We start from the raw sequence: 55,184 nt of genomic DNA, 5'->3' as shown, positions 1-55,184 counted from the left end.
ATTCGGCGTGGGTGCTCATGGTGTCGGCGCCGGGAGAGGACACGAAGTGCCGAACGCGGGGGTCATTTCTGCTCCCGCTCGCGCAGGCGGAAGCGCTGTATTTTTCCGGTGGCGGTCTTTGGAAGCTCGTCCACGAACTCGATGAAGCGCGGGTACTTGTAGGGCGCCAGGCGTTCCTTCACGAAGGCCTTGAGTTCGTCGTCGCTGACCGACTGGCCGTCCTTGCGGACCACGAAGGCCTTGGTCTTCGTGAGCCCGTCGGCGTCCTCCTTGCCGATCACCGCGGCCTCGAGCACCGCCGGGTGCTGCATCAGCGTGGCCTCGACCTCGAAGGGCGAGACATAGATGCCGCTGACCTTCAGCATGTCGTCGCTGCGGCCCGCATAGGTGTAGTAGCCGTCGGCGTCGCGCGAGTACTTGTCGCCGCTCTTGGTCCAGCCGTCGCGGAAGGTCTCGGCGCTCTTCTCGGGGTTGCCCCAGTACATCAGCGCGGTGCTCGGGCCCTTGATGTAGAGATCGCCGACCTCGCCCACGCCGACGGGCTGGCCGTCCTCGCCGCGCAGCTCGATCTCGTAGCCGTCGACCGGCTTCCCGGTGGTGCCGTAGCGGATGTCGCCCGGCCGGTTGGAGATGAAGATGTGAAGCATCTCGGTCGAGCCGATGCCGTCGACGATCTCGCAGCCGAAGTGCTGGTGGAAGCGCTGCGCGATCTCGCCCGGCAGCGCCTCGCCGGCCGAGGAGCACATGCGCAGCGCGACCGCCTCGCGCGCCGGCAGGCGGGGCGAGGCGAGCATGCCCGCGAAACCGGTCGGCGCACCGAAGAACACGGTCGGCTTGTGGGCGCCGGTCCAGCGCTTGAAGGTGGCGTCGGGCGTGGGGCGCTCGGCCATCAGCAGCACGGTGGCGCCGACCGACAGCGGGAAGGTCAGCGCGTTGCCGAGCCCGTAGGCGAAGTACATCTTCGCGGCCGAGAAGCAGATGTCGTTCTCGGTCAGGCCCAGCACCGGCTTGCCGTAGAGCTCGGCGGTCCACCAGGGGTTGGCGTGCGTGTGCACGGTGCCCTTGGGCTTGCCGGTGGAGCCGGAGGAATAGAGCCAGAAGGCGTGGTCCTGCGGACCGGTGGCGGCCGGCGCCGCGAGCGGTTCGCTGGCGGCGATCGCGGAGTCGAGATTCCGTGCGCCTTCGGGCAGCGGGCCGTCGGGCTGCGACACGAACAGCGTGCGCAGCGCGTTCGGTCCCTTTGCCATCGCCTCCTGCAGCACCGGCAGCAGCGCGCCCGACACCAGTGCCGTGGTGGCGCCGCTGTGGTCGAGCATGTAGGCGTAGTCGTCGGCCGTGAGCAGCGTGTTGACCGCCACCGGCACCACGCCGGCATACAGGCAGCCGAGGAAGCTCACGGGCCAGTCGCTGCCGTCGAGCATCAGCAGCAGCGCGCGCTCCTCGCGCCGCGCGCCGCTTGCCAGCAGGGCCGCCGCGAGCCGGCGCGCGCGGTCTTCGAGCTCGCCGTAGCCGAGCGCGCCGCGGTCGTCGACATAGGCGATCTTCCGGGCGCGGCCGCGGTTCAGCGCGAACAGGTGCTCGGCGAAGTTGAATGTGTCGGGCAGGTTCATCGTGTGTCTCCTTCGGTCCTCGTCTGCGGCCCCGGCTTACTGAAGCCCGAGCTGCGCCAGCACGCCGGGGCTGGCCTGCACGGCGCTCCTGCGGTGATAGAAGTCCAGCGCCCGCAGGCCGCCCAGTTCGGCGCCGCCGCCGGCGCGGCCGGGGCCGCCGTGCAGCGACATCGGCATCACGTTGCCGTGGCCGGTCTGGGCCTGCGCCACCTCGGGCGTGATCACGTGCACGCGGCCGTGGCTGGCGGCGATCTGCACGGCCACCCGGCCGAGCTCGGCGTCGTCGGCGCCGTAGAGCGAGGTCACCAGCGAACCCTGGCCGCGGTGCGCGAGCGCGATCGCATGGTCGAGGTCGCGGTAGGGCAGCAGCGTGGCGACCGGGCCGAAGACCTCGATGTCGTGCACGCGGTCGGCCGCGTCGGCATCGCGCGCGCCCAGCAGCACCGGGCCGATGCAGGCGGCGACGGCCGGGTCGGCGTCGACCAGCGGCTGCCGGCTGCCGTCGTGCAGCACCCCGGCCTGCGCCTTGAGCGTCTCCAGCCCTTCGCGCACCGCGGCCAGCTGGGCGCGGCTCACGAGCGAACCCATGCGCACGCCCTCGCTGCGCGGATTGCCCACGGTGACGCCGGCCAGCTTGGCGCCGATGGCTTGCGCCGCGGCGTCGTAGACCGTGGCGGGCACCAGGATGCGGCGGATCGCGGTGCATTTCTGGCCCGACTTCACGGTCATCTCGCGCACCACTTCGCGCACCAGCAGGTTGAAGGCGTCGGAGCCCGGTGCCGCATCCGGCAGCAGCAGGGCGGAATTCAGGCTGTCGGCCTCGATGTTCACGCGCGCCGAGCGCTGCGCGACGGCCGGGTGCGAGCGAATCACCGCGCCTGTCTCGGCCGAGCCGGTGAATGAAACGACATCGAAGGGCTCGAGCTGGTCCATCAGCCCGGCCGAGCTGCCGCAGATCACCGACAGCGCGCCGGCCGGCAGCACCCCGGCCTCGACCACGTCGCGCACCATGCGCTGCGTGAGCCAGGCGGTGGAGGTCGCGGGCTTCACGATCACCGGCACGCCCGAGAGCAGGGCCGGCGCGGCCTTCTCCCACAGGCCCCAGGACGGGAAGTTGAAGGCGTTGATGAACAGCGCCACGCCGCGCGTGGGCACTTGCAGATGCTGCGACTGGAACAGCGGCTCCTTGCCGAGCTTGACCGGGTCGCCGTCGCGCAGCGCGCGGACGTCGCCGAGCGCATCGCCCCACTTGGCGTACTGGCCGAGCGTGAAGATCGCGCCGTCGATGTCGACCGCCGAGTCGTTCTTCACCGTGCCCGAATTGGCGGTGGCGATCTCGTAGTAGACGTCGCGGTTGGCTTGCAGCACCTTGACGACAGCGGCCAGCAGGCCGGCGCGCTCGCGGTAGGTGAGGGCGCGCAACGCGGCGCCGCCGGTTTCACGTGCGAAGCGGAAGGCGCCGGGGAGGTCGAGCCCGGTGGCGTCGACCCGTGCCAGCTCGGTGCCGAGCACCGGATCGACGAGCACCGTGCCGGCGCCGCTGCCGGCCTGCCAGCGGCCAGCCACGTAGTTGGGAAGAAGTTCGGTCATTTGGTGAACTGGATTTGCCCTTCGGGCAGCAGATAGAGGACCAGCGCGCGGCCTTGCGCGACGGTGGGGCGATGGGCGCTGCCCGGCGGGTAGACGCACCAGCCGGCCGGCCGGCCGTCGAAGGTGGCGTCGCCCTCCAGCGGCATGATCAAATCGATCTCGCCGCCGGGATGCGTGTGATGCGGCCCGGCGATGTCCCGCATGTCGACCACGTCGACCGAAAAGCGGCCCAGCGCGTCCTCGGCCTTGAACACCCGTCCGTAGCGGATGCCGCCGCCCTCGCGCTCGCACAGCCAGCCTTCGGCCACGCCCTCGACGCAGGCCTGCTTGAGGCCTTCGAAGGTGGGGCTGCCGGCGCCGTGGTGGGTGTTGAGCCAGCGGTCGAGCGCGTCGTCGAGCGGCCGGCCGGCAATTTGCGACGCCAGGTCGGCGACGCGCTGGTGGAAGGCTTGCTTGGACATGGGATGTTTCTTCGTGCGTGGGGAACAAACTTGCGGCAAATGCTCTGGTGCAGTATCTTGCCTGTGCACGAACCATAAGCACCGACACAATGGGTGTCAAGCAATATAGTGCATGAATACGCGTTAACCCTGAGTTGCGGCCATCCGAAGACAACGAGAAAGAGCCATGAACGAGCGAGCAGTCGACGCGGTATTGACCGTGCCCCATGAGGCGACCCCGCCGGCCGAAGAGGCCAAGAACCCGCTGCTGGCGGCGCTGGGCGAGCGCGTGCGCAACCTGCGCGCGCGCCGCGGACTGACGCGCAAGGCCGTGGCGCAGGCGGCCGAGGTCTCGGAGCGCCATCTGGCCAATCTCGAATACGGCATCGGCAACGCCTCGATCCTGGTGCTGCAGCAGGTGGCGACCGCGCTCCATTGCTCGCTGGCCGAGCTGGTCGGCGACGTCACGACCATTTCCCCCGAGTGGCTGCTGATCCGCGAACTGCTCGAGGACCGCAGCGAGGCCGACCTGCGCCGCGCCCGCATCGCGTTGGGCGAGCTGCTCGGCACCGCGGCCGGCGACCCGGCGCGGCACCGGCGCATCGCGCTGGTCGGGCTGCGCGGGGCGGGCAAGTCCACCCTGGGCCAGATGCTCGCGGACGACCTCGAAGTGCCATTCGTCGAACTGAGCCGCGAGATCGAGAAAATCGCCGGCTGCAGCGTGCGCGAGATCCACGACCTCTACGGCACCAACGCCTACCGCCGCTACGAGCGGCGCGCGCTCGAGGAAACCGTGCAGATCTACAGCGAGGTGGTGATCGCCACGCCCGGCGGCATCGTCTCCGATCCGGCCACCTTCAACCAGCTGCTGGCGCACTGCACCACGGTCTGGCTGCAGGCCGCGCCCGAGGAACACATGGGCCGGGTGGCCGCTCAGGGCGATACCCGCCCGATGGCCGCCAGCAAGGAGGCGATGGACGACCTGCGCCGCATCCTGAGCGGCCGCGCGGCCTTCTATTCGAAGGCCGACCTCAGCGTGGACACCAGCGGGCGCGGCCTGCCCGACAGTTTCCAGCTGCTGCGCACCGCGGTGCGCGAGGCCATGGCCCAGGAAGTCTGAGTCCGCTTCGGGACCTGTAAAAAAGTCATTCCAGTGTTGACGCGTCCGTAAACATGCAGCATGATGCATGTCCCGGCGCTCGAAAAATGCATTATTGTTCCTCGACGCCCCCGAACCCCACAGGAGACCTCGACATGACCGACACTGCTGCTCACCCCACCCGCGTGGACTACCGCACCGATCCCACGCAGTACCGCCACTGGAAACTGAGCGTCGAGGGCCCGGTGGCCCGCCTGTCGCTGGACATCGCGGAAGACGGCGGCATCCGCCCCGGCTACAAGCTCAAGCTCAACAGCTACGACCTGGGCGTCGACATCGAGCTCAACGACGCGCTGAACCGCGTGCGCTTCGAGCATCCCCAGGTGCGCTCGGTGATCGTCACGAGCGGCAAGGACCGCATCTTCTGCTCGGGCGCCAACATCTTCATGCTGGGCGTCTCGAGCCATGCCTGGAAGGTGAACTTCTGCAAGTTCACCAACGAGACCCGCAACGGCATCGAGGACTCGTCGAAGCACTCCGGCCTGAAGTTCCTCGCGGCCGTCAACGGCGCCTGCGCCGGCGGCGGCTACGAGCTGGCGCTGGCCTGCGACGAGATCGTGCTGGTCGACGACCGCTCCTCGTCCGTGTCGCTGCCCGAAGTGCCGCTGCTCGGCGTGCTGCCCGGCACCGGCGGCCTGACCCGCGTGACCGACAAGCGCCGTGTGCGCCATGACCTGGCCGACATCTTCTGCACCAGCGTCGAAGGCGTGCGCGGCCAGCGCGCGGTCGACTGGCGCCTGGTCGACGCGATCGCCAAGCCGGCCCAGTTCAGCGCCGCGGTGCAGGAACGCGCCGCCAAGCTCGCGGAAGGCAGCCTTCGCCCGGCCGAAGGCAAGGGCGTCAGCCTGGCACGCCTCGAACGCGAAGACGGCGCCGACAGCCTGCGCTACGAGCACGTCACGGTCGAAATCGACCGCGCCCGCCGCACCGCGACCCTGACGGTCAAGGCGCCGAAGGGCGCGCAACCCGCCGACATCGCCGCGATCGAAGCCGCCGGCGCCGCCTGGTGGCCGCTCGCGGTGGCGCGCCAGCTCGACGACGCGATCCTCAACCTGCGCACCAACGAGCTCGACATCGGCACCTGGCTGCTCAAGACCGAGGGCGACGCCCAGGCCGTGCTGGCCAGCGACGCCACCATGCTCGCGAACAAGGACCACTGGCTGGTGCGCGAGACCCTCGGTGCGCTGCGCCGCACGCTGGCCCGGCTCGACGTCTCGTCGCGCAGCCTGTTCGCGCTGGTCGAAGAAGGCTCCTGCTTCGCCGGCACGCTGGCCGAGCTGGCCTTCGCGGCCGACCGCGCCTACATGCTGGCGCTGCCCGACGCCCCCGAGAAGGCACCCAGGCTCACGCTGAACGAACTCAACTTCGGCTTCTTCCCGATGGTCAACGACCAGAGCCGCCTGCAGCGCCGCTTCTATGAAGAAGTCGCGCCGATGGAAGCCGCCCGCAGCGCCGCCGGCCGCGCACTCGACGCCGACGAAGCGTTGAAGCTCGGCCTGGTCACGGCCGCGCCCGACGACATCGACTGGGGCGACGAGATCCGCATGGCGATCGAGGAACGCGCCGCGATGTCGCCCGACGCGCTGACCGGCCTCGAAGCCAACCTGCGCTTCGCGAGCAAGGAGAACATGAACACCCGCATCTTCGGCCGGCTCACCGCCTGGCAGAACTGGATCTTCAACCGCCCCAACGCGGTCGGTGCCAAGGGTGCCCTGAAGGTCTACGGCACCGGCGAAAAAGCCGGCTTCGACCTCAACCGCGTCTGATCCATCCGCCCACAACGAACTCCCAAAGGAAGCACGACATGAGCACGGTCAACTACAGCGAAAAGATCCCCAACAACGTCAACCTCGGCGAAGACCGCACCCTGCAGCGCGCGCTCGAAGGCTGGCAGCCCAACTTCGTCAACTGGTGGGACGACGTCGGCCCCGACGGCTCGACCGCCTACGAGGTCTACCTGCGCACGGCGGTCAGCGTCGACCCGCAGGGCTGGGCCCAGTTCGGCCACGTGAAGATGCGCGACTACCGCTGGGGCATCTTCCTGAACCCGGGCGACGCCAACCGCGAGATCCACTTCGGCGACCACAAGGGCGAGAAGGCCTGGCAGGACGTGCCCGGCGAGCACCGCGCCAACCTGCGCCGCATCATCGTCACGCAGGGCGACACCGAGCCGGCCTCGGTCGAGCAGCAGCGCCACCTGGGCCTGACCGCGCCCAGCATGTACGACCTGCGCAACCTCTACCAGATCAACGTGGAAGAGGGCCGCCACCTGTGGGCCATGGTCTACCTGCTGCACAAGCACTTCGGCCGCGACGGCCGCGAAGAGGCCGAGGCGCTGCTGCAGCGCCAGTCCGGCGACGCCAACAACCCGCGCATCCTGGGCGCCTTCAACGAGAAGACGCCCGACTGGCTGGCCTTCTTCATGTTCACCTACTTCACCGACCGCGACGGCAAGTTCCAGCTGTCGGCGCTGGCCGAGAGCGCCTTCGATCCGCTGGCGCGCACCACCAAGTTCATGCTGACCGAGGAAGCGCACCACATGTTCGTGGGCGAGAGCGGCGTGTCGCGCGTGCTGCAGCGCACCGCGCAGGTCATGAACGAGCTCAAGACCGACGATCCGCAGAAGGTCCGCGCGGCCGGCGCCATCGACCTGGGCACCATCCAGCGCTACCTGAACTTCCACTACAGCGTGACCATCGACCTGTTCGGCGCCGACCAGTCGAGCAATGCCGCCATCTTCTACAGCTCGGGCCTGAAGGGCCGCTACGAGGAAGGCAAGCGCACCGACGACCACGTGCTCAAGGGCCAGACCTACAAGGTGCTCGAAGTGGTCAACGGCCAGCTGGTCGAGAAGGATGTGCCGATGCTCAACGCGCTCAACGAAGTGCTGCGCGACGACTTCATCAAGGACTCGGTGGCCGGCGTCCAGCGCTGGAACAAGGTGCTCGAGAAGGCCGGCATCCCGACCCGCCTGACCGTGCCGCACAAGGCCTTCAATCGCCAGATCGGCGCGCTGGCCGGCATCAAGATGTCGCCCGACGGCCGGGTGGTGAACGAGGCCGAATGGGCCGCGAAGAAGAGCGAATGGCTGCCGACGCCCGATGACTTTGCTTTCGTGGCATCGTTGATGGGCCGCGTGGTCGATCCGGGCAAGTTCGCCGGCTGGATCGCGCCGCCGGTGATGGGCATCAACCGCCAGCCTGTGGACTTTGAATACGTGCGCTTCGGCTGAACGTTGCTCGCCCCCAGGTTGCCCGGCACTTCGTGTCCGGGCGCCCACCCCCTGCCGGGGGCAACACCAGCGGCCTGGCCAAGCCAGTTCCGCGGTGTTTCACGAAGGGGCCTGCGCTTTGCGCGGCCGGGGAGTACAAAGGTCTTGAGCGGTGATTGGCCGCCGGGGCGACAAAGGAGATACCCATGGATATGGCGGTCGATATCAACGTCATCAGGCAGCACCTGATCGACCCCGAGATCTGCATTCGCTGCAACACCTGCGAAGCCACCTGCCCGGTCAATGCGATCACGCATGACGACCGCAACTACGTCGTTCGTGCCGATGTCTGCAACGGCTGCATGGCCTGCATCTCGCCGTGCCCGACCGGCTCGATCGACAACTGGCGCACCATGCCCCTGGTGCGCGCCTACTCGATCGAGGAGCAGCTGACCTGGGACGAACTGCCGGCCGAACTCACGCCCGAGCAGCTCGAGGCCGAAGGCGTCGGCGCGCCGCAGGAGGCGCTGCTGCAGGTGCCGGCCGCGTCGCCGCAGCCGCCCGCGACGCCCGGCGAGGTGGTCTTCAATTCGGCCGAGTACGGTTCCACCGTGCCGCCCTGGTCGGCCGCGCACGCCTACACCAACCTGCATCCGCCGAAGAACCCGACCACTGCCACCGTGGTGGGCAACTTCAACTGCACCGAGGCCGGCTACGAGAACCAGACCCACCACATCGTGCTCGACTTCGGCGCCATGCCGTTCCCGGTGCTCGAAGGTCAATCGATCGGCATCATCCCGCCAGGCACCGATGCCAACGGCAAGGCGCACTTCGCGCGCCAGTACTCCATCGCGAGTCCGCGCAACGGCGAGCGGCCGGGCTACAACAACATCTCGCTGACCGTGAAGCGCGTGCTGGAGGACCACCAGGGCAAGCCGGTGCGCGGCGTGGCCAGCAACTACGTGTGCGACCTCAAGGTCGGCGACAAGGTGCAGGTGATCGGGCCCTTCGGCGCCTCTTTCCTGATGCCGAACCACCCGAAGTCGCACATCGTGATGATCTGCACCGGCACCGGCAGCGCACCGATGCGCGCGATGACCGAATGGCGCCGGCGGCTGCGCAAGAGCGGCAAGTTCGAGAGCGGCAAGCTGATGCTGTTCTTCGGCGCCCGCACGCAGCAGGAGCTGCCGTACTTCGGCCCGCTGCAGACGCTGCCCAAGGACTTCATCGACATCAACTTCGCCTTCTCGCGCACGCCGGGAAGCCCCAAGCGCTACGTGCAGGACCTGATGCGCGAGCGCGCCGCCGACCTGGCCGAATTGCTGAAGGACGGCCAGACCCACTTCTACGTCTGTGGCCTCAAGAGCATGGAAGAGGGCGTGGTGCTGGCGCTGCGCGACGTGGCCACCGACGCGGGGCTCGACTGGGACACGGTCGGGGCCAGCCTCAAGCGCGAGGGGCGCCTGCACCTCGAAACCTACTGATCACGGTGCGATGAAATTCGCCGACTTCCATGCGGGCCGCGTCATCGAGGCCGGCCCGTACCTCGTGACCGAGGCGGAAGTCCTGCAGTTCGCGCAGGCCTACGACCCGCAGTGGTTCCACACCGACGCCGAGGCGGCCGCCGAGGGGCCCTTCGGCGGCCTGATCGCGAGCGGCTGGCACACCAGCGCGATCGCGATGCGGCTGGTCACCGATGCGGCGCTGGCCGGCTCCGAGTCCTTCGCCTCGCCGGGCCTCGCCTTCCTCAAATGGCCGAATCCGGTGCGCCCGGGCGACAGCCTGCGCCTGCTGGCCGACGTGATCGAGGCGCGGCGCTCCGAGAAGCGGCCGACGCTGGGCATCCTGCGCTGGCGCTGGCGGCTCTTCAATCAGCGCGAGCTGCCGGTGCTGGACCTCGAGGCGACCAGCCTGTTCAGGCTGGCGGCCTGATCCGCCGCGCCCGCACGGGCGCGCGTCTTGCCCGGCGCCGGCCCGGACACTTCAGTCGAGCAGCCCGTTGTGAACCGCGTACTGCACCAGCTGCGCGTTCGAGGCGACGCCCAGCTTCTCGAGAATCCTCCGCCGGTAGGTGCTCACGGTCTTCACGTTGATCAGCAGCCGTTCGGCGATCGCGGTCAGGGCTTCGCCCGCGACGATCATCCGCATGATCTGCGACTCGCGCGCCGACAGGTGCTCGTGCGGTCGCGGGTGGGGTGCCAGCCCGTGCATCGAATCGAGCAGTGCCTCGGTCACGGCGGGGGTGATGAACTTCTTGCCCCGGTTGACGTTGCGGATCGCCGCGATCAGGTCGCTCGCCTCCATGTCCTTGGCCACGTAGCCCTTGGCGCCGTTGCGCAGCGCCCGGATCGCGTACTGCGGCGCCGCGTACATGCTCAGCATGACGACGTGCACGGCCGGGAAGCGCGCATGGACCGTGTCGAGCACGTCCAGCCCGCTGCTGTCGGGCAGGTTGATGTCCAGCAGCAGCACGTGGGTGTCGCCGCGCTCGAGCATCGCGAGCCCGTCGCGCCACTCGCCGGTCTCTTCCACGCGCGCGATGTCCGGCGCGTCCTGCAGCACCTTGCGCAGGCCCGAGCGGAACATCGCATGGTCGTCGATGATCAGGACGTTGATCATGCGCGCAGCAGCGGGTTGTCGATGATCGGTGCGTGCAGCGTGATCCGGGTGCCGGCGCCCGGGGCGGAGTCGATCAGCAGGGTGCCGCCGATCTCGTGCGCGCGTTCGCGCATCGAGATCAGTCCGAGCGAATGCCGGGTGGCGTCGTGCCGGATGCTGCCGGCGCCGGGCATGCCGCAGCCGTTGTCCTCGATCTCGAGCCAGAAGGCGTCGTCGCTGCGGCGCAGCCGCACCGCCACGGCCGTGGCCCCGGCATGGCGCGCCACGTTGGTCAGCGCCTCCTGGAAGATCCGGTAGACCGCGATCGAGCGCCAGCGGCACAGGTCGAGATCGAACTCGTCCGGCTGCATGCTCACCTTGAGGCCCGAGCGCTCGCGGAAACGGGCCAGGTGGCTCGCGATCGCCGCGTGCAGGCCCAGGTGGTCGAGCAGCTGCGGGCGCATCGACTCCGACAGCTCGCGCACGTTGTCGATCGCTTCGAGCAGCAGTGCGTTGAGGTCCGCCGTGATGCCGCGGATGGTGCGCGAGCGCGAGCGGCGCGTGATGCGCCCGACGTCGAGCTTCATCGAGGTCAGCAGGCCGCCGAGCACGTCGTGCACCTCGCGCGCATAGTCGGCGCGCTGCTGTTCGCGAATGCTGTTGAGGTGCGAGGCGAGCTGGCGGTACTCCTGCCGCGACTGCTGCAGCTCGGCATCGCGCTGCACCTGGGCGCTGACGTTGACGCCGACGCCCACGATCGCCGGCCGGCCACGGTACTGCATGGCCTCGCCGTGCACCTCGATGTAGACCACGTGGCCGTCGCGATGCAGGCCCTGCGTGATGAAGCGCATGCTCTTCACCTCGCCCGAGATGCGCCGGTTGTAGCGGTCCATCACCTCCGCCTCGTAGTAGGGCGGCACGCATTCGCGCAGCGGACGTCCGGTCATCTCGTCGACCGAATAGCCGGCCATCGCGCCGAAGGTCGCGTTGGAATACTGGAAGTGCTCGTCCTGCAGGATGTAGATGCCTGCCACGGACTGCTCCACGATCCCGCGAAACGGAACGGAATCGATCCCGCTCGTATCAAGGGGCTCGTGCGTCATGGATGTCCTGCGCGTGCCGATGTCCCGGCGCACGCAGCCTTGTCTCCGATTGTTGTCTATTTGGTTAATCCATTGTGCCGCCTCGGGCCGCGTCCCGCATCCGCGTTAAGCCGTAGACGCATGGGTAATTCCCCTGAGGCCGGGGCCCGTTTATCTGACACGAACTTCCCGTTGATCTGACTGGTGGCCGGAGTCCACTCTCCCTAGCATCGGACGGCGTGCCGCCTCTGGCGCGCGCCCACAACGAGAACGACGGAGACATGCGAATGAACGAGTGCTGGAAGCGGGCGCGGCGCGCGGCTGCCTGGATGGGGATTGCCTTGAGCGCGGTGGCGGTGGTCGCGTGCGGTGGGGGCAGCAGCGGGGGCGGCGGCGTGTTCAGCCCGTCCGCAACGCAAACGCCGGCGGCCTCCGGCGATGCGGGCGCGCCGAGCGCCCCCGTCAGGCCCGGTCCGGGCACGCCGGTCGTCCCGGAAACCGGGACGCCGCGACCCGAAGTCTCGCTGGCGGGCCTCAAGTTCTGGCTCGGCGAGATGGGGCCGTCCGGCCCAACGGCCTTCAGCGGGCCGCAGCAGCAGCCCTTCCTGTGCCTGACCCAGCTGTCGGGCCTCGGCGCGCCCGAGGTCGACAACCATGAGGGCATCGGCCAGCCGATCTATCAGAAGCCCGGCGACGCCAGCAGCCCCTTGCTCGGCCACAGCCGGTACTGCGGCGTGAAGACGCAACTGCGCTACGTCTACTACAACGGCAGCGACTTCGTGCCCTTCGATCCGGCGACCCAGTTCAACCCGCTGCCGGCCAACATGCAGCGCGTGCGCGTCAGCGGCGTCGACGTGCCCTTCATCGTGCGGGTCGAGGCCGGCACCATCAACCGCTTCGCCTACAGCGTGGCGATGCTGGCGCCGTTCGCGGAGACCACCGCGCAGCCGAAGGACCTGGACAACACGGCCTGGAACAAGAAGCTGGTCTACTGGATGCGCGGCGGCGTCGGCATCGGCCACCAGCAGGGCAAGGCGATGTGGTTCGGCGGCCTCTGGAGCGAGGAGAAACCGGTCATGCCGCGCCTGCTCGAGCAGGGCTATGCGGTGGTGTCCTCGTCGGGCAACGAGACCGGCGTGCACTACAACCTGCAACTCGGCGAGGAAACGGCCGTGATGGTCAAGGAGCACTTCGTCCAGACCTATGGCGCGCCCAGGTACACGGTCGCGATGGGGATCTCGGGCGGCGCGGTGCAGCAGTACGTCTATGCGCAGAACCGGCCCAAGGGCCTGTTCGATGGAGGCGTGCCGATCCAGTCCTATCCGGACATGGTGACGCAGGTGACCTATGTGTCCGACTGCTCGCTGCTCGAGCAGTACTTCAAGGACGAGACGGGGCTCGCTCCGGGCTCGATGTGGGCCACGTGGAGCAATCGCACGCTGATCGAGGGCCTCGCGACCAGCGACACGTTGAAATCTTCCGAGTGCGTCAAGAGCTGGCTGGGCGCCGGGCCGCTGGTTTTCAATCCGACCTTCATCGTTCCTGATTATTTCGCTGCCGCGACCACCCTTGGCTGGCCCAACGCCTTTGCCAACGTCAAGTGGACCCACTGGAACGACCTGGCCAACATCTACGGCACCGACGCCCAGGGCTTCGCGCCGATCCCGATCGACAACGTCGGCGTGCAGTACGGACTGCAGGCACTGAAGGACGGCGCGATCACGACCGAGGAGTTCCTGCGCATCAACGCCTGCGCCGGCAGCTGGAAGGAACAGAACGAATTCGTCGACTGGCTGTCGGGCACCGACCCCTTCGACAGCCGCAACATGCGGCGCAGCGCGGACTGCCGCACCGACGCGGGCACGCCGGCGCCGCGCCGCAGCGGCAGCCTCAAGGCGATGAACCTGGCCTACACCTCGGGCCAGGTGTTCACCGGCAAGACGCTGGACATTCCGCTGATCGACCTGCGGCCGTGGAAGGAAGACGTGCTCGACATGCACAACTCCCGCCAGTCCTTCTCGGCCCGCGCACGGCTGGCGGCCGGCGGCGGCAATGCCGCCAACCAGGTGATCTGGTTCACGCACGAGACCAGCAAGGCCGACGTGGCCACGCGGGCGACGGATGCGCTCGCGGTGCTCGACGCCTACCTCACGAGCGGCACCAGGCCGGCACGCTTCGCCGACCAGTGCTTCGACGCGGCGGGCCAGTCCATCGCGGCCGGGCCCGGGGTATGGGGCGGCATTCTCGACAAGGGCAGCGCCGGTGCCTGCACCCAGGCCTTCAAGGTCAACACCAGCCCGCGCATGGTGGCCGGTGACTCGTACCGCGGCGACCTGTTCAAGTGCGCGCCCAAGCCGGTCGCCACGGCGCTGGCCGACGGCACCTACGCACCGAGCGCGGGCGGCGCGGCCGATCCGTTCAGCACGGCCGAGAAGGCCTGGCTGAACCGGATCTTCGCCGGCGGCGTCTGCGACTACGCGAAGCCCGACATGGGCCGGCCCGCGGGCCTGTGAATCCGAACGAGAACGAACAGGAGACCTCGATGAACCCCGTGAAACGCGACGCCCGGCTGCGGCCCCCTCTCCTGGCAGTGCTCGCCGGCAGCTTGCTGCTGGGCGCGCTGGCCTCCTGCGGCGGGGGCAGCAGCGGCAGCTCCTTCGTCGGCCTTCCCCCGGCCAGCACCGTCACTCCGCCGCCAGCGGCCGCCGGCGGCGGCGCCGACCCGGCGCCGACCACGCCGGGGGCGCTCAAGATCGCGGTCCTGTCGAGCCGCGCCGACCTGGTCAGCGGCGGCGATGCGCTGGTCGAGGTCGACGTGCCGAAGGGGCTGGACGCCGCCGAGGTGCGCGTGCTGCGCAACGGCAGCGACGTGAGCGCGATGCTGAAGGCCTCCGCCGATGGCCGCAAGCTGCGCGGACTGGTGTCGGGACTGGCGCTCGGGAGCAACAAGCTGGTCGCGCAGGCCGGCACCGGCAAGGCCCATGGCGAACTCACGCTGACCAACCATCCGATCACCGGTCCGATGTTCTCGGGCCCGCAGCTGTCGCCCTTCGAGTGCCGCACTTCCGAGTCCGGCCTGGGCGCGCCGCTGGACGCGAGCTGCTCCGTCGCCACGCGCTACGACTGGTTCTATTTCACGAAGGCCGGCGTGCGCCAGGCCTTGAGCGACCCCCTCGGTTCGCGGCCGGCCGATCTCGCGACCGCGACCACGATCGACGGCAAGACGGTGCCCTTCATCGTGCGGGTCGAGTCCGGCACCATCAACCGCTCGATCTACCGCATCGCGGTGCTCGACGACCCCGCCGTCGCCGGGCAATGGAACGGGGCCGGCTGGAACCAGCGCGTCGTGTTCCGCTTCGGCGAGTCGACCGCCGCCCAGTACAACCAGGGCGCCAATTCGTTGGCCGAGGCCTTCAAGGCCGATGCCATCGACCAACAGAGCGTGAAGGCGCTGGAACGCGGTTTCGCCTACGTGGTCTCGACGCTGAACGTCAACAAGGTGAACGTGAACGACGTGGTCGCCGCCGAGACCGCCACCATGCTGCGCGAGCACATCGCCGAGGCCTATGGCGTGCCGCGCTGGGTGGTCGGCATGGGAGGCTCGGGTGGGGCGATCCAGCAGATGCTGATCGCGCAGAACTACCCGGGCATCCTCGACGGGATCATGCCCGACTCGGCCTTTCCGGACGTCTTCGGCACCGCGATGGCGGTGTCGGACTGCCGGCTGCTGAACCGTTACTTCATCGCCAATCCACCGGCCAGTTCCACGGTGCGCGGGGCCTTCGAAGGCCACCTGAACACGCCCTTCGGCATCACCTGCGCCAATTGGGACAAGGGCAACGGCGACGCCGTGCTGGCCACCAGCGGATCGGTCACACCGGCCTGCGGCCTGAACGACGGCACCAAGGTCTACAGCCCGCTGACCAACCCCGGCGGCGCGCGCTGCACGGTGTACGACATCAACGTCAACAGCCTCGGGCGCGACCCCGCGACCGGCTTCGTGCGCCGGCCGCTCGACAACGTCGGCGTGCAGTACGGCCTCGACGGGCTTCGCAAGGGGCTGGTCACCGTCACCCAGTTCCTGGACCTGAACGAGAACATCGGCGGCTACGACGCCGACGGCAACATCGTGAAGCCGCAGCGCACGGTGGCCGACACCGAGGCGCTCGCACGCAGCTACACGCTGGGCCGGATCGGCTCCGGCGGCGGCGGCCTGGCGACCGTGCCGATCCTGAGCGTGCATCCCTATGCCGAGCCGGGCGGCGACATCCACACGATCTACAACGACATCAAGATCCGCGAGCAGCTTCAGGCTGCCAATGGGCGCGCCGACAACCAGGTGATCTGGCTGTTCCCGAACCCGGACCTGGCCAAGCTGGTCGGCAAGCCGGATCAGGTCCTTCCGCTGTCGCTGCTGCTGAAGGACCTGATCCTCACCCGCCTCACGCTGATGACGTCCTGGCTGGACGGCATCACCGCCGACCCGGCCGTGCTCACGGCCGACAAGGTGGTGCGGCACAAGCCGGGCGACGCGGTCGACTCGTGCTGGGACGTGAACGACGGCGCCCGCTACAAGGAGACGGCGACCATGAACGGCGCCGGCAAGTGCAACACGCTCTACCCGAAGACCCCGGCGCCGCGCATGGTGGCGGGCGGACCGGTGAGCGACGACGTGCTCAAGTGCCAGCTCAAGCCCGTGGACCTCGCCGACTATGCGCCGGCGGTGTTCAACGGGGCCGAGGAGGCGCGGCTGAAGGCGATCTTTGCGCAGGGCGTGTGCGATTTCAGCAAGCCGGGCGTGGGGCAGGCCAAGCTGAAGGGGACCTGGCTGCGGTACTGATGGCCCCCACGCGCCGCACCGCGTGTCGTCCGGCGCCGGATCCGGACCGCGTCACGCCGCCGGCGGCGGCCGCCAGTCCTCCTTGGCCACCAGCACCGGGGTGGCGGGCTGGAGCACGAAGTTCGGCGACATGATCTGCACGCCGTACTCGTTGAAGACGTCCTGGATGTGGCCGTGCAGCGTGTTGAGCACGTCGTACTTGGGCGCTCCGGCGCGCATGAAGACGTTGAGCTCGTACTCGACGTAGAAATCCTGCAGCCGCACCTGCCGCACTTCGGGCGTCGGTTCGGCCAGCAGGTCGGGGGTCCGGCCGGCGGCCATCACGAGCATGGCATGCACCTGGCGCCAGGGGCTGTCGTAGCCGATCGTGACCGAGGTGGACAGCGCGATGCCGCGGCCGCTGGTCCGGGAGGTGTCGCTCGAATTCAGGATCCGGGTCGCGACCACCAGCGAATTGGGCAGCGTGACCTCCTGGTCGAGGCGGTTGCGCAGCTTGGTCGAGAGCGTGCCGAGTTCGATCACGTAGCCTTCGGCCTCGCCGATCTGCACGTAGTCGCCGGGCTGCAGCGCCCGCGAATAGATCAGCACGAAGCCGGACATGATCTGCGACACCACGCCGGACGAGCCGAGCGTCACCAGCACGCCGAAGAACACGCTCAGGCCCTTGAACGCATCGGAGTCGGATCCCGGAATGAAGGGATAGGCGACCACCGCCGCGAACAGCCACACCAGCACCACCGTCAGCCGGCGCGTGGCGCCGATGGTGTCGGCTTGCAGCGCCGCGACCTTCACGCCGCTGGCGTGCGCGGCATTGAACACCGCATGCAGGCCGCGCACCGCCAGGTGCGCCAGCAGGAAGATCACGGCGACCAGCGCCAGATCGGGCAGCGCGTGCAGCACCGCGACCGCGATTCGCGAGGCCACTGCGACCAGCGAGCTGTCGAGCGACTCGCCCCAGGGATGGGTGTAGGGGAAGCGGGTCAGCACGTAGGCGAGCCAGACATACACCGCCATCAGCACCAGGGCGATCTTGATCCACTGGATCGCGTAGCCCAGGGCCGACACGAGGATCCGACGCGCGTCGAACAGGGGCCGCGCGGCCGCGCGCGCGCGCAGGGCCTGCGTCCGGGCGTCGATGGCGGCGGCCAGCCGCTGCAGCGCGAACACCACCGCCGCGAGGGCCGCCGTGGCGAGCGCGACCCAGCCGAGCGAGACTGCGAACCGGCGCGTGCTGCTCTGCGCCTGCCTCGCAAGCAGCGCCTGGTGCAGCCGCTCGGCGGCCTGCCCGGCGACCTGCGCCACCCCCGGGTCGCCCGGCTCCAGATCGCTGGTGAAGATCGCGAACAGCGTCTCGCCTTCGAGCATCACCGCGTAACCCGGCACGCCTTCGTGGGTGAAGTTCGCGACCTCGACCGGCGCGCCCAGGCTTGCCAACGGGAGGTCGCGGATGCGCTCGGAGGCGCGATCGGCGCGCTGCTGCGGCGAGAGGCCGAACATCGGCACGCGGAAGACGAAGACCTGGCGGTTCCAGACCTTCAGCGAAGCGCCGGTGGGCGCGGCTTCCTGGGCCGCGCCGACGCCCGCCGCCGCGGTCAGGAGCAAGGCCAGCAGCAAGGCGGCCCGCCGCAGGGGCAGCCCGAGAAGCGCGACGAAACAGGTGAGCCGATATGCCATCCCGGGTGCCGAGCCAGCCTTAACGGGTCGGCGACGTCGCCGCTCCGAACTGTGCCAGGAGGACGGGCTCCGCCACCGCCGTGGCCTTGGGTTCCTTGGGCTTCGGCTCGCAGCCGGCGAGCGCCGCCGCCGTGCAGACGGCAATGGCGAGTGCAAGGCTTCGATGGGTCATGGTTGCTCCTTGTGGACTGGCAGAAAGTACACCACGATCGGCCGGCCCCGACAAGGCGCGCGGTGCTTTCCCGCATTGATGCGGCAGCGCCCGGCGCGTTAGGCTGCGGGGGTGAACCCAACAACCACAGCCCCCTTCGTTCCCCGGATCCGCCTCTACCAGGAATGGCTGCGCGACACGTGCGGCCTGAGCTTCGACACCTATGACGCGCTGTGGCGCTGGTCGGTCACCGACCTGCCGGCCTTCTGGCAGAGCATCTGGGACTTCAGCGGCATGCAGTCGCCGACGCCGGCCAGCGCCGTGCTGGCCGATGCGCGCATGCCCGGCGCGCGCTGGTTCCCGGGCGCCCAGGTGAACTACGCGCGCGAGGTGCTGCGCCACGTGGACGCGGCGCATGCGGCGGGCATGCCGGCCATCGTCAGCGACAACGAACGGGGCGAGGTGCGCGAGATGTCCTGGCCCGAGCTTCGGCGCCAGGTCCATGCCTTCGCGCTGACGCTGCGCGCGCTCGGCGTCGAGCGCGGCGACCGCGTCGCGGCCTACCTGCCGAACGTGCCGGAGGCCTTGATCGCCTTCCTGGGCTGTTCCAGCGTCGGCGCGATCTGGAGCGTCTGCGCGCCGGACATGGGCACGGCCGCGGTGGTCGACCGCTTCCGCCAGATCGAGCCCAAGCTGCTGATCGCCGCCGACGGCGTGCACTACGGCGGCAAGCCGCTGGATCGCAGCGCCGTGGTGCAGGAACTGCGCGCCTCGCTGCCCAGCGTGCGCCGGCTGGTGCTGCTGAAGACGCCGTATGCCGCGCAGCAGGTCGCGGCCGACGCCGAATGGACCGCCGCGGTGGCGCGCGACGATGCCGAGGTCGCGGCCTTCGAGCCCGAATGGCTGCCTTTCGACCACCCGGTCTGGATCGTCTACTCGAGCGGCACCACCGGCCTGCCCAAGCCGATCGTGCACGGGCAGGGCGGCATCATCGTCAACATGTACGCCGGCGGCCTGCATCACGACCTGGGTCCGAGCTATGGCGCCAACAACTTCGGCGAGCGCTACCACTGGTACAGCTCGACCGGCTGGGTGATGTGGAACTCGCAGCTCTCGGGCCTGGCTTTCGGATCGACCATCTGCATCTACGACGGCCACCCCGCCGGCAGCCGCGAGAAGCCCGACTGGGGCGTGCTGTGGCGCTTCGTCGCCAGGCACCGGGTCAGCTTCTTCGGCGCCGGCGCGGCCTATTTCGCCAACTGCATGAAGGCCGGCCTCGAGGCGAAGGACTGCGGCGATCTCTCGCGCGTCCGGGCGCTGGGCAGCACCGGCTCCCCCTTGGCCGAAGAGGTGCAGCGCTGGGGCACGGCGCAGCTGCTGGCGGCCGGCGCGCCCTCGGTCTGGTGGTACAACATTTCCGGCGGCACGGATTTCTGCGGCGCCTTCGTCGGCGGCAACCGCGAGTTGCCCGAAGTCCCGGGCCAGATGCAGTGCCGCTTCCTCGGCGCCGCGGTCGAGGCCTGGAACGAGGCCGGCCGGCCCGTGCTCGGCGAGGTCGGCGAACTGGTCTGCACCCAGCCCATCCCGTCGATGCCGCTCTGCTTCTGGGGCGACGAGGGCAATGCGCGCTATCTGTCGAGCTACTTCGACACCTACCCCGGCGTCTGGCGCCACGGTGACTGGATCCGGATCGGCGAGAACGGCGGCTGCATCATCTACGGCCGTAGCGACGCCACCATCAACCGCCAGGGCCTGCGCATGGGCACCAGCGAGATCTACAACGCGGTCGAGGCCCTGCCCGAGGTGCTCGACTCGATGGTGGTCGACCTCGAGTACCTGGGCCGCGAGAGCTACATGCCGCTGTTCGTGGTGCTGCGCGAGGGCGCGGTGCTCGACGACGCGCTGCGCGGCCGGATCCACCAGGCGATCCGCACTTCGTTGTCGCCGCGCTTCGTGCCCGACGACACCTTCCAGGTGGCCGAGATCCCGCGCACGCTGTCGGGCAAGAAGCAGGAGCTGCCGATCAAGAAGCTGCTGCTGGGCCAGCCCATCGACAAGGTCGTGAACCGCGAGGCGATGGCCAACCCGGGCAGCCTCGACTGGTACGTCGCGTTCGCGGCGCGGCATGCGCAGGCGCACAATCCGGCCGCATGAAAAAACGCACGATCCTGCTTCTTCTCGGTGCTGCCGGGGCCGTATGCTTGACGGCGTGCGCGGCGCCGCCCGGCGCCTCGACCCCGGAGGCGGCTGCGCCGCTGCGGGTGACCGGTTCCGTCGCGTACCGCGAGCGCATCGCGCTCGATCCCTCGGCCGAGATCGTGGTGCAACTGCTCGACGTCTCGCGCATGGACGTGGCCGCCGTGGTGCTGGCCGAGCAGCGCTTGCGCGCCGGCGGCAAGCAGGTGCCTTTCACGTTCGAACTGAGCGTCGATCCGGCGCGCATCGATCCGCGCATGCGCTACACGGTGTCGGCCCGCATCCTGCAGGGCGACCAGCTGCTGTTCATCACCGACACCGCGCACCCGGTGCTGACCCAGCGCCAGGGCAACACGGCCAGCCTGATGCTGGTCAAGGTTGCGCGCTGACCCGGCCGAGCGCGCAGCCAGTCACAACCAGTTTCCGGTGGAGGGCATCGTGGGCATCTGGATCGCGTCCGGGCCGCTCGTATCGACCAATGCGCCGAGGAACACGCTGAGCAGCGAAATGAAGATGCTCGCGAACATCGCGGTCCAGAAGCCGGACACCTTGAAGCCGCGCACCAGCGCCGACACCAGCAGGATCATCAGCGCGTTGATCACCAGCAGGAACAGGCCGAAGGTCAGCAGTGTCAACGGCAGGGTCAGCACGATCAGCAGCGGCTTGACCACCGCGTTGGCGAAGCCCAGCAGCAGCGCGGAGATCACCAGCGATCCGGTGCTTTCGAACTTGATGCCGCGAAAGATGTAGCTCGCCACCCAGAGTGACAGGGCGGTGATGGCCCAGTGCAGCAGGAAGGGCGCCAGGGAGTTCAGCATGTAGCGGCTCGCGGTTTCGGGGGAGGAGCGGCGATCATATCGGCGGCCGCTGCGCGCGGCACGTCAGGCCCGATGGCGACGGTTCGAAAGCTTGGTCAGCAATTCGTCCGCGACCTCGAATGCACGGTGCTCCATGACGGCCACCGGATAGCTGCCGAGCCGCAGGCGGTCGTAGATCACGGTTGCGAAACTGAACTCGGGTCCCAGGGCCGCCGCCGCGTCCTGCAGGCATTCGGCGACCGAAGGCAGGCCCTCGCGTGCGTAGCGGCGGGTGCCGTCGCCGATTCCGACGTACGCGTTGAAACTGCCGTCCTCGCGTTTCGTGATCTCGACCTCAGGCTGCATGACTCACTCTTCCAATAACTTCATTCGTCCGTCCGCCGGAGCGGAACCCTCGACCATACAAAGAGATGCGCAGTTGCGCCATCACGGAAAACGGTGAGTCGGGTAGAGGTCGCCCAGAGGTCGCCTAGAGGTCGCCGAAGCCCGAGTTGCCGCTGTGGTCCCGGGACTGCCACTCGGCAAGCCAGAGTTCCACGCGCGTCGCCACGCGGTCCAGCGCCACCTTGCGGTCGCTGTCCAGGTTGGACAGCAGCATGCGGCAGCGCAGCACGCCGTTCTCGTGCAGCTCCGCGAGGCCGCCGTAGGACTGGTCTTCGCCGCGCTTGAGCTGGAGGTTGAAGGTCCAGCCTTCGGGCAGGGCCAGCGAGAGTTCGAGGCTGCAGTCGGGTTCGTCCATCGGGGTTCCTGGCCCCGGGCTTGGGGCCGGGAAAGCATACCCCTGCGCGGCCCCTGCGTTCCAGCATCAAATCACATGCGGATGGCGTGCTCTTTCGTACAGCGTGCGGGCCAGTTCGCGGTGGCGTTCGAGCAGGGGGGCGAGTTCCAGATCGGCGAAGCGCCCGTCGCGGATCCGCACCCGGCCGTTGATCACGTTCAGTGCCGCGGCGCCCGGCTGGCAGAACACCAGCGCAGCCACCGGGTCGTGGCCGGCGCCCGCGTGCGCGACCCCGCGCAGGTCGAACGCCACGAGGTCGGCCGACATGCCCGGCGCGAGCGCGCCGATGTCGTCGCGGCCGAGCACGCGGGCGCCGCCGAGGGTGGCGATCTCCAGCGCCTCGCGGGCGGTCATCGCGGCCGGGCCGAAGCCCACGCGCTGCAGCAGCATCGCCTGGCGCGCTTCGCCGAGCAGATGGGCGCCGTCGTTCGAGGCACTGCCGTCGACGCCCAGGCCCACCGGCACGCCGGCCCGCCGCATGGCCCCGATCGGCGCGATGCCCGAGGCCAGCCGCATGTTCGAGCACGGGCAATGCGCCACGCCGGTGCCGGTGCGGCCGAAGAGGGCGATGCCGGCCTCGTCGAGCTTGACGCAGTGGGCGTGCCAGACGTCGCGGCCGACCCAGCCCAGGTCCTCGGCGTACTCGGCCGGCGTCATGCCGAATTTCTCGCGCGAGTAGGCGATGTCGTTGTCGTTCTCCGCCAGGTGGGTGTGCAGCGAGACGCCGCGTTCGCGCGCCAGCTCGGCCGACAGCCGCATCAGGTCGCGCGAGACCGAGAACGGGGAGCATGGCGCGAGCACGATGCGGCGCATCGCGTGGCGCGAGGGGTCGTGCCAGCGGCCGATCAGGCGCTCGCTGTCGTGCAGGATCGCGGCTTCGGTCTCGACCACCTCGTCGGGCGGCAGGCCGCCGAGGCTCTTGCCCACGCTCATGCTGCCGCGCGCGGCGTGGAAGCGCATGCCCATCGCGTCGGCGGCCTCGATCGAGTCGTCGAGCCGGGCACCGTTCGGAAACAGGTAGAGATGGTCGCTGGTCGTGGTGCAGCCGGAGAGCATCAACTCGGCCATCGCGGTCTGCGTCGAGACCCGGATCATGTCGGGCGTGATGCGGGCCCACAGCAGGTAGAGGCTGGTGAGCCACCCGAACAACTCGGCATCCTGCGCTTCGGGCACCGCGCGCGTGAGGCTTTGGTACATGTGGTGGTGCGTGTTGACCAGCCCGGGCATCACCACGTGGCCGCGCAGGTCGATCGCCTCGGCCCGGCCGCTGGCCAGCGCTTCGGCGTAGACCGGCGGCAGTTCGGCCGTGGCGCCGACCCAGGCGACAGCCGGGCCCTCGGTCACCACGGCGCCGTCGGGGATCTCGCGCCGGGCGGCGTCCATGGTGACCAGCACGTCGGCGTGGCGCAGGATCAGCGGGCGTGGCGATGAGGTGGAAGCGCTCATGTCATTCGATTCCGGTTGGAGGTGCCGGCGGCCAGTGTGCCCGAGCCGCGGTTTTTTTCGCTTCCGCCCTGTACGCGCACGCCGTCGCTGCCGATAGATTGGGGTGGACATACGGACGACCCCTCCTTCCGGCGAGCCGGGCTACCGCATCCTGATACGCGAAGGGTGCCGGCTGGTCTATGGCCACATGCCGCTGCCGGAGTTCCTGGCCCTGATGAAGCAGGCCCACGACACCGAGCTGCTCCACGCGGGCCTGGCGCGCATGCTGGACGCGACCGCCGTCATCGGCAGCCCCGCGGCGCTGGCGCGGCTGCGCCTGCGCGAGACGCCCGCCGCCATCGAACGCATGCGCGCGCAGCTGGGCCGGGCCGCGCTGCGTCTGGACCCGCAGTCGCTGCGCTGGCTCGCGGCCGGCGAGCAGGGGCCCTCGAGTCTCGGGCTGTTCGTGCTGCTGACCGGCGTGCGGCCTCGGCACTATCGGCAGCCGGCGCCGGCGCTGCCCCGCGATGCGGGCGCATTCCGGCGTTGCCGGCTCCTGATCGAGCAGGTGCCGGCGTTGCGCCACGCGTTGCCGCTGCTGGCGCAGCGCGTCGCCGAGCCCGGCGTGGCGGAATGGGCCGCGCTCGCGCAGGCGTGGGAGGACCTCTGCGCCCAGATGGACCACGAGGCGCCGGACTGGCGGCAGGGTTCGTTCAAGGCCCCCGGCGTGACCGCGATGCTGGCCTGCTTCCGCGAGCTCGAGCCGGCCTAGGCCCGGCGGGCCGACGGCGGGCGCTGCCGAAATAGCCAGCAGCCCTTGCGCCGGGTCCTTGCCGCGGCCAGGCGTTCACGTTCGCCGTAGGCGGTCCGCTCGACCTCGAGCGTCGCCCCCAGCGCGGCAAGATTGGCCTGGTTGTATTCCCAGGCGGCGTCGACCACGAAATGCCCGATGCGCCCGGCGTCGGGCTTGGGCGTGATCACGATGTGGCTGGCGCCCATCGCCTGCAGCAATTCGGAGCGCTCGGCCGCGAGCGTGATGCCTTCGCTGTAGCTCTCGATGTCCCGGTTCAGGCAGAGCCGCACCAGCGTCACGGTCGAGAAGCGCTCGGCGATGAACGACACCAGTTCGAGCAGGATCACCCGGCCGATCTTCAGGCCGTGGAGGCGCTGGGCCTCCTCGGTGCGGGAGGGCGTGAAGTGCTCGATGCGGATTTCGGTGCCGCCACGGCTCACCGGCACCGGATCCACGGTGCCGAGGTGTTGTTCGCCGTAATGCACGAGCATCGGGCCGCCGAGGACGCAGGCGTCCAGGGCCGGTCCTGTAACGCGCAGGCTGTGGGTGCTCATGCTTGATTGTTGAGCCGGCGGCGCCATTCGAATCGGTCGAACAGCGCGGTGTTTGCCCCATCAGTTCGCGCGGCTACTCGGTGCGGGCTACAGTCGCTGGCGATTCGCACCTCACAACAACAACGCACCATGCTTTCTCCCGTCCGGGCGTCCGAAGCGCTCGCCGGCGCCTCGTCTCCCATCGCTTCGCGCCAGCTGCTGCTGGGTCTCAGCCTGATCCTCATCGCGTTCAACCTGCGGCCGGTGTTCGGCAGCCTGTCGGTGCTGCTGCCCGAGGTCATGCAGGACACCGGCCTCACCCCCGCGGGCGCCAGCCTGTTGACCACACTGCCGCTGCTGTGCCTGGGGCTGTTCGCGGCGCCCGCACCGGCGCTGGCACGCCGCTTCGGTCCGGAGCGCACCTTGCTCGGCGCCCTGCTCCTGATCTGCATCGGCACGCTGCTGCGCGGAACCGGCAGCCTGCCGATGCTGTTCTTCTCGTCGGCGCTGGCGGGCGCCGGCATCGCGGTGGCCAACGTGCTGCTGCCGGGCCTGGTCAAGCGCGACTTCGCCAGCCGTGCCGCGATGATGACCGGCCTCTACACGCTGGCCATTTGCGCCGGTGCCGCCAGTTCGGCCGCCTTCACGGTGCCGCTGGAGCGTCTGTTCGACGGCTCGTGGACCCGGGCGCTGGCCTCGTGGGCCGTGCCGGCCGTGCTGGTGCTGCTGCTGTGGGCGCCCCGGGCGCTTGCGGCACGGCCTCGGGCGGCCCATGCCCGCACCCATTCGGGCGGCCTGCGGCGCAATGCGCTGGCCTGGCAGGTGACCTGCTTCATGGGCCTGCAGTCGTCGCTCGCGTACATCGTGATGGGATGGTTGCCGCCGATGCTGCGCGAACGCGGCCTCGACAGCACCACCGCCGGCTATGTGCTGGCCGTCTCGATCCTCGTGCAACTCGCCACCTGCCTGGTCACGCCGTCGATCGCCGCGCGCTGCCGTGACCAGCGCGGGCTGGCGCTGGGGCTCACGGCGATCATCCTGGCGTCGATGCTGGCTTTCCTCTTCGCGCCGCTGGGCGGGCGCTGGTTCTGGGCCGTGCTGCTGGGCTGCGGCCAGGGCGGCTCCTTCGCGCTGGCGCTGAGCCTGATCGTGATGCGCTCACCCGACGACACCGTGGTCGCGCAACTCTCGGCGATGGCGCAGGGCTGGGGCTACGTGCTCGCCGCCGCCGGCCCGCTCGTCGCCGGCCTGCTGCGCGGCTGGACCGGCAGCTTCCGATCGTCCGCGGCCTTGATGGTTCTCATCGCCGCGGGGATGGCGTGGAGCGGATGGGGCGCAGGACGGAGGATGTTCGTGCGTCCCGGGCCGGCTCGCCCCTGACGCGTGAACGGGTCCTAGCCCGGCTCGAACGCCTGGCGGAACGCCGCGCAGAATTCCGGCGTTCCGCTGATCGACAGGCTCACCGTATGGCGGGCCGCGCCGGCCGGCCCGGCCTGCACCCGAAGCCGTCCTGCCGCCGGATCGAACGCGATCGTCTCCGGCAGGTTGATCTCCTGCATGCCCTGCAGGTCGTAGTCCCAGTCGCCCCCGTCGCCCACCGGACCGCCGGGTCCGCCGAAGGCGGCATGCGCCCATTCCAGCACCCGCACGATCTCGGCGTGCACGGCCGCGACCTGCTGCGCACCGGTGCTCGCCATCGCGTCGAAGACGCCGACGCCCTCGGTGTCCTCGCTGTAGTCGAAATCCAGGTAGTCCAGCGTCATGCGCCTCCGGCAGGTGTCCAACCGGCAATCATCCACGATCCGGCGGGCGCTGAAGTAGACTGGCCCCTGCGAATCCGAATTTAAATTCGAACTCTCGCCGTCCCGGCGGATCCCTCCGAGAAGCATGCCTGCAACAGCCAAGAAGAAGCCACCCGCGCCAGCCCCGCGCTCGCCGCGTCCCGACGGCGACGCCACCCGCGCGCTGCTGCTCGAAACGGCCGGCCAGGTGTTCGCCGAGCGCGGCTTCGCCGATGGCACCAGCAAGGAGATCTGCGAGCGCGCCGGCACGCCGATGGCCTCGGTGAACTACCACTTCGGCAGCCGCCAGGCGCTGTACGAGGCCGTGCTGATCGAGGCCCATCGGCAGCTCATGGCCCTGGACGACCTGCTGGCCCTGACCCACGGCACAGAGGACCCGAAGAAGAAACTGCGTGCCGTGCTGACCCACCTGGTCGGACTCTCGGCCCGCGGCACCACGCCCTGGGGCTTCCGGGTCTTGCTGCGCGAGGTGATGACGCCGTCGGCCGCGGTGCCGGCGCTGATCGAAAAGGCGATCAGCCCCAAGTCCCGGCTGCTGCTGGGGCTGGTCGGGGAAATCCTCGATCTGCCGCCGGAGCACCCGGCGGTGCAGCGGGGACTGCTGTTCTCGGTGCTGCCCTGCCTGGTGATCCTGGTGGCGCCCAGGGAAGTGCCGGCCCGGCTGCTGCCGGCGATCGGGAAGGACAGCGGCGGCCTGGCCGAGGAGTTCATCCGCTACGCGCTGGCCGGGCTCGAGGCGATGGCGAAGGCCCATCGGGCGGAGCCGCACCCGGCTTCGAAGCCTGTGCGAGCAGCCACTCGCGAAAAAGCGTGAGCGCGGGCCGTTCGTCCTGCGCCGCCGGCGTCACCAGGAAGTAGCTGCGCTCGCCGCGCAGCGGCCGGTCGCAGGCGACGACCAGTTCGCCCCGGGCCAGTTCGGCCTCGATCAGCATGCGCGGCATCAGCGCCACGCCCAGCCCGTGCGCGGCGGCGGTGGCGAGCATCGAGAACAGCTCGTAGCGTGGGCCGCTGTGGGCGCCCGGCGCCTCGACGCGCTGGGCGTCGAACCATTGGCGCCAGCCCTCGGGGCGGGTGCTCTGCTGCAGCAGCGGCAGCCGCGCGATCGCGGCCGGCGAAAGCTGCCCGCGCGGCGCGATCAGGGCCGGGCTGCAGACCGGCAGCACGTCCTCGTTGAGCAGCGCGGTCGACCGCGTGCCGGCCCAGTTGGCGGCCTGCGCGGGCGTGCCGGTGTAGAGCGCGGCATCGAAGGCGGTCTCGTTGAACAGGAAGGGGCGGGTGCGGGTCTCGATGTGGACCGTGATGTCGGGATGCCGGGCCGCGAAGTCGGGCAGCCGCGGAATCAGCCAGCGGGTCGCGAAGGTCGGCACCGCCGCCAGCTGCAGCGAGCCGCCCAGGCCCTGGCGGGCCATGGCGTCGAGCGTGTCGCGTTCCATGGTGTCTAGCTGGCGGGCGATCTGGCGCGCGTAGTCGGCGCCGGCCGGCGTCAGCGCCACGCCATGGCGGGTGCGGCGGAACAGCGCCATGCCCAGGAAGGCTTCGAGCGCGGTGATCTGGCGCGAGACCGCGCTCTGCGTCAGGGCGAGTTCCTGCGCGGCGCGCGTGTAGCTTTCATGGCGGGCGGCGGCCTCGAAGCAGATCAGGGCCTGGGTGGAGGGGATTTTTCGGCGCATGGTATGCGGGCGTTACATAGTTGGATGTGCGCTCGCAGCTATGGCGAGCCCCTGCGGCATTGTGCTTTGAAGTTCTCGAAGCGCATAACTGGGTGTGGAATCGTCGTTTGCGCTCGCCATTCGCCGCGCTTACGATCGGGGCCAACCTCAGCACCCCTCAACGGAGACTTCACATGGCCCACGCCGCCTTTCAATGGGACGACCCCCTGCTGCTCGACCAGCAACTCACCGACGACGAGCGCATGGTGCGCGATGCCGCCAATGCCTACTGCCAGGAGCGCCTCGCACCGCGCGTGATCGAGGGCTTCCGCACCGGCGAGACCGACCCCGCGATCTTCCGCGAGATGGGCGCCCTGGGCCTGCTGGGCCCGACGATCCCCGAGCAGTACGGCGGCCCCGGCCTCAACTACGTCTGCTACGGGCTGATCGCGCGCGAAGTCGAGCGCGTCGACTCCGGCTACCGTTCCATGGCCAGCGTGCAGAGCTCGCTCGTGATGGTGCCGATCAACGAATTCGGCACCGAGGCGCAGAAGCAGAAGTACCTGCCCAAGCTCGCCACCGGCGAATGGATCGGCTGCTTCGGCCTCACCGAGCCCGACCACGGCTCCGACCCGGGCAGCATGGTCACGCGCGCCAAGAAGGTGCCCGGCGGCTACTCGCTCAGCGGCGCCAAGATGTGGATCAGCAACAGCCCGATCGCCGACGTGTTCGTGGTCTGGGCCAAGGAAGTCAGCGAAAGCGGCACGGTCGGCCCGATCCGCGGCTTCGTGCTCGAGAAGGGCTTCAAGGGCCTGAGCGCTCCCGCGATCCACGGCAAGGTCGGCCTGCGCGCATCCATCACCGGCGAGATCGTGATGGACAACGTGTTCTGCCCGGAAGAAAACGCCTTCCCCGAAGTGCAAGGCCTGAAGGGTCCTTTCACCTGCCTCAACAGCGCCCGCTACGGCATCTCGTGGGGTGCGCTCGGTGCGGCTGAAGACTGCTGGCACCGCGCTCGCCAGTACACGCTCGACCGCAAGCAGTTCGGCCGTCCGCTCGCGGCCAACCAGCTGATCCAGAAGAAGCTGGCCGACATGCAGACCGAGATCACGCTGGGCCTGCAGGGCTGCCTGCGCCTGGGCCGCATGAAGGACGAGGGCACCGCCTCGGTCGAAGTCACCTCGCTCTTGAAGCGCAACTCCTGCGGCAAGGCGCTCGACATCGCGCGGCTGGCGCGCGACATGATGGGCGGCAACGGCATCAGCGACGAGTTCGGCGTGGCGCGCCACCTGGTGAACCTCGAGGTGGTCAACACCTACGAAGGCACGCACGACATCCATGCGCTGATCCTCGGCCGCGCGCAGACCGGCATCGCCGCCTTCGCGAACTGATGACCACCCCCGCCGTCACGCAGGGCGCCCTCGCGGGCCTCAAGGTCTTGGACCTTTCGCGCGTGCTCGCGGGCCCGTGGTGCACCCAGATCCTCGCGGACCTGGGGGCCGACGTGGTCAAGATCGAGCGTCCGGGCGTCGGCGACGACACCCGCACCTGGGGCCCGCCGTTCCTGAAGGACGCGGCAGGCAACGACACCCACCAGGCGACCTACTTCACGGCCTGCAACCGCAACAAGCGCTCGGTCACGATCGACATGGCCTCGCCCGATGGCCAGGCGCTGCTCAAGCGCATGGCGGCCGAAAGCGACATCCTGGTCGAGAACTTCAAGACCGGCGGGCTCAAGCAATACGGCCTCGACCACGAGAGCCTGCGCGCGGCCAACCCGCGCCTGATCTACTGCAGCGTGACCGGCTTCGGCCACGACGGCCCGCACGCCTCGCGCGCCGGCTACGACCTGATGATCCAGGCCACCACCGGCATGATGAGCATCACGGGCCGGCCCGACGAAGTTCCGGGCGGCGGACCGCTGCGCGTGGGCGTGGCCCTGACCGACCTGTTCACCGGCGTCTATGCCAGCACCGCGATCCTGGCCGCGATCGAAGTGCGGCACCGCACCGGTGTCGGCCAGCACATCGACATGGCGCTGCTCGACGTCGGCATGGCAATCCTCGCCAACCAGGCCAGCGCCTTCCTCAACACCGGCGTCGCGCCGCAGCGCCAGGGCAACAGCCATCCGAGCCTGGCGCCCTACCAGGACTTCCGCACCGCCGACGGCGCGATGCTGCTGGCGATCGGCAACAACGGCCAGTTCGCGCGCTTCTGCGAGGCGGCCGGCCAGCCCGACTGGGCCGTCGACCCGCGTTTCGCCACCAATTCGCTGCGCGTCAAGCACCGCGAGGTCCTGATCCCGCAGCTGGAGGTCGTGACGCGCACGCGCACCACCGCGCAATGGATCGCGCTGCTCGAGGACAAGGCCGTGCCCTGCGGGCCGATCAACGACATCGCGCAGGCCTTCGACGACGACCAGGTCAAGGCCCGCGGCCTGGCCGTGACCCTGCCGCGCGACGCGGGCGACGGCATCGCGCAGATCGTCGGGGTCGCGAGTCCGCTGCGGCTGCAGGCCACGCCGCCGGTGCTGCGCAACGCGCCCCCGGCCCTGGGCCAGCACACCGACGAGGTGCTGGCCGAACTCGGCCTCGACGAAGGGCAGCGCGCCGCGCTGCGCGCTGCAGGCGTGGTGTGAGCCATCCGGGCGCGGCCACCGGCGAGCGCACGACGCGCGCCGCTGCCGCACCCGCGCCCGACACGCTGACGCCGGCGGACCGCTACCAGGAGCTCTTCACCGCGGTCCAGTCGACCCGCGTGTTCTCCGACAGCAAGACCTTCGTCGACTGCGCGCCGCGCGCCGAGCCGGAGGCCATCCTGGCGGCCTACCGGGCGCAGTCCGGCCTGCCGGACTTCGATCTCCCGGCCTTCGTGCAGGCGAACTTCGAGCTGATCGAACCGGCGCCGAGCGACTACGTCTCGGTGCCCGGCCAGCCGATCGCGGACCACATCGGCGACCTGTGGCCGGTGCTGACGCGGCATCCCCAGGCCCATCCGCTGCGCTCCTCGCTGCTGCAGCTGCCCCATTCCTACGTGGTGCCGGGCGGGCGCTTTCGCGAGCTGTACTACTGGGACTCGTACTTCACCCTGCTGGGACTCGCCGGCGACGAACACCGGCCGCTGGTGCGCGGCATGGTCGAGAACTTCGCCCATCTGCTCGATACCTACGGCCATGTGCCGAACGGCACGCGCAGCTACTACCTGGGCCGCTCGCAGCCGCCCGTGTTCGCGCTCATGACCGAGCTTGCGCAGCGCCTGGGTGCGGGGGCCGAACTCGACTTCCTGCCGCAGCTGCGGCGCGAACATGCCTGGTGGATGAACGGCAGCGAGGGCCTGGCGCCGGGCCACGCGAGCCGGCGCGTGGTGCGGCTGCCCGACGGCGCGCTGCTCAATCGCTACTGGGACGAGCGCGACACCCCGCGCGAGGAGTCCTGGCTCGAAGACGTGGCCACGGCGCAGGCCTGCGAACGCGAGCCGGCCGAGATCTATCGCGACATCCGCGCGGCCTGCGAGTCGGGCTGGGATTTCAGCACCCGCTGGCTGCGCGAGCCGGTGCCGACGCGCGAATCGCCGCCATGCGGCCATGTGCGCGCCGCCACGGCCGCGTCGCTCGCGACCCTCTGCACCACCGACATCCTGCCGGTGGACCTCAACGCCTTCCTCCACAAGCTGGAATGCAAGCTTGCCGAGCTCACGGCGCAGGCCGGCGACGCCATCGGCGCGCTGGAGTTCGCGCAGCGGGCCGAGGCGCGCAAGGCGGCGATCGTCGAGCTCTTCTGGGATCCGCAGCAGGGCGCCTTTTTCGACCACGACTGGCGTCTGGGCGCCCGCCGCAGCTGCCTGACCGCGGCCACCGTCGTGCCCCTGTTCGTGGGCGTCGCGACACCCGAGCAGGCGCAGGCGCTGGCCCGCACCCTGTCGCAGCGGATGCTGGCGCACGGCGGGCTCTCGACCACCGAGTGCGGCAGCGACCAGCAATGGGACCGGCCCAACGGCTGGGCCGCGCTGCAATGGATGGCGGTGCGCGGGCTGGCGGACTACGGCCACGAGGCGTTGTCGCGCACCATCGCCAGGCGCTGGCTGGCGACCGTCGCGGCGCTCTACGAGCGCGAGGGCAAGCTGGTCGAGAAGTACGCGCTGCGGCGCGTCGAGCAAGATGACACCGCCGGCGGCGCGGGCGGCGAGTACCCGCTGCAGGACGGCTTCGGCTGGACCAACGGCGTCACGGCCGCGCTGCTGGCCGAACATCCGCAGCACACGGCGCATAGCTGCGTCGCGCACGCGGCGGTGCCTCAGCACCGCTGAGGGGCAGGCCGGCGCCGGGTCGCCCCAAGGCGGCTTGCGGCCCCCTCGGGGGGCAGCGACCACACGAAGTGAGGGAGCGTGGGGGCTCTCAACCCGGCGGCTTGATCAGCCCGGGGATCTGGCTGCGTCCCACGCCCAGGTCGCGCAATTCGCGCTCGCTCATGGCCGACAGCTGGTGCCGGTCGCGGCCGCGGCGGCGCGCCTTGCGAACCGCCTCGAACAGACGGACGGCGAAGGCGGGCTTTCTCGACTGCATGGTGTGGCTCCTCGAATGGATGGCCATCTTGCAAGCCTGCGTGCTATTGTGGAAGTTGAGAATCCTGTCAACTCCGATCAGCTTTCCTGATGCGACAACTCAACCTCGACCAATTGCGCACCCTGGTGTCGATCGCCGACCTCGGCAGCTTCTCGGCCGCGGCCCGGGCGCTGCACCTGGCGCAGCCCACGGTCAGCCTGCACGTCAGCGAGCTGGAATCCCGGCTCGGTGCGAAGCTGGTGGTGCGCGGCAATCGCCGGATTGCCCCGACCGCGGCCGGCGCCGCGCTGGTCGAGCGCGCCCGCCAACTGCTACGCGATGCCGACGAGGCGGTGGCGGCGGTGCGGCGCCAGGCCGAGGGGCGCACCGGCCGGGTGCGCCTGGGCACTTCCACCGGTGTGGTGGTTGACCTGCTGCCGCAGGTGCTCGAAGCGCTCGAGGAAAGCCACGCCGGCATCGACGTCGAAGTCAGCATCCTGGGTTCGAACGACGCGATGGCGCGGCTCGCCATGGGCACGCTCGACATCGGCCTGGTGGCGATGCCGCAGCCGCCGTTGCGCGACCTGGTGGTCACGCGCTGGCGCAATCAGCCGATGATGGCCTTCGTGCCGCGCAAGTGGAAGTCGCCTCAGCGCGCGACGCCGAAATGGCTGGCCCGGCAGCCGCTGATCGCCAACGACGCCAGCACCCACATGTATCGGCTCACGACGGAATGGTTCGCCGCCGCGGGCGAGGCGCCGCGCGCGCGCATCGAGCTCAACTACGACGCCGCGATGCGCAGTCTGGTGGCCGCGGGCTACGGCGCCGCCGTGCTGCCGGTGCTGCCGGCCAGCGACAACCCGCTGGACGAACGCATGCGCATGCTGCCGCTGCGCCCGCCGCTGACGCGCCGGCTCGGCATCGCCCATCGGCCGCGCGCGGCGCTGGATGGCGCCACCGAGAGCGTGCTGCAGATCCTCGCGACGTTCAGCCAGCGCTAGGCAAGGACCGCCACGCAAGGCGCGTTCACAGCGCCCGGCCGACCACCGCCAGAGCGAACACCGCCACGCCCAGCATCAGGTTGACGCCGACCAGCTTGCGGATCAGGTTCAGGTTCGCGGCCGCCGCCGGCCATTCGCTCGCGGCGACCGCGCGCCGCAGCCGCGGATAGGGCGCGAAGCGCAGGTGCAGGAACAGCGCCATCATCACCAACCCGAGGGTGAACATCGCGTGCACGCTCCAGTGCACCTGCGCGAAACCGCCGCTGGCCCAGACCAGCAGCAGGCCGCTCGCCAGCAGCACGCCGATGGCGCACGACACACCGACGAAGAAGCGTGCCAGCGTGGCGGCCATGAACGGCAGGCGCAGCGGCGGTTCGAGCGTCGCCACCGCCGAAGGACGCACGGCGAAATGCATCACGGCCATGCCGCCGACCCAGAAGGCGGCGGCGAGCAGATGGAGGAACAGCAGGAGGGCAGGAAGGAAGTGCATGGCGAAGCGTAGACCAGAACGCCGATGCCCTTGCCTTCAGCGCGGCTTCTGGAAGCCGCCGTCGATCCACGCCTCGGCGCTGGCGGCGTTGAGCTTGAAGTCGGGCTTCACGCGCAGCTCGGCGAGCTCGCTGCCGGCGTCGTCGTGCGCCCTCAGCATCGCATGCGGGTTGTCCTCGTCGGGCACGATCTGCAGCGACACGCGGACGCGTTCCGTTCCCACGCCGACGCTGACGCTCTTGTTGAGTTGCGCATGCAGCTGCTGCTCGTGCCGGCGCAGCACTTCGCTGGCCGTCTTCACCAGCGTGTGGAAGGCCGGCGCATCGAGCGGCTTGGGATTTTTCTTGTCGCGGCCCATGGTCCAGGGGCCGACCAGCGCGGGCTCCGGATCGCCCTGGCGCGTCATCGCGACGGCCCAGCCGTCGTCGTCTTCGTTCTTGATCACGCGCGCGGTCCAGAGCTCGTCGCTCCAGAGGGTGGCTTCCTGGATCGGGGGGGCGGCGTCGGTGTCTGTGTCTGTCATGAAGGCATTCAAAAAATGGAAAGTCCGGTGCGGGCCGTGAACAGCTCCAGCGCCTTCAGTCCCAGCAGCGAATTGCCGGTGGCATCGAGCGCCGGCGACCAGACGCACAGCGTGAGCTGGTCGGGCACCACGGCAACGATGCCGCCGCCGACGCCGCTCTTGCACGGCAGGCCGATCGAGAAGGCGACGTCGCCGGCGGCATCGTAGGTGCCGCAGGTCAGCATCAGCGCATTGATGCGGCGCGCATGCCGCTCGGTCGTGATCGCGGGCTCGCCGTCGATCGGATGGGCGCCGTCGCGGCACAGGAAGCCGGCGGCGCGCGCCAGCTGCCGGCAGCTCATGCGGATCGCGCACTGGTGGAAGTACAGGCTGAGCACTTCGCGCACATCGTTGTCGATCTTGCCGAAGCTCTTCATGAAGTTCGCCAGCGCGATGTTGCGGAAGCCGGTCACGGCCTCGGAGGCGGCCACCTCCTCGTCGTAGGCGATCGCCTCGCCGCAGAGGTTCGACATCAGCGCGAGCAGGTCGGCCTTGGCGTGGCCCAGGCTCACGAGCCGATCGGCCACCGCGATCGCGCCGGCATTGATGAAGGGGTTGCGCGGCCGGCCCTGTTCGTGTTCCAGCTGCACCAGCGAATTGAAGGGATTGCCCGAAGGCTCGCGGCCTATGCGCTCCCACAGCACGTCGCCAAGGCGCCGCATCGCGAGCGTCAGCGTGAACAGCTTCGAGATGCTCTGGATCGAGAACGGCGTGGCGGCATCGCCGGCCGAGGCCTCCTGGCCGTCGCAGGTCCTGAGCGCGATGCCGAACTGCTGCGCCGGCACGCGCGCCAGCGCCGGGATGTAGCTGGCGACCTGGCCCGCCGCGCCGAGCAGCGGGCGCAGCTCGGCATCGATGGCGTCGAGCACCGGCTGGAAGTTCATTCCGGCGCTCCGGGCCGCCGGTTCACCAGCACGATGCCGAGTGCCACGCCGGTCAGCGCCAGCACGAGCTGCAGCGTCAGCGGCTCCGAGAGCAGCAGCACGCCGAACACCAGCGCGAACAGCGGCGTCAGAAAGGTGAAGGAGGAAATGCGCGTGGCCGGGTAGTGGCGCAGCAGCCACATCCAGGCCAGGTAGCTCGCGAAGGCGCCGATCACGGTCTGCAGCATGATCGAGAACCAGGCATAGGCCGAGTAGGCGAAGCCCCAGCGCTCTCCGAGCAGCAGCGACAGGAGCGGCGAGATCGCCGCGGTCACGGCGATTTGATAGAACAGTGTTTTCTCGGCGCTGGCGGTGGCGAGCCGGGTGGCACGGATCGTCAGCGTGGTGAGCCCCCACAGCACGCCGCCGGCGAGGGCCAGCGCGTCGCCGCGCAACTGGGCCGAAGTGCTGTGGCCGAAGCTCTCGCTGAAGGCCAGCACCACGCCCGCGAAGGCGATCGCCAGCCCCACCCACTGCACGCCGCGCAGCCGCTCGGCCGGCACCCAGCGCGGCAGCAGCACCGCCACCACGAAGGGCGAGGTATAGAGGAACACCGTGAGCCGCGATGCCGTCGTGAGCTGGAGCCCGATGTAGATGCAGATGAACTCGCCCGCGAACAGCGCGCCCGCGAGCAGCCCGCCCGGCAGCGTGCCATCGCGCTCGAACAGCGGCACGCCGCGCCGGGCGCACCAGGCCCAGAGCAGCACCACCGCCCCCGCCATGCGGATCGAGGCCTGCCACAGCGGCGGCACTTCGGTGACCGTGGTCTTGATCAGGATCTGCTGCAAGCCCCAGAAGGCGCAGCAGGCGACCAGCAGGGCGGTCGCGCGGGGGTCGAGGTGGTGCTTGCGTTCGATCATTCTTCTTGTCTGTTCAGTGCGTCGCGACCGGGTAGGGCGGGCGGCCTCGCGTGCCGATCATCATTTCGGGCAGCACCACCTCCACGTCGGGCACCGTGCGCACGGCACGGTCCAGCGACGCGGCCAGCGCGCGCGAAGGCACGCAGCCCTGCAGGTACACCCAGCGGCGCTGGATCACGACCCAGACGCTGCCGCGCCGCACGCCCGGCACCTTCGCCAGGGCCGCCTGCACCTGGGGCGCCAGCGCCTTGTCGTAGCGGTAGGCGTTGCTGTCGGCGCAGCGGCCGGCCAGCCAGCAGCTGGTGCCCCGCTCGAGGCGCGAGTGCATCTGCGCGCGCCGTTCCTCCGAGGTCATGAACGGGCCTTCCGGCACCGGGCAGTTGGGCATGCCCGAAGCCACCTGGAAGAACGGGTCGTCGAACCAGTTCTGCTTCTCGGGCTTCGGTGCCTCCTGCGCCGCCGCGGCTTCGACCGCGCACGCCACCGCCAGCAGCACCACCGGCGCCGCCTTCAAAGCGGATGCTCCGTGTAGAAGCGCCCGCCGTGGAACAGCAGCGGCGAGGCGCCGGCGCTGTGGGTGCAGCGCTCGACCTCGCCGACGAAGATCACGTGGTCGCCTTCGTCGTAGCGGCTGCGGTTGAAGCACTCGAAGCTGGCCGCCGCGCCCACCAGCACCGGCGCACCGCCGATGCCCTCGGTGTAGACGACCTCGCGCCAGCGATCGACGTCCTTGGTCGCGAAGCGTTCCGCCAGGCTCTTCTGGCTGGCGGCGAGGATGTTGATCGCGTAGTGCGAGCCGGTCCGCAGCGCCGCCATCGATGCCGCGCCGCGCGCCAGGCTCCAGAGCACCAGCGGCGGGTCGAGCGAGACCGAATTGAAGGAATTGGCCGTCAGGCCGACCAGCGCGCCGTTCGCGGCCCGCGCCGTGACGATGGTCACGCCGGTGGCGAACATGCCGAGCGATGCGCGGAACTCGTGGAGGGAGAAGGAGGGCGGTTGCGCCTGGGCGGGAGCGGTCACGGGAGGGCGGGCAGTTGGAGGCCCATTTTGGCCGATCGGGAGCGAGGTCGCTGCCGCCGGCTCAGGCGGTCAACCGAAGAACCAGTAGCCGACCGCGATGGCCGCCATCACGCCCGCCAGTTCCGCCAGCAGCGCGCAACCCACGGCATGGCGCGCGCGCTGGAGGCCGACCGCGCCGAAATAGACCGCCAGCACATAGAAGGTCGTCTCGGTGCTGCCCTGGATGGTGGCGGCGACCAGCGCCGGGAAGCTGTCGACGCCCTGGCTTTGCATGGTCTCGATCAGCATCGCGCGCGCCGCGCTGCCCGAGAAGGGCTTGACCAGCGCGGTCGGCAGCGCGTCGACGAAGCGCGTGTCCCAGCCGGTCTGCCCGACGACCCAGCGGATGCCTTCGAGCGCCAGGTCGAGCGCGCCCGAGGCGCGCAGCACGCCGACCGCGCACAGCATCGCGACCAGGTAGGGCAGCAGGTTCTTCGCGACATCGAAGCCCTCCTTGGCGCCTTCGACGAAGCACTCGTAGACCCGGACCCGCCGGAGCGCCCCGGCCAGCAGGAAGCCGACGATCAGCCCGAACAGCGTGAGGTTGCCGAGCAGCGAGGAGAGCGAAGCCAGGGCCGTGGCCGAGAGCGTCGCGAGCAGCGCCATGAAGCCGCCGAGCAGCAGCGCGCCGGGCAGCAGGTAGGCCAGCACCACCGGGTCCCACAACCTGAGCCGCTGCATGAAGGCCACCGACAGCAGCCCGACCAGCGTCGAGGCACTGGTCGCCAGCAGGATCGGCAGGAACACCAGCGTCGGATCGGCCGCACCCTGCTGCGCGCGGTACATGAAGATCGTGACCGGCAGCAGCGTCAGCGACGAGGCGTTGAGCACCAGGAACAGGATCTGTGCATTGCTCGCGGTCGTCGCGCTCGGATTGAGCGTCTGCAATTCGCGCATCGCCTTGAGGCCGATCGGCGTCGCCGCGTTGTCCAGCCCGAGCGCGTTGGCCGCGAAGTTGAGCGTGATGAGGCCGAGCGCCGGATGCCCGGCCGGCACCTCGGGCATCAGGCGGCGGAACAACGGTGCCAGCAGCCGGGCGAGGCGGTCCACGATGCCCGCGGCCTCGGCGATGCGCAGGAAGCCCAGCCACAGCGTGAGCGTGCCGAACAGCAGCACCATCACCTCGACCGAGAGCCGGGCCATGGCGAACAGGCTCTCGACCACGGTGGCGAACACGGTCGCGTCGCCGCCGAGCAGCCAGCGCGCGAGCGCCGCCACTGCCGCCGTGAGAAAGAAGCCAAGCCACAAGCCGTTGAGCACGCGTATCCCCTGCTGCGAATGCGCGCCGATCATAGGGGGCGGCCGCATCGCGGCGCGATCCCGTGCCGGCCGCTCGTCAGCCGGCGCGCTCAGGCCGCCGCGGCACCTCGATCAGCAGCTCGGGCCTGAAGTCCTCCTGCTCGCCCTTGCCCATGTAGCCCAGGGGATTCGCGACCACGCGGCAGCCGTCCTTGACGTAGTCGAAGTGGCAATGCAGGTGGCCGTGCAGCCAGAGATCGGCCCGGGGCAGCAGTTCGTCCAGCGAGTTGCAGAAGCCCGCGGTGCCGGGGCTCAGGCCATAGCGCGGATCGGCACTCGCCAGCGTCGGCGCGAAATGCGTGATGACCACGGTCGTACCGTCGAAGTCCAGGGCGAGTTCGTTGCGCAGCCATTCCTGGCATGTCAGTGAGTGCTCCCTTAATGCGTCCGCGAGGAAGATCTCCCCGGCGCGCCTCGTGGCGGCTTTCTCAAGATAGAAGTTGGCCGCGCGCATGGCCTTGCCGCGCTTCTTGAGGGCGTCGCCCAGCGTGTCCGAGGGCTCGACCAGCGCGTCGAAATCCGCCCACAGCGTGGTGCCGACGAAGCGCACGCCGTCGATCGTCCGGGTCTCGCGCTCCAGCCAGCCGATCTCCAGCGCCTCGCAGGTTTCTCGAAGCCGGCTGTGCACCTCGTCGAAATCCGCGTTGTCGTACTCGTGATTGCCCGGGACATAGATGACCGGGACCGGCCAGCCATGGCGCGGCGAAAAGCGGGCCAGCCCGAAATCGGGCGCCACGAGGCGCGATCCCTCCTGGTAGGAGCCGATATCGCCGGCAAGCACCAGCAGGTCGGCGCCCGGCGCCGGGGCGATCTGGAGCTGAGGATGCACTTCGATGTGCAGATCCGAGAGCAACTGAAGCTTCATGGATGCAGTCTAGACGATGCCTTCATGCGTGTTGCGCATAACCTCTGGCTTGATAAACTAGGGAAAACCCTTAACCTTGGTTCATCGTCACTTGGCGCAGCCCGTCGGGGCAGCGCACCACCATGTTTCACCTCATTGCCCTCGTGGCTCGTTTCCTCCGCCCGGCCGACAAGGCCGTCGATGACAGCCCGGCCGCCATCCTGCTGCAGAGCGCCGACCGCCGTGCCGGCCTCGATGCCCATCACGCCCAGGAACTGCGCGCCGCCGCCAGCGCCTGGCTCAGCGTCGTCCGCTGATCGTCAAGGCGCCGGCTCGCTCGGCGAACCGGCAAACGCCGCCCCGGCCGAGCGCAGCAGCGCCTGGCGCAGCCACCCGTGCGCGTGCGCATGCTGCGCGCGCCGATGCCACAGCGCATCCACATGCACCAGCGGCTGGTCGAAGGGAAGCTCGCGCAGCACCAGGTGATCGTCGATGCCGGTCACGCGTGCGAAATGCCGCGGCATCACCGTCAGCAGGTTCGAGTTGGCGACCACCCGCCCGGCCGTGAAGAACTGGTTGACCGTGACCACGATGCGCCGTTCGCGTCCCATGGCGCCCAGCGTCTGGTCGATGAAGCCGTAGGGCCGGCCCGAGAAGCTCACCAGCAGGTGGCGGGCGGCGCAATAGCTGTCGAGCGTCAACGGCGCATCCGCCAGCGGATGGCCGCGGCGCATGACGCACACGTACTGCCCCACATAGAGCCGTTGCGTCTCGAAGGGCGCGCCGACGCCGGACTGCCCGCGGGCGGCCAGGCTGGCGACCACGGCCGGAAAGTAGCCGATCGCGACGTCGACTTCCTCCTGCTCCAGCATCCGCCGCGGGTCGCGCGTCGTCAGCGGCAGCACGCGCAGCGACACCGCGCGGGCCTCCTCCTCGACGATCCCGATCAGGCCCGGCATCAGTTCGGCGGCCGTGGCGTCGGCCATCGCCAGCAGGAAAGTGGTGTCGGCGGTCCCGGCATCGAATTCACCCGGGGCCAGGGTGTGCTGCAGTTGTCGCAGCGCGTCGCGCACCGTGGGCCACAGCGCCAGCGCCCGCGGCGTCGGCTCCACGCCCGCGCCGGCGCGCCGCACCAGCTCGTCGCCGAGAACCTCGCGCAGCCGGCGCAGCGCGTTGCTGACCGCGGGCTGGGTGATCGACAGGTTCCGGGCGGCGCGCGTGAGGTTGCGCTCCGCCATCACCTCGTCGAACACGCGAAGCAGGTTCAGATCGAGCGTGCGAAAGTTGACATCCATAAGTAATGTGAATGATAAACATCAGCAAGATAAAGTGGCAAAACACTAGGGTAACCCCTAATATCGAGGCATCGGCTCCGGCCTCTAGTCCTTTCAGGAGGAACACCATGACCAGCTTCATCCACGTTGAAAAGCCCGTAACGCACCCCGGCATCGTTCGCGCCGAGGCGGCATTCGAGCGCGTCCGCGCCGCCCGCCGCGGTTTCGATGGCGCCCGCGGCCTCGCCGCGTTGCTGCTGGCGGCCATCGTGTCGTCCTTGCTGGTCGTCGCCGACCGGCTGATGACGGTCACCGAAGAGGGCGGCCTGATGCTGGCCTGGATGGTGCTGTGGGGCGTGGCCTTCGTCGGCCTGGCGCTGTTCGCCGGCACCGCGCGTTCGCTGGCCGCTCGCGTCATCGCCTCCACCCGCGGTGCCGCCAGGCGCCGCGCCGCCGAGCGCGCGGACGAGCAGTTCCTGGCCTACGCCAAGCAGGACCCGCGCATCCTCAGCGAGCTCAACGCCATCGCCACGCGCCAGCAGGCCGCCGACGTCGAACTGCCCGCCACCGGCAAGGCGCGTTCACTGGAGCGGGTTGCCCAGCGCTCGGCCGACGTCCGCGTCCCGACGCTTCACGAGGCCCTGCGCCGCGTGAATCTCGGCCAGTACTACTGATCGCTTCGCCGGCCTGCGGGCCGGCTGCATGAAAAAAGCCGCCCTCGGGCGGCTTTTTCGTTGGCGCAGAGGCTCAGGCCGCGAGGCGCTTCTCGATCGCCGCCTTCGTCGCCGGCAACTCCTGCGGCAGGTGGTGCGCCAGTTGCTCGAACAGCTCGGCATGCAGCTTCAGTTCGGCCTGCCAGGCGGCCTTGTCGATGCTGGTGACAGTGTCGAACTGCTTGGCGCTGAAGTCCAGGCCGGTCCAGTTGAGGTCCTCGTAGCGCGGGCTGACGCCGAACACGTGTTCGCTGCCTTCGGCCTTCTGCTCGATGCGGTCGATCATCCACTTGAGCACGCGCATGTTCTCGCCGTAGCCCGGCCAGACGAACTTGCCGTCCTCGCCCTTGCGGAACCAGTTGGTGGTGTAGATCTTCGGCAGCCGGGCGCCCGAGGCCTCGAGCTTCTTGCCGAGGTCCAGCCAGTGCTGGAAGTAGTCGCTCATGTTGTAGCCGGCAAAGGGCAGCATCGCGAACGGATCGCGCCGCACCACGCCCTGTTGGCCGGCGGCCGCGGCGGTGGTCTCCGAGCCCATCGTCGCCGCCATGTAGACGCCCTCGATCCAGTTGCGCGCTTCGGTCACCAGCGGCACGGTGGTCGAGCGCCGGCCGCCGAAGATGAAGGCGTCGATCGCCACGCCCTTCGGGTCGTCCCAGGCCGCGTCGAGCGCCGGGTTGTTGATCGCGGCGACCGTGAAGCGGGCGTTCGGATGCGCGGCCTTGGCGCCGGTCTCCTTGGCGATCGCGGGCGTCCAGTCCTTGCCCTGCCAGTCGATCGCGTGCGCGGGGGCCTCGCCCATGCCTTCCCACCAGACGTCGCCGTCATCGGTCAGGGCCACGTTGGTGAAGATCACGTCGCGGTCGAGGCTGGCCATGCAGTTCGGGTTGGTCTGCATGTTGGTGCCGGGCGCAACGCCGAAATAGCCCGCCTCGGGGTTGATCGCGCGCAGCTTGCCGTCGGCGGCGGGCTTGATCCAGGCGATGTCGTCGCCGATGGTCGTGACCTTCCAGCCGTCGAAGCCGGCCGGCGGGATCAGCATCGCGAAGTTGGTCTTGCCGCAGGCGCTCGGGAAGGCCGCGGCCACGTGGTACTTCTTGCCGGCCGGGTTGGTCACGCCGAGGATCAGCATGTGCTCGGCCAGCCAGCCTTCGTCGCGGCCCATGTTCGACGCGATGCGCAGCGCGAAGCACTTCTTGCCGAGCAGCGCGTTGCCGCCGTAGCCCGAACCGTAGCTCCAGATCTCGCGCGTCTCCGGGTAGTGGACGATGTACTTGGTCTTGTTGCAGGGCCAGGCCACGTCCTGCTGGCCGGCTTGCAGCGGCGCGCCGACCGTGTGCACGCAGGGCACGAACTCGCCGTTGTCGCCGAGCACGTCGTACACGGCGCGGCCCATGCGGGTCATGATCTTCATGTTGACCGCCACGTAGGGGCTGTCGGACAGCTCGATGCCGATGTGCGCGATCGGCGAGCCGAGCGGGCCCATGCTGAACGGCACGACGTACATCGTGCGGCCCTTCATGCAGCCGTCGAACAGCGGCTGCAGCGTCGCGCGCATTTCCGCCGGGGCCATCCAGTTGTTGGTCGGGCCGGCGTCTTCCTTCTTCGCGGAGCAGATGAAGGTGCGGTCTTCGACGCGCGCGACGTCGCTCGGATCGGAGGTGGCGAGGAAGGAGTTGGGACGCTTGGCCGGATTGAGCTTCTTGAGGGTGCCGGCATCGACCATCAGTTGGCAGAGCTGGTCGTACTCTTCCTGGCTGCCATCGCACCAATGGATGCGCTCGGGCTTGCACAGCGCGGCCATCTCGGCCACCCAGGCGATCAGCTTCGCGTTCTTGACATGGGAGGGCGCTTGCATGGCGAGTCCCTTCAGCGGTGCGTTCATCGTATATCTCCGAAGTTGAAAATCGTCTTTTCGAACGGGACTCGACGCGATCGGGCGGCCGAAGTCCGTTGGAAAAAACGCTTCCGTCTAGGGAGGAGGCTGGATGGAAGCCCGTGTGGACCAGGGCGGGCCGGCGCTCGGGCGACCCCCTGGACCTGAGGCAGGTCGCGCCAGCGCGGGGACACGGGGTGTCCGCGGGGGCGACCGCCGGAATCAGGCCATGTAGATGGCGATGGAGGCCAGAAGAAGCATCAGCACCCCGCCGACGAGGGGTAGCACCAGGGGCATGAGGGGGACGATCGACTCGACCGCGTCGGGTTCGACGGCAACTGCATGGCCGGGCTCGTGGGGGGTGGGATTGGACATCGGGATTCCTTGGGTACTCGAGACTGGCGGTCATTTTACCGGTTGATACGCCGGCCGCGGTCTAGGGGGTTGCCAGACCCGGCGGACTGGCTTGGCCGCATCTGCGCCAGCAGGATGTCAGCGCTGCTCCGCAGCCTCGAACCCCGCCCCGCGCAAGGCCTCCAGCACCGCCGCCAGGTGCTCTCGCCCGCGCGTCTGGAGCACCAGTTCCACATCCACGTTCTGCGCCGCCAGCATGGTGAACGCACGCTGATGGTGCACTTCATCAATGTTGGCGCCCGCTTCCGCCACGGTGGCCGTGATATGGGCCAGGGAGCCCGGAACGTCGCGCGCACTGACCCGCACGCGCGCGAGCCGGCCGGCGCGCACCATGCCGCGCTCGATGATTGCCGCCAGCAGCAGCGGGTCGATGTTCCCGCCTGACAGCACGAGGCCGACGCGCTGGCCGCGGAAGCGGTCGGGATGGCGGATCAGCGCGGCCAGTCCGGCCGCACCCGCGCCCTCGACCAGCGTCTTCTCGATCTCGAGCAGCATCAGCACCGCCTGCTCGATGTCTCCCTCGTCCACCAGCAGCAGGTCGTCGACCTCGCGGGCGATGATCTCGCGGGTCAGCACGCCGGGCGTGCCCACGGCGATGCCTTCGGCGATCGTGCTCGTGCCCTGGGGGTGGTGGGTGCCCTGCACCGCATTCACCATGGCCGGGAAGCGCGAGGTCTGGACGCCCACGATGCGGATGTCCGGCTTGCGCGCCTTGGCGGCGACCGCCATGCCGGCGATCAGCCCGCCGCCGCCCACCGAGACCAGCAGCACGTCCAGATCGGGTACGGCATCCAGCATTTCGAGCGCCAGCGTGCCCTGCCCGGCGATGATCGCCTCGTCGTCGTAGGGGTGGACGAAGGCCAGCCCCTCGCGCTCGGCGAGCGCCAGTGCGTGCGCGCGGGCCGCATCGAGCGTGTCGCCGTGCAGCACCACTTCGGCACCGAAGCCGCGCGTGCGTTCGATCTTCACGCCCGGCGTGAAGCGTGGCATCACGATCAGCGCGCGCAGCCCCAGGCGCTGCGCGTGATAGGCCACGCCCTGGGCATGGTTGCCGGCCGACATGGCGATCACGCCCCGCGTGCCGGCTTCCGAGAGGTCGACCAGCTTGTTACAGGCGCCGCGTTCCTTGAAGGAGGCGGTGAACTGCAGGTTCTCGAACTTGAGGAACACCTGGGCGCCGACGATCTCGGAAAGGGTGCGTGATTCGACGCAGGGGGTGTCCAGCACCTGCCCCTGCAGGCGGACCGCCGCGCGTTCTATGTCTTCGATTCCAACCATCCGGTGAATTGTGGACGGATTCGCGACATGAGGGTATTTCGTGCCCTTGGTCTTCCCGAAGCCAAAACTCTGCGTTATGGTCGCTTCCAGATTCACCCGCTCCTAGCTGGAGGTTGTCCGATGGTCAAGCGTTCCGGTGTCGATGTGGTGGCCGCGGCTTCGCGCGGCCACGCATTGCCATCGCCCGGACTCAAGGAAGCGCCGGTGCTCGAACTCATGTGTTCGCACTTCGTGCTCACTCTCGCGGCCAAGCAGGGCCCGCGCTTCAACGTGCGCCGGGACCTCAACGGGCTGCTGTCCCTGACCGGCCGCCATCTGGTCTGGCCGCTGCCGGTGCTGCAGCGCCTGCGCGAGTTTCTGGTGCGGCGTTGCGTCGGCAACGAGATCTGGAAGGGCGTCGAGGCCTACGACGGCCGCACGCTGCTCGATCGCCATGGTGTCTGGCGCGGCCCCTACGAGGAAGGCACGCTGTTCTTCTACCTCGACGAATACGCCAAGGATCAGCCCAAGGACCTGCTGTCGGTGCTGTCGGTGACGCGCGACTGGCTCACCCATGCCTTGCGCAAGCAGTCGACCCTGGTCGAGAAGAACATCGACGCGCTGGCCGGCCTGCTGCAGCTCAACAAGGCCGAGCGCGCGCTGCTGCTCTACGGCACGCTGGCGCGCTACCAGCGCGACCTGCGCTCGCTGCTGGTCGAGTTCAAGGTCAACAACGCGCCCGAGGCCTATGCCGCGATCGCCGAAGTGGCCGGGGTCAGCGCCAGCGAGGTCGGCGAGGCGCTGCGCGCCGGGTCCCGGCTGGAGCGCATCGGGCTGGTCGAGAACCTGATCTCCGAGCACAACATCACCGACCTGGCCGATCTCATGAAGGTCAGCGAGAAGCTGCCGCCGGTGCTGATGCGCGAATACCGCGATCGCAACGAGCTGATGGCGGTGTTCACGCGGCCGTCCGCCAAGAGCGCGCTGTCGGTCCACGATTTTTCCTTCGTGCTGGACGATGCGCAGATGCTGGTCACCCTGCTGCGCGCCGCAGTCGCGCGCAAGGAGCCGGGCGTCAACGTGCTGCTTTACGGGCCTCCGGGCACCGGCAAGACCGAGCTCGCCAAGGTGGTCGCGCAAGCCGCGGGGCTGGAGCTGTTCGAGGTCGAGTACGCCGACCGCGACGGCAACTCGCTGTCGGGCCGCGATCGCTACCGCTCGCTGCAGATCGCCCAGGTGTTCCTGAAGGGCAGCGAGCAGGCGGCCCTGCTGTTCGACGAGGTCGAGGACGTGTTCCCGCCGATCAGCACCGAGGCTGCGCAACTCATGGCGCGCGCCGAGCAGGTCCCCTCTCCCACCAGCGGCAGCGTGAGCGGCAAGGCCTGGGTCAACCAGATCCTCGAATCGAACGCGGTGCCGACGCTGTGGGTCACCAACCGCATCGAGCAGATCGATCCGGCCTTCCGGCGCCGCTTTGCCTACCACCTGGAGCTCAAGTCCCCGCCGCCCGGCGCTCGCGAGCAACTGGTGCGCAAGACGCTCGAGGGCGTCTCGGTGTCCGATGCCTTCACGGCCAAGCTGGCCGGGCGCAAGGGCCTGACGCCGGCGCAGATCCGGACCGCGGTGCGCTTCGCCGAGCTGGCGATGACCGACGGGGGGTCCGTCGAGAGCCTGATCGAGCGCCAGCTCAAGAATGCCGATCTCGCGCTCGGCACGTCCGATGGCCTGGGCGCGCGCCGCAGCGTCACCACCTACGACCTCGAGATGCTCAACGTCGAGACCCGTTTCGAGATCCCGCGCATCGTCGAGGCGCTGAAGGCGCGCGGCCATGGCACGCTGTGCTTCTACGGCGCGCCCGGCACCGGCAAGACGGCGCTGGCGGAGCACATCGCCAAGGCGATCGGGCGGCCGCTGATCATCAAGCAGGCGAGCGACCTGATGAGCAAGTACGTCGGCGAGACCGAGCAGAACATGGCGGCCATGTTCAAGGAGGCCGAAGCCGAGAAGGCCGTGCTGCTGCTCGACGAGGCCGACAGCTTCCTGCAGGACCGCCGCGGGGCCCAGCGCACCTATGAAGTGACCGAGGTCAACGAGATGCTGCAGGGCATGGAGCGCTTCGACGGCATCTTCGTCTGCACCACCAACCTGCTCGACCGGCTCGACCAGGCCGCGCTGCGCCGCTTCACCTTCAAGATCAAGTTCATGCCGTTGACCGGCGAGCAGCGCGAGCGGATGTTCGTGACCGAGGCGCTGGCCGGCGATGCGAGCTTGATCACCAGCGAGATCAAACTGCGGCTGGCCAGGCTGCCGCAGCTGTGCCCGGGCGATTTCGCCGCGGTCAAGCGCCAGACCGACATCCTGGCGATCGAGTTCTCGGCCGCCGAGTTCCTGGACCAGCTCGATGCGGAGCACCGCATCAAACCCGAAGTGCGCGAGTCGCGCGGCATCGGTTTCGTTCAATAAGACCCACACAAGAGGCGGGCCGTTTCCGCGGCCCGCGAGAGGGAGTGCGTTCGATGGGGGGAGTGCGTTCGATGGACACGGCGCGGCGCGCCGTGGGCGCTGCCGCACTGGCAGCGGCTGGGTTGCTGGCGGCATGCGGGGGCGGTGGCGGCGGTGGAGGCGCGGCCTTGCCGCTGGTGGCCGCGCCCGCGCCGGTGGCACCGGGCGGCGAGGCGATCGTCGCTTCGGCGAGCGTGCAGGGCCAGTGTGCCGCACCGCGCTTCGGCGTCGATCCGGACACCGGCGCGGCCTTTCCCGACCGCCCCGGTTCGCTCGACACCGAGAAAAGCTGGGTGCGCGGCTGGATCGACGAGACCTACCTGTGGTTCGGCGAGGTGCCGACCACGCTGGCCGCCAAGGACTACGCCACGCCGATCGCGTACTTCGGCGCCTTGAAGACGCCGGCCCTGACCGCCTCCGGCCGCGCCAGGGACCGTTTCCACTTCACCGCCGACACGGCGGACTACCGTGCATCGTCGCAAAGCGGCATCGAGGTCGGCTATGGCCTCGAACTGGCCTTCCTGAGCGCCGCGCCGCCGCGCGACATTCGTGTCGCCTTCACCGAGCCCGGGTCGCCGGCGGCGCAGGCCGCGATCGAGCGCGGCATGAAGCTGATCGAGATCGATGGCATCGACGTGGCATCCGGAGCGAATGTGGCCGGACTCAATGCGGGGCTGGCGCCGGTGCGCGAGGGCGAGTCGCACAGCTTCAGGCTGCAGGCGGCCGACGGCAGCTTGCGCACGGTCAGCCTGAACTCGGCGCGCATCACGCGCACGCCTGTGCAGAGCGTGAAGAGCCTCGCCGCCGCCAATGGGCCGGTCGGCTACCTGCTCTTCAACGACCATGTGGCGACGGCCGAATCGCAGCTGATCGCCGCCGTCAACCAGCTCAAGGCGGACTCGATCACGGACCTCGTGATCGATATGCGCTACAACGGCGGCGGCCTGCTCGACATCGCCAGCGAACTGGCCTACATGATCGGCACGGATTCGGCCACCCGCGACGCGGTGTTCGAGAGGCTGCAGTTCAACAGCAAGAACCCGTTTCGCCTGACCGCGGGGCAGGCGACCATTCCGTTCCACGCGACCACACGCGGTTTCTCGACCAAGGCGGGACAGCCCTTGCCGCAACTGGGCCTGTCGCGCGTCACGGTGCTCACCGGGCCGGACACCTGCTCGGCCAGCGAATCGGTCGTCAACAGCCTGCGCGGCGTGGGCATCGTGGTGAACCTGATCGGCGGCGCCACCTGCGGCAAGCCCTATGGCTTCTATCCGCAGGACAACTGCGGCACCACCTACTTCGCGATCCAGTTCCAGGGCGTGAACCAGCTCGGCGCCGGCGACTATGGCGACGGCTTCGCGCCGACCTGCGCGGTGGCGGACGACTTCGGCCATGCGCTGGGCGATCCGGCGGAGGCCCGGTTGGCGGCCGCACTGAGCTTGCGCAGCACCGGTGCCTGCCCGGCCGCGGCGGCAAGCAAGGCCGAGGTCGCGCTCGGCAAGGCCGAGGCCGCCGGCGTTCCCTACCTGGTGCGCTCGCCGCTGCGCGAAAACCGCATCGTCACTCGCCCGTAGCCAACCTGGGGGGCGAGCTAGAACGCCGCGCAGACGCGGAGCACGTCTTCGCCGTAGGCCTCGAGTTTCTTGCTGCCGATGCCGCTGATGCCCTGCAGGTCTTCGAGGGTGGCCGGCGCGCGCTCGGCGATCGCGGCCAGCGTGGCGTCGTGGAAGATCACGTAGGCCGGCAGGTTGTGCTCCTTCGCGACTTCGGCGCGCCAGGCCTTGAGCGCCGTGAAGCGGGCCTGGCCCGAAGCGTCGAGCGCGGCGGCGGCCGGCGAGGGCGCGCCGCGAACCGCCTTGTCGCGCCGCGGCTTGCGCTCGGCCGGCGAGGAGACCGATTCGCGCAGCATCACCTGGGTTTCGCCCTTGAGCACGGCGCGCGAGCCGTCGGTGAGCTGCAGCGTGTTGTAGGCCTGGGCGTCGACCGACAGCGCGCCGGTGGCGATCAGCTGGCGCAGCACGCCGCGCAATTGCGCTTCGCTGAACTCCGCGCCGATGCCGAAGGTGCTGACGCTCTCGTGCCCGAACTGCTTGACCTTCTCGGTCGCCTTGCCGCGCAGGATGTCCATGATGTGGCCGGCACCGAAGCTGATGCCGCTTTGCTGCTGCACGCGGTAGATGGTGGAGAGCAGCTTGCGGGCCGCGTCCGTGCCGTCCCAGACCTGGGGCGGCGTGATGCAGTTGTCGCAGTTCCCGCAGGGCGTGCTCTTCTCGCCGAAGTAGCCCAGCAGCCGCACGCGCCGGCAATCGCTGGCCTCGGCCAGCGACAGCAGGGCGTCGAGCTTGCCGCGCATCACCTGCTTGAATTCCTCGCCGGCCGGGCTTTCGTCGATCATGCGGCGCTGGTTCACCACGTCCTGCAGGCCGTAGGCCATCCAGGCATCGGCCGCCGCACCGTCGCGGCCGGCGCGGCCGGTCTCCTGGTAGTAGCCCTCGATGTTCTTCGGCATGTCGAGGTGGGCGACGAAGCGCACGTCGGGCTTGTCGATGCCCATGCCGAAGGCGATGGTGGCCACCATCACGATGCCCTCGTCGCGCAGGAAGCGGTCCTGGTGCTTCTGGCGCACCGCGGCATCGAGGCCCGCGTGATAGGGCAGGGCGTTGACGCCGGCATCGCGCAGGGTCTGGGCCACGTCCTCGACCCGCTTGCGCGACTGGCAATAGACCACGCCCGCGTCGCCCTCGTGCTCGCGCTCGATGAAGCGCATCAGCTGGGTGGTGGCTTCCTTCTTCTCGACGATGGTGTAGCGGATATTGGGCCGGTCGAAGCTGGAGACGAACTGGCGCGCCTCTTCGAGCTGCAGCCGCTCCACGATGTCGGCGCGCGTGAGCGCGTCGGCGGTGGCCGTGAGCGCGATGCGCGGCACGCCGGCATAGCGTTCATGCAGCACCGTCAGCGCGCGGTATTCGGGGCGGAAGTCGTGGCCCCACTGGCTCACGCAATGCGCTTCGTCGATCGCGAACAGCGCCAGCTTGCCGCGCTCCCTGAGCGAATCGAGCTGCGACAGGAAGCGCGGCGTGTTGACGCGCTCGGGCGCCGCATACAGCAGCGTGATCTCGCCGCGCAGCATGCGGCGCTCGACGTCCTGCGTCTGCTCCCAGTCGAGCGTCGAATTGAGGAAGGCGGCGTCGACGCCGGCCTCGTGCAGCGCGCCGACCTGGTCGTGCATCAGCGCGATCAGCGGCGACACCACCACGGTCACGCCGTGGCCCGCGCGCTGGCGCGCGATGGCGGGGATCTGGTAGCACAGCGACTTGCCGCCGCCCGTGGGCATCAGCACCAGCGCGTCGCCGCCGGCCACGACATGGTCGACGATCGCCTGCTGGGGACCGCGGAACTGCGCGTAGCCGAAGATCTCGTGAAGGATCAGTTCAGGCGCGATCGCCTGGGATTCGGAAGCCTGGGATGACAAGGGGGTCGCCATGGTTGGGTCGCGCCGCGCCTCTGTCTCCGAGGCACCGCAGCGCGTGTCGCTGAGGAGGTCGCGCGCACCTCCCGTGCGCGCGGTGCCCATTGTCTCCGAAGCGGCCCCCCGGGCGGCGCTCAGCCCAGCACGATGCGTGCGATGATGTTTCGCTGAATCTCCGACGAACCTTCGTAGATGCGCAGGATGCGCGCGTCGCGCACGTAGCGCTCGAGCGGCATCTCGCGCGTGAAGCCGTAGCCGCCGTGGATCTGCAGCGCGGTGTCGGTCACGAAGGCGACCATCTCGGAGGCATGGAGCTTGGCCATCGCCGACTGCAGCGTGAAGGGCTCGCCCGCGGTGCGCAGCGCCAGGGCCTGCATCGTGAGGCCCCAGGAGGCTTCGAGCCGCAGCTTCATGTCGGCCAGCATCCACTGGATGCCCTGCTTGCCGGCCAGCGGCTCGCCGCCGACCTGGCGATCGCGGGCCCAGGCTACGGCCGCGGCCAGCGCGGCCTCGGCGATGCCGAGCGAGGTCGCGGCGACGTCGAGCCGGCTGTTGTCGAGCACCTTCATGGCGGTCTTGAAGCCGCTGCCTTCGTCGCTGAGGCGGTTCGCCAGCGGGACCCTCACCGACTCGAAGGCGACCTCGAAGGCATGGCCGCCGCGGATGCCCATCAGCTTCTCGGGCGGCGAGACGGTCACGCCGGGCAGGTCGGTGTCGACGATGAAGGCGCTGACGCCGCGCGCGCCGGCCGTGGCGTCGGTCTTGGCGAACACCACCAGGAACTTCGCCTCGGCCGCGTTCGAGATGAAATGCTTGACGCCATCGATGCGGTAGTGGTCGCCGTCCCGAACGGCACGCGTGCGCAGATCCGCCGGGTGCGAGCCGCCGCGCGGCTCGGTGAGCGCGAAGCCGGCCAGCCATTCGCCGCTGGCGGCACGCGGCAGGTAGCGCGCGCGCTGGGCGTCGTCGCCGCCGATCAGCACCGCGTCGGTGCCCAGGTAGTGGGCGCCGATCATCGAGGAGGTCGCGGCGCAGGCGCGCGAGATCTCGACCAGCGACAGCAGCATCGCCGTCGGCGACACGCCGGGGCCGCCCCAGCGCTCGGGCAGGTTCATGCCCATCACGCCGAGCGCGGCGAGCTGCGGCACATGGCAGGCGGCCGAGCGCTCCTCCTCGTCGATGGCGCGCGCGAGCGGCGCGACGGCCTCGGCCGCATAGCGCCCGACCGCGTCGGCCAGGGCCTGGTCATCTTCGGTGACGCCGAGTCGTGTCATGTCGTTTCCTTGGGTGATGAAGAGGAGGGGGCTGCGCTGCCGAAGGCACCGGCTTCGCGCAACTCGGCGAGCTTGTCGAGGCCGCAGCCCAGCAGGCTGGCGAGCAGTTCGTCGGTGTGTTCGCCGAGCGCGGGGGCGCGTGCGTTGCGGTTGGGTGCGGCGCCGCCGAAGCGCACGGGCTGAGTCGGCAGGCGAAGGCCGGGCAGGCGATCGTCCTGCACGGCACGCAGCAGTTCGCGCGCCTGGGCCTGCGGGGATTCCAGCGCCTGCGCGATGTTCCAGATCGGCGCCGCGGGCACGCCCGCGGCGTCGAGGCGGCGCACGACCTCCTCGACCGGATGGGCCCCGGCCCAGTCTTCGATCAGGCTGCGCAACGCCGGCTCCTGCTCGGAGCGCAGCTCGTCGGTGGTGAAGCGCGGGTCCTGCACGAGGGTGGGGATCTCCATGGCGACGGCCAGCGCATCGAACAGCTTCTTGTTGAGCACCGCCAGCGCGAAGTGGCCGTCCTGCGCGCGATAGACACCGAACGGCGCCGACAGCGGATGCCGGTTGCCGACCCGCCGCGCCGGCTTGCCCGTGAAGAGATAGCGCGCCATCGAGGTCGCGAGAAAGCTCAGCGTGGTGTCGAACATCGCGACGTCCACGTGCTGGCCGCGGCCGGTGCGCTGGGTCTGCAGCAGCGCGGCCAGCGTGGCCCAGGAGGCGAACAGGCCGGCCACCACGTCCGACACCGCCTCGCCGACCAGGGTGGGCGGGCCATCGGGGTCGCCCGTGGCCTCCATCAGTCCGCTCATGGCCTGAACGATGATGTCGTAGGCCGGGCGATGGGCATAGGGGCCGGTCTGGCCGAAGCCCGAGACGCTGACGTAGACCAGCTTCGGATTCAGCCGCGCGAGCGACTCGGGGCCGATGCCGAGCCGCTCGGCCACGCCCGGGCGGAAGTTCTCGACCACCACGTCGGCGCGGGCCGCGAGTTCGCGCACCAGGCGCACCGCATCGGGCTGCTTGAGGTCGAGCACCATGCTCTTCTTGTTGCGGTTCATCACCGTGAAGAGAGCGCTCTCGCCGTTCCTCATCGGCCCGATGGCGCGGTAGTCGTCGCCTTGCGGCGGTTCGATCTTGATCACCTCGGCCCCCAGGTCGGCCAGCAGCGCGGTGGAAAGCGGCCCCGCGAGCACGCGGGTGAAGTCGAGGATGCGGATGCCGTCGAGCGGACGGGCGGAGGCTGTCATGGCGGGGTCCTTTCGTGACCGGAAGGTCGCCATGGTCGGTGTGCATTGAATCAATTGAAAATACTGTTCATTGATGCTCTGGATCAAAAAAGATGATTCATCTGAACCTTCGCCAACTCGAGTACTTCGTCGCCGCGGCCCGGCACGGCGGCGCCGCCCGGGCGGCCGAGGCGCTCAGCGTGTCGCAGCCGTCGATCTCCAAGGCGATCGCCGACTTGGAAGAACAGTGGGGCGAGCCGCTGTTCGTCCGGCTGCACGCGCGCGGGCTCGAGCTCACCGGCGCCGGTGCGCGGCGCCATCGCGAGGCGCATGCGCTGCTCGAGCAGGCGCGCGCGCTGGCTGCGCCGCGCTCGGGCGAGCTGGCCGGCCTGCTGCGCGTCGGCTGCCTGAGCACGCTGGCGCCGCGCTGGCTGCCGGACATGCTGGCCCGCATGGCCGTGGCCTGCCCGGCCATCGAGGTGCAGCTGGTCGAAGGCGACACCGAAACCCTCACGCGAATGCTGGAGCGCGGCGCGCTCGACGTCGCGCTGATGTACGACCTCGGCCTGGCGCGCGGCGTGCGGCTCGAGCCCTTGATGCAGCTGCGCCCCTACGCGCTGCTGCCGTGGGGGCACCGGCTGGCCCAGGCCACGAGCCTGCGCATCGCCGACCTCTCGCGCGAGCCGCTGGTGCTGATCAACCTGCCGCACAGCCGCGAGTACTTCCTCTCGCTGTTTCGCGACGCCGGCGTCATGCCGCGGATCGCCCACGAGAGCGCCTCGCTCGAGATGGTCCGCGCGCTGGTGGCGAACGGGCTCGGCGTCTCGTTGCTGACGACGCGGCCGGTGCGCGACCAGGCCTATGACGGCAAGCGCATCGCCTGCCGGCGGCTGCGCGGGCAGCTCGCGCTGCAGTCGGTGGTGCTGGCCTATCCGCCGCCGGGGAGCTTCGCCTCGCCGCTGGCCGAGCCCTTTGCGGCGGTCGTGCAGGCCAGCGTTTCCAGGCAGGCCGACGCGCTCACCAGCTAGGGCGTGTTCACCCTATTTCCAGGGATCGCGTTGCCCGGCCCAGGGGCTGGACGCAAGGCGCCCGTGCGCAGCAAGGCTTGCGCCTTGCAAGCGTGGGCAACGCCGCAGACAGCCCCTGGGCCGGGCAACCCGAAGGGAAGGCATGCCAAGACGTGCCACTCCGCGTTGCACTCCTTGCATGTGCCAACGCACATGCGGCGTCGCGCGCCTTGATTGGCCCGTCTTGGCATGCCTTCGCGACCC

Annotated in this window: 52 protein-coding genes (1 of these 52 running past the window's edge); 21 read left to right on the top strand and 31 right to left on the bottom strand. The window is 69.6% G+C overall.

The genetic code is table 11. The annotated features are described in order from the left end of the window. The 4 genes in view from AB4Z46_RS27290 to AB4Z46_RS27275 are tightly spaced (at most 43 nt apart) and all read right to left on the bottom strand, a layout consistent with a single transcriptional unit that may run on beyond the window. A protein-coding gene (locus AB4Z46_RS27290) for an alpha/beta fold hydrolase (RefSeq protein ID WP_442286687.1) crosses the window boundary here: on the bottom strand, positions 1-19 show its start. It extends 833 nt beyond the left edge of the window; 19 of the gene's 852 nt are visible here — the first part of the coding sequence; the start codon lies at positions 17-19; its stop codon lies off the left edge, out of view. 43 nt (positions 20-62) lie between these two features. Further along, a complete protein-coding gene (locus AB4Z46_RS27285) occupies positions 63-1,610 on the bottom strand; it encodes a benzoate-CoA ligase family protein (protein ID WP_442286686.1) in 1,548 nt (515 codons plus the stop codon). Between the two features lie 36 nt (positions 1,611-1,646). Further along, the gene (locus AB4Z46_RS27280) at positions 1,647-3,200 is read right to left on the bottom strand and encodes a 3,4-dehydroadipyl-CoA semialdehyde dehydrogenase (protein ID WP_442286685.1); all 1,554 of its coding nucleotides are present in this window, start codon (positions 3,198-3,200) and stop codon (positions 1,647-1,649) included. Next, positions 3,197-3,661 (bottom strand): 4-hydroxylaminobenzoate lyase, encoded by a 465-nt coding sequence (locus AB4Z46_RS27275; protein ID WP_442286684.1) that lies wholly within the window; start codon positions 3,659-3,661, stop codon positions 3,197-3,199. Before AB4Z46_RS27275 ends, AB4Z46_RS27280 begins: the two co-directional genes overlap by 4 nt. A 166-nt stretch (positions 3,662-3,827) precedes the next feature. Between AB4Z46_RS27275 and AB4Z46_RS27270 the strand changes: the two genes are divergently transcribed. From AB4Z46_RS27270 to AB4Z46_RS27250, 5 genes are all read left to right on the top strand, one after another. After that, positions 3,828-4,760, top strand: coding sequence for a helix-turn-helix transcriptional regulator (locus AB4Z46_RS27270; protein WP_442286683.1), 933 nt, complete (start codon positions 3,828-3,830; stop codon positions 4,758-4,760). Between the two features lie 134 nt (positions 4,761-4,894). Continuing rightward, complete coding sequence (boxC, locus tag AB4Z46_RS27265) at positions 4,895-6,565, top strand: 2,3-epoxybenzoyl-CoA dihydrolase (protein WP_442286682.1); 1,671 nt, start codon at positions 4,895-4,897, stop codon at positions 6,563-6,565. Between the two features lie 38 nt (positions 6,566-6,603). Continuing rightward, a complete protein-coding gene (gene boxB / locus AB4Z46_RS27260; protein WP_442286681.1) occupies positions 6,604-8,031 on the top strand; it encodes a benzoyl-CoA 2,3-epoxidase subunit BoxB in 1,428 nt (475 codons plus the stop codon). A gap of 185 nt (positions 8,032-8,216) precedes the next feature. Beyond that, positions 8,217-9,494 (top strand): benzoyl-CoA 2,3-epoxidase subunit BoxA, encoded by a 1,278-nt coding sequence (gene boxA / locus AB4Z46_RS27255; protein ID WP_442286680.1) that lies wholly within the window; start codon positions 8,217-8,219, stop codon positions 9,492-9,494. A 10-nt stretch (positions 9,495-9,504) separates the two neighbouring features. Then, entirely contained in the window at positions 9,505-9,942 is a 438-nt protein-coding gene (locus AB4Z46_RS27250) for a MaoC family dehydratase (protein WP_442286679.1), read from the top strand. Positions 9,943-9,993: 51 nt separating this feature from the next. On the opposite strand, the gene AB4Z46_RS27245 is transcribed toward AB4Z46_RS27250, so the two are convergent. Further along, positions 9,994-10,629 carry a response regulator gene (locus tag AB4Z46_RS27245; RefSeq protein WP_442286678.1) on the bottom strand — a complete coding sequence of 212 codons (636 nt, stop codon included), beginning with the start codon at positions 10,627-10,629 and terminating at the stop codon, positions 9,994-9,996. Further along, entirely contained in the window at positions 10,626-11,711 is a 1,086-nt protein-coding gene (locus AB4Z46_RS27240) for a PAS domain-containing sensor histidine kinase (protein WP_442286677.1), read from the bottom strand. The genes AB4Z46_RS27245 and AB4Z46_RS27240 overlap by 4 nt, the downstream gene beginning before the upstream one ends. 266 nt (positions 11,712-11,977) lie before the next feature. Between AB4Z46_RS27240 and AB4Z46_RS27235 the strand changes: the two genes are divergently transcribed. After that, a complete protein-coding gene (locus AB4Z46_RS27235; RefSeq protein ID WP_442286676.1) occupies positions 11,978-14,203 on the top strand; it encodes a DUF6351 family protein in 2,226 nt (741 codons plus the stop codon). Positions 14,204-14,232: 29 nt separating this feature from the next. Beyond that, complete coding sequence (locus AB4Z46_RS27230) at positions 14,233-16,530, top strand: DUF6351 family protein (RefSeq protein ID WP_442286675.1); 2,298 nt, start codon at positions 14,233-14,235, stop codon at positions 16,528-16,530. Between the two features lie 51 nt (positions 16,531-16,581). On the opposite strand, the gene AB4Z46_RS27225 is transcribed toward AB4Z46_RS27230, so the two are convergent. Together AB4Z46_RS27225 and AB4Z46_RS27220 are read right to left on the bottom strand one after the other, a co-directional pair. After that, complete coding sequence (locus tag AB4Z46_RS27225) at positions 16,582-18,204, bottom strand: mechanosensitive ion channel family protein (protein ID WP_442286674.1); 1,623 nt, start codon at positions 18,202-18,204, stop codon at positions 16,582-16,584. 19 nt (positions 18,205-18,223) lie between these two features. Then, on the bottom strand, positions 18,224-18,376 hold the full coding sequence (locus AB4Z46_RS27220; protein WP_442286673.1) for a hypothetical protein: 153 nt from the start codon (positions 18,374-18,376) through the stop codon (positions 18,224-18,226). Between the two features lie 111 nt (positions 18,377-18,487). On the opposite strand from AB4Z46_RS27220, the gene AB4Z46_RS27215 reads away from it, so the two are divergent. Then, positions 18,488-20,509 (top strand): acetoacetate--CoA ligase, encoded by a 2,022-nt coding sequence (locus AB4Z46_RS27215; protein WP_442286672.1) that lies wholly within the window; start codon positions 18,488-18,490, stop codon positions 20,507-20,509. Beyond that, on the top strand, positions 20,506-20,940 hold the full coding sequence (locus AB4Z46_RS27210) for a YbaY family lipoprotein (RefSeq protein ID WP_442286671.1): 435 nt from the start codon (positions 20,506-20,508) through the stop codon (positions 20,938-20,940). Before AB4Z46_RS27215 ends, AB4Z46_RS27210 begins: the two co-directional genes overlap by 4 nt. Before the next feature lie 21 nt (positions 20,941-20,961). Here the strand turns inward: AB4Z46_RS27210 and AB4Z46_RS27205 are convergent, their stop codons facing one another. From AB4Z46_RS27205 to AB4Z46_RS27190, 4 genes are all read right to left on the bottom strand, one after another. Continuing rightward, the gene (locus AB4Z46_RS27205; RefSeq protein ID WP_442286670.1) at positions 20,962-21,369 is read right to left on the bottom strand and encodes a phage holin family protein; all 408 of its coding nucleotides are present in this window, start codon (positions 21,367-21,369) and stop codon (positions 20,962-20,964) included. A 63-nt stretch (positions 21,370-21,432) separates the two neighbouring features. After that, complete coding sequence (locus AB4Z46_RS27200) at positions 21,433-21,714, bottom strand: hypothetical protein (RefSeq protein WP_442286669.1); 282 nt, start codon at positions 21,712-21,714, stop codon at positions 21,433-21,435. Between the two features lie 124 nt (positions 21,715-21,838). Continuing rightward, the gene (locus AB4Z46_RS27195; RefSeq protein ID WP_442286668.1) at positions 21,839-22,108 is read right to left on the bottom strand and encodes a hypothetical protein; all 270 of its coding nucleotides are present in this window, start codon (positions 22,106-22,108) and stop codon (positions 21,839-21,841) included. Between the two features lie 66 nt (positions 22,109-22,174). Next, complete coding sequence (locus AB4Z46_RS27190) at positions 22,175-23,593, bottom strand: 8-oxoguanine deaminase (protein ID WP_442286667.1); 1,419 nt, start codon at positions 23,591-23,593, stop codon at positions 22,175-22,177. Between the two features lie 103 nt (positions 23,594-23,696). Here AB4Z46_RS27190 and AB4Z46_RS27185 point away from each other — a divergent pair, with 103 nt between their 5' ends. Then, entirely contained in the window at positions 23,697-24,344 is a 648-nt protein-coding gene (locus AB4Z46_RS27185; protein WP_442286666.1) for a hypothetical protein, read from the top strand. Here the strand turns inward: AB4Z46_RS27185 and AB4Z46_RS27180 are convergent. Further along, on the bottom strand, positions 24,341-24,919 hold the full coding sequence (locus tag AB4Z46_RS27180) for a hypothetical protein (RefSeq protein WP_442286665.1): 579 nt from the start codon (positions 24,917-24,919) through the stop codon (positions 24,341-24,343). The genes AB4Z46_RS27185 and AB4Z46_RS27180 overlap by 4 nt on opposite strands. 129 nt (positions 24,920-25,048) lie before the next feature. Here AB4Z46_RS27180 and AB4Z46_RS27175 point away from each other — a divergent pair, with 129 nt between their 5' ends. Continuing rightward, positions 25,049-26,278, top strand: coding sequence for a CynX/NimT family MFS transporter (locus tag AB4Z46_RS27175; protein ID WP_442286664.1), 1,230 nt, complete (start codon positions 25,049-25,051; stop codon positions 26,276-26,278). Positions 26,279-26,292: 14 nt separating this feature from the next. Here the strand turns inward: AB4Z46_RS27175 and AB4Z46_RS27170 are convergent, their stop codons facing one another. Next, positions 26,293-26,661, bottom strand: a complete 369-nt coding sequence (locus AB4Z46_RS27170; RefSeq protein ID WP_442286663.1) for a hypothetical protein — start codon at positions 26,659-26,661, stop codon at positions 26,293-26,295. A gap of 124 nt (positions 26,662-26,785) precedes the next feature. On the opposite strand from AB4Z46_RS27170, the gene AB4Z46_RS27165 reads away from it, so the two are divergent. Then, positions 26,786-27,514: a TetR/AcrR family transcriptional regulator gene (locus tag AB4Z46_RS27165; protein ID WP_442286662.1), complete on the top strand. Its 729-nt coding sequence runs from the start codon at positions 26,786-26,788 to the stop codon at positions 27,512-27,514. Here the strand turns inward: AB4Z46_RS27165 and AB4Z46_RS27160 are convergent. After that, positions 27,408-28,370, bottom strand: coding sequence for a LysR family transcriptional regulator (locus tag AB4Z46_RS27160; RefSeq protein WP_442286661.1), 963 nt, complete (start codon positions 28,368-28,370; stop codon positions 27,408-27,410). The genes AB4Z46_RS27165 and AB4Z46_RS27160 overlap by 107 nt on opposite strands. Before the next feature lie 173 nt (positions 28,371-28,543). Between AB4Z46_RS27160 and AB4Z46_RS27155 the strand changes: the two genes are divergently transcribed. Genes AB4Z46_RS27155 through treF form a run of 3 tightly spaced genes read left to right on the top strand, consistent with a single transcriptional unit; the run spans position 28,544 to position 32,654 of the window. Then, positions 28,544-29,740 carry an acyl-CoA dehydrogenase gene (locus AB4Z46_RS27155; protein WP_442286660.1) on the top strand — a complete coding sequence of 399 codons (1,197 nt, stop codon included), beginning with the start codon at positions 28,544-28,546 and terminating at the stop codon, positions 29,738-29,740. Next, on the top strand, positions 29,740-30,987 hold the full coding sequence (locus AB4Z46_RS27150) for a CaiB/BaiF CoA transferase family protein (RefSeq protein ID WP_442286659.1): 1,248 nt from the start codon (positions 29,740-29,742) through the stop codon (positions 30,985-30,987). The genes AB4Z46_RS27155 and AB4Z46_RS27150 overlap by 1 nt, the downstream gene beginning before the upstream one ends. Further along, positions 30,984-32,654 (top strand): alpha,alpha-trehalase TreF, encoded by a 1,671-nt coding sequence (treF, locus tag AB4Z46_RS27145; RefSeq protein WP_442286658.1) that lies wholly within the window; start codon positions 30,984-30,986, stop codon positions 32,652-32,654. The genes AB4Z46_RS27150 and treF overlap by 4 nt, the downstream gene beginning before the upstream one ends. Positions 32,655-32,742: 88 nt before the next feature. Here treF and AB4Z46_RS27140 read toward each other — a convergent pair whose 3' ends face one another. Then, positions 32,743-32,910 (bottom strand): DUF1127 domain-containing protein, encoded by a 168-nt coding sequence (locus AB4Z46_RS27140; RefSeq protein ID WP_442286657.1) that lies wholly within the window; start codon positions 32,908-32,910, stop codon positions 32,743-32,745. Positions 32,911-32,999: 89 nt separating this feature from the next. Here AB4Z46_RS27140 and AB4Z46_RS27135 point away from each other — a divergent pair, with 89 nt between their 5' ends. Next, entirely contained in the window at positions 33,000-33,890 is an 891-nt protein-coding gene (locus AB4Z46_RS27135; RefSeq protein WP_442286656.1) for a LysR family transcriptional regulator, read from the top strand. A 25-nt stretch (positions 33,891-33,915) separates the two neighbouring features. Here AB4Z46_RS27135 and AB4Z46_RS27130 read toward each other — a convergent pair whose 3' ends face one another. The 8 genes from AB4Z46_RS27130 to AB4Z46_RS27095 form a co-directional block, all read right to left on the bottom strand. Next, entirely contained in the window at positions 33,916-34,380 is a 465-nt protein-coding gene (locus AB4Z46_RS27130) for a CopD family protein (protein WP_442286655.1), read from the bottom strand. A gap of 36 nt (positions 34,381-34,416) precedes the next feature. Then, entirely contained in the window at positions 34,417-34,902 is a 486-nt protein-coding gene (locus AB4Z46_RS27125; protein ID WP_442286654.1) for a hypothetical protein, read from the bottom strand. Between the two features lie 8 nt (positions 34,903-34,910). Beyond that, the gene (locus tag AB4Z46_RS27120; protein WP_442286653.1) at positions 34,911-35,825 is read right to left on the bottom strand and encodes a glutaminase; all 915 of its coding nucleotides are present in this window, start codon (positions 35,823-35,825) and stop codon (positions 34,911-34,913) included. Further along, positions 35,822-36,724, bottom strand: a complete 903-nt coding sequence (locus AB4Z46_RS27115; RefSeq protein ID WP_442286652.1) for a DMT family transporter — start codon at positions 36,722-36,724, stop codon at positions 35,822-35,824. The genes AB4Z46_RS27120 and AB4Z46_RS27115 overlap by 4 nt, the downstream gene beginning before the upstream one ends. Positions 36,725-36,737: 13 nt before the next feature. Then, positions 36,738-37,238, bottom strand: coding sequence for a BON domain-containing protein (locus AB4Z46_RS27110; RefSeq protein ID WP_442286651.1), 501 nt, complete (start codon positions 37,236-37,238; stop codon positions 36,738-36,740). Continuing rightward, positions 37,235-37,678, bottom strand: coding sequence for a flavin reductase family protein (locus tag AB4Z46_RS27105; protein WP_442286714.1), 444 nt, complete (start codon positions 37,676-37,678; stop codon positions 37,235-37,237). The genes AB4Z46_RS27110 and AB4Z46_RS27105 overlap by 4 nt, the downstream gene beginning before the upstream one ends. A 135-nt stretch (positions 37,679-37,813) precedes the next feature. Continuing rightward, complete coding sequence (locus tag AB4Z46_RS27100; RefSeq protein ID WP_442286713.1) at positions 37,814-39,043, bottom strand: nucleoside recognition domain-containing protein; 1,230 nt, start codon at positions 39,041-39,043, stop codon at positions 37,814-37,816. Positions 39,044-39,119: 76 nt separating this feature from the next. Continuing rightward, on the bottom strand, positions 39,120-39,947 hold the full coding sequence (locus tag AB4Z46_RS27095; RefSeq protein WP_442286650.1) for a metallophosphoesterase: 828 nt from the start codon (positions 39,945-39,947) through the stop codon (positions 39,120-39,122). Positions 39,948-40,069: 122 nt separating this feature from the next. Here AB4Z46_RS27095 and AB4Z46_RS27090 point away from each other — a divergent pair, with 122 nt between their 5' ends. Next, complete coding sequence (locus tag AB4Z46_RS27090; RefSeq protein ID WP_442286649.1) at positions 40,070-40,243, top strand: hypothetical protein; 174 nt, start codon at positions 40,070-40,072, stop codon at positions 40,241-40,243. Positions 40,244-40,246: 3 nt separating this feature from the next. Here the strand turns inward: AB4Z46_RS27090 and AB4Z46_RS27085 are convergent, their stop codons facing one another. Continuing rightward, a complete protein-coding gene (locus tag AB4Z46_RS27085; RefSeq protein WP_442286648.1) occupies positions 40,247-41,221 on the bottom strand; it encodes a LysR family transcriptional regulator in 975 nt (324 codons plus the stop codon). A 107-nt stretch (positions 41,222-41,328) separates the two neighbouring features. Here AB4Z46_RS27085 and AB4Z46_RS27080 point away from each other — a divergent pair, with 107 nt between their 5' ends. Then, positions 41,329-41,874 carry a hypothetical protein gene (locus AB4Z46_RS27080; RefSeq protein WP_442286647.1) on the top strand — a complete coding sequence of 182 codons (546 nt, stop codon included), beginning with the start codon at positions 41,329-41,331 and terminating at the stop codon, positions 41,872-41,874. A 73-nt stretch (positions 41,875-41,947) separates the two neighbouring features. Here the strand turns inward: AB4Z46_RS27080 and AB4Z46_RS27075 are convergent, their stop codons facing one another. The 3 genes from AB4Z46_RS27075 to AB4Z46_RS27065 all read right to left on the bottom strand — a co-directional run bounded on the left by AB4Z46_RS27075 (position 41,948) and on the right by AB4Z46_RS27065 (position 45,478). Further along, positions 41,948-43,795 carry a phosphoenolpyruvate carboxykinase (GTP) gene (locus AB4Z46_RS27075; protein WP_442286646.1) on the bottom strand — a complete coding sequence of 616 codons (1,848 nt, stop codon included), beginning with the start codon at positions 43,793-43,795 and terminating at the stop codon, positions 41,948-41,950. Between the two features lie 213 nt (positions 43,796-44,008). Then, positions 44,009-44,161, bottom strand: a complete 153-nt coding sequence (locus AB4Z46_RS27070; RefSeq protein WP_442286645.1) for a hypothetical protein — start codon at positions 44,159-44,161, stop codon at positions 44,009-44,011. Between the two features lie 117 nt (positions 44,162-44,278). Beyond that, positions 44,279-45,478: a threonine ammonia-lyase gene (locus AB4Z46_RS27065; protein WP_442286644.1), complete on the bottom strand. Its 1,200-nt coding sequence runs from the start codon at positions 45,476-45,478 to the stop codon at positions 44,279-44,281. A 120-nt stretch (positions 45,479-45,598) separates the two neighbouring features. On the opposite strand from AB4Z46_RS27065, the gene AB4Z46_RS27060 reads away from it, so the two are divergent. Both AB4Z46_RS27060 and AB4Z46_RS27055 read left to right on the top strand, forming a co-directional pair. Then, a complete protein-coding gene (locus AB4Z46_RS27060) occupies positions 45,599-47,920 on the top strand; it encodes an ATP-binding protein (protein WP_442286643.1) in 2,322 nt (773 codons plus the stop codon). A gap of 71 nt (positions 47,921-47,991) precedes the next feature. Further along, positions 47,992-49,533, top strand: a complete 1,542-nt coding sequence (locus tag AB4Z46_RS27055) for a S41 family peptidase (protein WP_442286642.1) — start codon at positions 47,992-47,994, stop codon at positions 49,531-49,533. Between the two features lie 17 nt (positions 49,534-49,550). Here the strand turns inward: AB4Z46_RS27055 and recQ are convergent, their stop codons facing one another. The 3 genes from recQ to AB4Z46_RS27040 form a co-directional block, all read right to left on the bottom strand. Further along, positions 49,551-51,443 (bottom strand): DNA helicase RecQ, encoded by a 1,893-nt coding sequence (gene recQ / locus AB4Z46_RS27050; protein WP_442286641.1) that lies wholly within the window; start codon positions 51,441-51,443, stop codon positions 49,551-49,553. A 119-nt stretch (positions 51,444-51,562) separates the two neighbouring features. Then, on the bottom strand, positions 51,563-52,702 hold the full coding sequence (locus AB4Z46_RS27045; RefSeq protein ID WP_442286640.1) for an acyl-CoA dehydrogenase family protein: 1,140 nt from the start codon (positions 52,700-52,702) through the stop codon (positions 51,563-51,565). Then, positions 52,699-53,934 (bottom strand): CaiB/BaiF CoA transferase family protein, encoded by a 1,236-nt coding sequence (locus AB4Z46_RS27040; RefSeq protein WP_442286639.1) that lies wholly within the window; start codon positions 53,932-53,934, stop codon positions 52,699-52,701. The genes AB4Z46_RS27045 and AB4Z46_RS27040 overlap by 4 nt, the downstream gene beginning before the upstream one ends. Before the next feature lie 92 nt (positions 53,935-54,026). On the opposite strand from AB4Z46_RS27040, the gene AB4Z46_RS27035 reads away from it, so the two are divergent. Continuing rightward, on the top strand, positions 54,027-54,941 hold the full coding sequence (locus AB4Z46_RS27035; RefSeq protein WP_442286638.1) for a LysR family transcriptional regulator: 915 nt from the start codon (positions 54,027-54,029) through the stop codon (positions 54,939-54,941). Positions 54,942-55,184 lie beyond the last annotated feature (243 nt).

Origin of the sequence: Variovorax sp. M-6 (assembly GCF_052114385.1) — a bacterium.
In the GTDB taxonomy this organism is placed as follows: domain Bacteria; phylum Pseudomonadota; class Gammaproteobacteria; order Burkholderiales; family Burkholderiaceae_C; genus Variovorax.
This window is presented reverse-complemented; position numbering and strand designations above follow the sequence as displayed.

Coding starts and splice junctions, on each gene's coding strand:
- AB4Z46_RS27285 (WP_442286686.1), bottom strand. CDS start 1,610: ATGAACCTGCCCGACACATTCAACTTCGCCGAGCACCTGTTCGCGCTG.
- AB4Z46_RS27280 (WP_442286685.1), bottom strand. CDS start 3,200: ATGACCGAACTTCTTCCCAACTACGTGGCTGGCCGCTGGCAGGCCGGC.
- AB4Z46_RS27275 (WP_442286684.1), bottom strand. CDS start 3,661: ATGTCCAAGCAAGCCTTCCACCAGCGCGTCGCCGACCTGGCGTCGCAA.
- AB4Z46_RS27270 (WP_442286683.1), top strand. CDS start 3,828: ATGAACGAGCGAGCAGTCGACGCGGTATTGACCGTGCCCCATGAGGCG.
- boxC (WP_442286682.1), top strand. CDS start 4,895: ATGACCGACACTGCTGCTCACCCCACCCGCGTGGACTACCGCACCGAT.
- boxB (WP_442286681.1), top strand. CDS start 6,604: ATGAGCACGGTCAACTACAGCGAAAAGATCCCCAACAACGTCAACCTC.
- boxA (WP_442286680.1), top strand. CDS start 8,217: ATGGATATGGCGGTCGATATCAACGTCATCAGGCAGCACCTGATCGAC.
- AB4Z46_RS27250 (WP_442286679.1), top strand. CDS start 9,505: ATGAAATTCGCCGACTTCCATGCGGGCCGCGTCATCGAGGCCGGCCCG.
- AB4Z46_RS27245 (WP_442286678.1), bottom strand. CDS start 10,629: ATGATCAACGTCCTGATCATCGACGACCATGCGATGTTCCGCTCGGGC.
- AB4Z46_RS27240 (WP_442286677.1), bottom strand. CDS start 11,711: ATGACGCACGAGCCCCTTGATACGAGCGGGATCGATTCCGTTCCGTTT.
- AB4Z46_RS27235 (WP_442286676.1), top strand. CDS start 11,978: ATGAACGAGTGCTGGAAGCGGGCGCGGCGCGCGGCTGCCTGGATGGGG.
- AB4Z46_RS27230 (WP_442286675.1), top strand. CDS start 14,233: ATGAACCCCGTGAAACGCGACGCCCGGCTGCGGCCCCCTCTCCTGGCA.
- AB4Z46_RS27225 (WP_442286674.1), bottom strand. CDS start 18,204: ATGGCATATCGGCTCACCTGTTTCGTCGCGCTTCTCGGGCTGCCCCTG.
- AB4Z46_RS27220 (WP_442286673.1), bottom strand. CDS start 18,376: ATGACCCATCGAAGCCTTGCACTCGCCATTGCCGTCTGCACGGCGGCG.
- AB4Z46_RS27210 (WP_442286671.1), top strand. CDS start 20,506: ATGAAAAAACGCACGATCCTGCTTCTTCTCGGTGCTGCCGGGGCCGTA.
- AB4Z46_RS27205 (WP_442286670.1), bottom strand. CDS start 21,369: ATGCTGAACTCCCTGGCGCCCTTCCTGCTGCACTGGGCCATCACCGCC.
- AB4Z46_RS27200 (WP_442286669.1), bottom strand. CDS start 21,714: ATGCAGCCTGAGGTCGAGATCACGAAACGCGAGGACGGCAGTTTCAAC.
- AB4Z46_RS27195 (WP_442286668.1), bottom strand. CDS start 22,108: ATGGACGAACCCGACTGCAGCCTCGAACTCTCGCTGGCCCTGCCCGAA.
- AB4Z46_RS27190 (WP_442286667.1), bottom strand. CDS start 23,593: ATGAGCGCTTCCACCTCATCGCCACGCCCGCTGATCCTGCGCCACGCC.
- AB4Z46_RS27180 (WP_442286665.1), bottom strand. CDS start 24,919: ATGAGCACCCACAGCCTGCGCGTTACAGGACCGGCCCTGGACGCCTGC.
- AB4Z46_RS27175 (WP_442286664.1), top strand. CDS start 25,049: ATGCTTTCTCCCGTCCGGGCGTCCGAAGCGCTCGCCGGCGCCTCGTCT.
- AB4Z46_RS27170 (WP_442286663.1), bottom strand. CDS start 26,661: ATGACGCTGGACTACCTGGATTTCGACTACAGCGAGGACACCGAGGGC.
- AB4Z46_RS27165 (WP_442286662.1), top strand. CDS start 26,786: ATGCCTGCAACAGCCAAGAAGAAGCCACCCGCGCCAGCCCCGCGCTCG.
- AB4Z46_RS27160 (WP_442286661.1), bottom strand. CDS start 28,370: ATGCGCCGAAAAATCCCCTCCACCCAGGCCCTGATCTGCTTCGAGGCC.
- AB4Z46_RS27155 (WP_442286660.1), top strand. CDS start 28,544: ATGGCCCACGCCGCCTTTCAATGGGACGACCCCCTGCTGCTCGACCAG.
- AB4Z46_RS27150 (WP_442286659.1), top strand. CDS start 29,740: ATGACCACCCCCGCCGTCACGCAGGGCGCCCTCGCGGGCCTCAAGGTC.
- AB4Z46_RS27140 (WP_442286657.1), bottom strand. CDS start 32,910: ATGCAGTCGAGAAAGCCCGCCTTCGCCGTCCGTCTGTTCGAGGCGGTT.
- AB4Z46_RS27135 (WP_442286656.1), top strand. CDS start 33,000: ATGCGACAACTCAACCTCGACCAATTGCGCACCCTGGTGTCGATCGCC.
- AB4Z46_RS27130 (WP_442286655.1), bottom strand. CDS start 34,380: ATGCACTTCCTTCCTGCCCTCCTGCTGTTCCTCCATCTGCTCGCCGCC.
- AB4Z46_RS27125 (WP_442286654.1), bottom strand. CDS start 34,902: ATGACAGACACAGACACCGACGCCGCCCCCCCGATCCAGGAAGCCACC.
- AB4Z46_RS27120 (WP_442286653.1), bottom strand. CDS start 35,825: ATGAACTTCCAGCCGGTGCTCGACGCCATCGATGCCGAGCTGCGCCCG.
- AB4Z46_RS27115 (WP_442286652.1), bottom strand. CDS start 36,724: ATGATCGAACGCAAGCACCACCTCGACCCCCGCGCGACCGCCCTGCTG.
- AB4Z46_RS27105 (WP_442286714.1), bottom strand. CDS start 37,678: ATGTTCGCCACCGGCGTGACCATCGTCACGGCGCGGGCCGCGAACGGC.
- AB4Z46_RS27095 (WP_442286650.1), bottom strand. CDS start 39,947: ATGAAGCTTCAGTTGCTCTCGGATCTGCACATCGAAGTGCATCCTCAG.
- AB4Z46_RS27090 (WP_442286649.1), top strand. CDS start 40,070: ATGTTTCACCTCATTGCCCTCGTGGCTCGTTTCCTCCGCCCGGCCGAC.
- AB4Z46_RS27085 (WP_442286648.1), bottom strand. CDS start 41,221: ATGGATGTCAACTTTCGCACGCTCGATCTGAACCTGCTTCGCGTGTTC.
- AB4Z46_RS27080 (WP_442286647.1), top strand. CDS start 41,329: ATGACCAGCTTCATCCACGTTGAAAAGCCCGTAACGCACCCCGGCATC.
- AB4Z46_RS27075 (WP_442286646.1), bottom strand. CDS start 43,795: ATGAACGCACCGCTGAAGGGACTCGCCATGCAAGCGCCCTCCCATGTC.
- AB4Z46_RS27070 (WP_442286645.1), bottom strand. CDS start 44,161: ATGTCCAATCCCACCCCCCACGAGCCCGGCCATGCAGTTGCCGTCGAA.
- AB4Z46_RS27065 (WP_442286644.1), bottom strand. CDS start 45,478: ATGGTTGGAATCGAAGACATAGAACGCGCGGCGGTCCGCCTGCAGGGG.
- AB4Z46_RS27060 (WP_442286643.1), top strand. CDS start 45,599: ATGGTCAAGCGTTCCGGTGTCGATGTGGTGGCCGCGGCTTCGCGCGGC.
- AB4Z46_RS27055 (WP_442286642.1), top strand. CDS start 47,992: ATGGACACGGCGCGGCGCGCCGTGGGCGCTGCCGCACTGGCAGCGGCT.
- recQ (WP_442286641.1), bottom strand. CDS start 51,443: ATGGCGACCCCCTTGTCATCCCAGGCTTCCGAATCCCAGGCGATCGCG.
- AB4Z46_RS27045 (WP_442286640.1), bottom strand. CDS start 52,702: ATGACACGACTCGGCGTCACCGAAGATGACCAGGCCCTGGCCGACGCG.
- AB4Z46_RS27040 (WP_442286639.1), bottom strand. CDS start 53,934: ATGACAGCCTCCGCCCGTCCGCTCGACGGCATCCGCATCCTCGACTTC.
- AB4Z46_RS27035 (WP_442286638.1), top strand. CDS start 54,027: ATGATTCATCTGAACCTTCGCCAACTCGAGTACTTCGTCGCCGCGGCC.